This window comes from Terrimicrobium sacchariphilum, from assembly GCF_001613545.1.
GTDB classification, from domain to species: domain Bacteria; phylum Verrucomicrobiota; class Verrucomicrobiia; order Chthoniobacterales; family Terrimicrobiaceae; genus Terrimicrobium; species Terrimicrobium sacchariphilum.
In genome coordinates this window covers 281,406-339,076 of the sequence record NZ_BDCO01000003.1, presented here as the reverse complement: position 1 = coordinate 339,076, position 57,671 = coordinate 281,406, and the positions used below count along the sequence as shown (strand labels likewise).

General features: G+C 59.1%; 39 protein-coding genes (2 of these 39 cut by a window edge). 14 read left to right on the top strand and 25 right to left on the bottom strand.

The features are described 5' to 3' along the window. Positions 1 to 1,551, bottom strand: the 5' end (the start) of a protein-coding gene (locus TSACC_RS19205) for a glycoside hydrolase family 5 protein (protein ID WP_237764033.1). It extends 1,761 nt beyond the left edge of the window; only the first 1,551 of its 3,312 coding nucleotides appear in the window; the start codon lies at positions 1,549 to 1,551; its stop codon lies beyond the left edge, outside the window. 76 nt (positions 1,552 to 1,627) lie between these two features. Then, entirely contained in the window at positions 1,628 to 2,269 is a 642-nt protein-coding gene (locus TSACC_RS19200) for a prepilin-type N-terminal cleavage/methylation domain-containing protein (protein WP_075081079.1), read from the bottom strand. Between the two features lie 112 nt (positions 2,270 to 2,381). On the opposite strand from TSACC_RS19200, the gene TSACC_RS19195 reads away from it, so the two are divergent. Then, complete coding sequence (locus TSACC_RS19195) at positions 2,382 to 3,416, top strand: LacI family DNA-binding transcriptional regulator (protein ID WP_169809712.1); 1,035 nt, start codon at positions 2,382 to 2,384, stop codon at positions 3,414 to 3,416. Between the two features lie 136 nt (positions 3,417 to 3,552). On the opposite strand, the gene TSACC_RS21985 is transcribed toward TSACC_RS19195, so the two are convergent. The 10 genes from TSACC_RS21985 to TSACC_RS19150 form a co-directional block, all read right to left on the bottom strand. Next, on the bottom strand, positions 3,553 to 3,723 hold the full coding sequence (locus TSACC_RS21985; protein WP_153811536.1) for a hypothetical protein: 171 nt from the start codon (positions 3,721 to 3,723) through the stop codon (positions 3,553 to 3,555). Positions 3,724 to 3,799: 76 nt separating this feature from the next. Then, positions 3,800 to 3,973, bottom strand: coding sequence for a hypothetical protein (locus TSACC_RS21980; RefSeq protein ID WP_153811535.1), 174 nt, complete (start codon positions 3,971 to 3,973; stop codon positions 3,800 to 3,802). A 573-nt stretch (positions 3,974 to 4,546) separates the two neighbouring features. Beyond that, positions 4,547 to 8,029, bottom strand: coding sequence for a Verru_Chthon cassette protein A (vccA, locus tag TSACC_RS19185; protein WP_169809711.1), 3,483 nt, complete (start codon positions 8,027 to 8,029; stop codon positions 4,547 to 4,549). 38 nt (positions 8,030 to 8,067) lie between these two features. Further along, the gene (vccD, locus tag TSACC_RS19180; RefSeq protein ID WP_237764032.1) at positions 8,068 to 8,673 is read right to left on the bottom strand and encodes a Verru_Chthon cassette protein D; all 606 of its coding nucleotides are present in this window, start codon (positions 8,671 to 8,673) and stop codon (positions 8,068 to 8,070) included. After that, on the bottom strand, positions 8,670 to 9,647 hold the full coding sequence (locus TSACC_RS19175; RefSeq protein ID WP_075081074.1) for a hypothetical protein: 978 nt from the start codon (positions 9,645 to 9,647) through the stop codon (positions 8,670 to 8,672). The genes vccD and TSACC_RS19175 overlap by 4 nt, the downstream gene beginning before the upstream one ends. A 16-nt stretch (positions 9,648 to 9,663) precedes the next feature. Continuing rightward, entirely contained in the window at positions 9,664 to 10,137 is a 474-nt protein-coding gene (gene vccB / locus TSACC_RS19170) for a Verru_Chthon cassette protein B (RefSeq protein ID WP_075081073.1), read from the bottom strand. A 133-nt stretch (positions 10,138 to 10,270) separates the two neighbouring features. After that, positions 10,271 to 11,323 carry a LacI family DNA-binding transcriptional regulator gene (locus TSACC_RS19165; protein ID WP_075081072.1) on the bottom strand — a complete coding sequence of 351 codons (1,053 nt, stop codon included), beginning with the start codon at positions 11,321 to 11,323 and terminating at the stop codon, positions 10,271 to 10,273. 105 nt (positions 11,324 to 11,428) lie between these two features. Further along, on the bottom strand, positions 11,429 to 11,953 hold the full coding sequence (locus TSACC_RS19160; RefSeq protein WP_153811534.1) for a hypothetical protein: 525 nt from the start codon (positions 11,951 to 11,953) through the stop codon (positions 11,429 to 11,431). Between the two features lie 58 nt (positions 11,954 to 12,011). Then, the gene (locus TSACC_RS19155) at positions 12,012 to 13,169 is read right to left on the bottom strand and encodes a glycoside hydrolase family 5 protein (RefSeq protein ID WP_075081070.1); all 1,158 of its coding nucleotides are present in this window, start codon (positions 13,167 to 13,169) and stop codon (positions 12,012 to 12,014) included. 229 nt (positions 13,170 to 13,398) lie between these two features. Next, entirely contained in the window at positions 13,399 to 14,730 is a 1,332-nt protein-coding gene (locus TSACC_RS19150) for an SGNH/GDSL hydrolase family protein (RefSeq protein WP_075081069.1), read from the bottom strand. 150 nt (positions 14,731 to 14,880) lie between these two features. Between TSACC_RS19150 and TSACC_RS19145 the strand changes: the two genes are divergently transcribed. From TSACC_RS19145 to TSACC_RS19135, 3 genes are all read left to right on the top strand, one after another. Beyond that, positions 14,881 to 16,254: an autotransporter-associated beta strand repeat-containing protein gene (locus TSACC_RS19145; RefSeq protein WP_075081068.1), complete on the top strand. Its 1,374-nt coding sequence runs from the start codon at positions 14,881 to 14,883 to the stop codon at positions 16,252 to 16,254. 141 nt (positions 16,255 to 16,395) lie between these two features. Beyond that, positions 16,396 to 19,512, top strand: coding sequence for an alpha-mannosidase (locus tag TSACC_RS19140; protein WP_075081067.1), 3,117 nt, complete (start codon positions 16,396 to 16,398; stop codon positions 19,510 to 19,512). A 38-nt stretch (positions 19,513 to 19,550) separates the two neighbouring features. Next, positions 19,551 to 22,043 carry a beta-glucosidase H gene (locus TSACC_RS19135; protein WP_075081066.1) on the top strand — a complete coding sequence of 831 codons (2,493 nt, stop codon included), beginning with the start codon at positions 19,551 to 19,553 and terminating at the stop codon, positions 22,041 to 22,043. Between the two features lie 56 nt (positions 22,044 to 22,099). Here the strand turns inward: TSACC_RS19135 and TSACC_RS19130 are convergent, their stop codons facing one another. From TSACC_RS19130 to TSACC_RS19115, 4 genes are all read right to left on the bottom strand, one after another. Continuing rightward, on the bottom strand, positions 22,100 to 23,380 hold the full coding sequence (locus TSACC_RS19130; protein ID WP_075081065.1) for an SGNH/GDSL hydrolase family protein: 1,281 nt from the start codon (positions 23,378 to 23,380) through the stop codon (positions 22,100 to 22,102). A gap of 89 nt (positions 23,381 to 23,469) precedes the next feature. After that, positions 23,470 to 24,486 carry a glycoside hydrolase family 130 protein gene (locus TSACC_RS19125; protein ID WP_169809710.1) on the bottom strand — a complete coding sequence of 339 codons (1,017 nt, stop codon included), beginning with the start codon at positions 24,484 to 24,486 and terminating at the stop codon, positions 23,470 to 23,472. A gap of 4 nt (positions 24,487 to 24,490) precedes the next feature. Continuing rightward, positions 24,491 to 25,846, bottom strand: coding sequence for an FAD-dependent oxidoreductase (locus TSACC_RS19120; protein ID WP_075081063.1), 1,356 nt, complete (start codon positions 25,844 to 25,846; stop codon positions 24,491 to 24,493). Positions 25,847 to 25,922: 76 nt separating this feature from the next. Then, complete coding sequence (locus TSACC_RS19115) at positions 25,923 to 27,131, bottom strand: glycoside hydrolase family 130 protein (RefSeq protein WP_075081062.1); 1,209 nt, start codon at positions 27,129 to 27,131, stop codon at positions 25,923 to 25,925. A 196-nt stretch (positions 27,132 to 27,327) separates the two neighbouring features. Between TSACC_RS19115 and TSACC_RS19110 the strand changes: the two genes are divergently transcribed. After that, positions 27,328 to 27,978, top strand: a complete 651-nt coding sequence (locus TSACC_RS19110; RefSeq protein ID WP_075081061.1) for a hypothetical protein — start codon at positions 27,328 to 27,330, stop codon at positions 27,976 to 27,978. Between the two features lie 185 nt (positions 27,979 to 28,163). Beyond that, positions 28,164 to 29,552, top strand: a complete 1,389-nt coding sequence (locus tag TSACC_RS19105) for an MFS transporter (protein ID WP_075081060.1) — start codon at positions 28,164 to 28,166, stop codon at positions 29,550 to 29,552. Positions 29,553 to 29,697: 145 nt separating this feature from the next. On the opposite strand, the gene TSACC_RS19100 is transcribed toward TSACC_RS19105, so the two are convergent. The 7 genes from TSACC_RS19100 to TSACC_RS19070 all read right to left on the bottom strand — a co-directional run bounded on the left by TSACC_RS19100 (position 29,698) and on the right by TSACC_RS19070 (position 44,148). Beyond that, entirely contained in the window at positions 29,698 to 29,952 is a 255-nt protein-coding gene (locus TSACC_RS19100; RefSeq protein ID WP_075081059.1) for a hypothetical protein, read from the bottom strand. Positions 29,953 to 30,545: 593 nt separating this feature from the next. After that, entirely contained in the window at positions 30,546 to 31,628 is a 1,083-nt protein-coding gene (locus tag TSACC_RS19095; RefSeq protein WP_075081058.1) for a sialidase family protein, read from the bottom strand. A gap of 7 nt (positions 31,629 to 31,635) precedes the next feature. After that, positions 31,636 to 35,367, bottom strand: a complete 3,732-nt coding sequence (locus TSACC_RS19090) for an exo-rhamnogalacturonan lyase family protein (RefSeq protein WP_237764031.1) — start codon at positions 35,365 to 35,367, stop codon at positions 31,636 to 31,638. A 339-nt stretch (positions 35,368 to 35,706) separates the two neighbouring features. Beyond that, positions 35,707 to 38,199, bottom strand: a complete 2,493-nt coding sequence (locus TSACC_RS19085) for a beta strand repeat-containing protein (protein ID WP_084400674.1) — start codon at positions 38,197 to 38,199, stop codon at positions 35,707 to 35,709. Between the two features lie 181 nt (positions 38,200 to 38,380). Then, positions 38,381 to 40,282, bottom strand: coding sequence for a carbohydrate ABC transporter permease (locus tag TSACC_RS19080; RefSeq protein ID WP_075081055.1), 1,902 nt, complete (start codon positions 40,280 to 40,282; stop codon positions 38,381 to 38,383). A gap of 10 nt (positions 40,283 to 40,292) precedes the next feature. Next, complete coding sequence (locus TSACC_RS19075; RefSeq protein ID WP_075081054.1) at positions 40,293 to 42,998, bottom strand: extracellular solute-binding protein; 2,706 nt, start codon at positions 42,996 to 42,998, stop codon at positions 40,293 to 40,295. Next, positions 42,988 to 44,148, bottom strand: coding sequence for an AGE family epimerase/isomerase (locus tag TSACC_RS19070; RefSeq protein WP_169809709.1), 1,161 nt, complete (start codon positions 44,146 to 44,148; stop codon positions 42,988 to 42,990). The genes TSACC_RS19075 and TSACC_RS19070 overlap by 11 nt, the downstream gene beginning before the upstream one ends. A 147-nt stretch (positions 44,149 to 44,295) precedes the next feature. Between TSACC_RS19070 and TSACC_RS19065 the strand changes: the two genes are divergently transcribed. From TSACC_RS19065 to TSACC_RS19050, 4 genes are read left to right on the top strand one after another with little or no spacing between them, the layout of a single operon-like run. Beyond that, complete coding sequence (locus tag TSACC_RS19065; RefSeq protein WP_075081052.1) at positions 44,296 to 45,246, top strand: LamG domain-containing protein; 951 nt, start codon at positions 44,296 to 44,298, stop codon at positions 45,244 to 45,246. After that, complete coding sequence (locus TSACC_RS19060; RefSeq protein WP_075081051.1) at positions 45,243 to 46,061, top strand: formylglycine-generating enzyme family protein; 819 nt, start codon at positions 45,243 to 45,245, stop codon at positions 46,059 to 46,061. The genes TSACC_RS19065 and TSACC_RS19060 overlap by 4 nt, the downstream gene beginning before the upstream one ends. Positions 46,062 to 46,075: 14 nt before the next feature. Continuing rightward, on the top strand, positions 46,076 to 47,542 hold the full coding sequence (locus TSACC_RS19055) for a glycoside hydrolase family protein (protein WP_075081050.1): 1,467 nt from the start codon (positions 46,076 to 46,078) through the stop codon (positions 47,540 to 47,542). After that, positions 47,539 to 49,401, top strand: coding sequence for a heparinase II/III domain-containing protein (locus TSACC_RS19050; protein ID WP_075081049.1), 1,863 nt, complete (start codon positions 47,539 to 47,541; stop codon positions 49,399 to 49,401). The genes TSACC_RS19055 and TSACC_RS19050 overlap by 4 nt, the downstream gene beginning before the upstream one ends. A 40-nt stretch (positions 49,402 to 49,441) precedes the next feature. Here the strand turns inward: TSACC_RS19050 and TSACC_RS19045 are convergent, their stop codons facing one another. After that, entirely contained in the window at positions 49,442 to 52,768 is a 3,327-nt protein-coding gene (locus TSACC_RS19045; protein WP_075081048.1) for an exo-rhamnogalacturonan lyase family protein, read from the bottom strand. 83 nt (positions 52,769 to 52,851) lie between these two features. Between TSACC_RS19045 and TSACC_RS19040 the strand changes: the two genes are divergently transcribed. Next, positions 52,852 to 53,757 carry an NAD-dependent epimerase/dehydratase family protein gene (locus TSACC_RS19040; RefSeq protein ID WP_075081047.1) on the top strand — a complete coding sequence of 302 codons (906 nt, stop codon included), beginning with the start codon at positions 52,852 to 52,854 and terminating at the stop codon, positions 53,755 to 53,757. Here TSACC_RS19040 and TSACC_RS19035 read toward each other — a convergent pair. After that, on the bottom strand, positions 53,751 to 54,827 hold the full coding sequence (locus tag TSACC_RS19035; protein ID WP_075081046.1) for a winged helix-turn-helix domain-containing protein: 1,077 nt from the start codon (positions 54,825 to 54,827) through the stop codon (positions 53,751 to 53,753). The two genes, TSACC_RS19040 and TSACC_RS19035, sit on opposite strands and share 7 nt — an antisense overlap. A 112-nt stretch (positions 54,828 to 54,939) precedes the next feature. Between TSACC_RS19035 and TSACC_RS19030 the strand changes: the two genes are divergently transcribed. The 3 genes in view from TSACC_RS19030 to TSACC_RS19020 are tightly spaced (each overlapping or abutting the next) and all read left to right on the top strand, a layout consistent with a single transcriptional unit that may run on beyond the window. Beyond that, positions 54,940 to 56,181: a Gfo/Idh/MocA family protein gene (locus TSACC_RS19030; protein WP_075081045.1), complete on the top strand. Its 1,242-nt coding sequence runs from the start codon at positions 54,940 to 54,942 to the stop codon at positions 56,179 to 56,181. Beyond that, a complete protein-coding gene (locus TSACC_RS22180) occupies positions 56,178 to 57,332 on the top strand; it encodes a mandelate racemase/muconate lactonizing enzyme family protein (protein WP_075081044.1) in 1,155 nt (384 codons plus the stop codon). The genes TSACC_RS19030 and TSACC_RS22180 overlap by 4 nt, the downstream gene beginning before the upstream one ends. Continuing rightward, positions 57,329 to 57,671, top strand: partial view of an SGNH/GDSL hydrolase family protein gene (locus TSACC_RS19020; RefSeq protein ID WP_075081043.1) — the 5' portion only. It continues 341 nt past the right edge of the window; 343 of the gene's 684 nt are visible here — the first part of the coding sequence; its start codon is at positions 57,329 to 57,331; its stop codon lies beyond the right edge, outside the window. Before TSACC_RS22180 ends, TSACC_RS19020 begins: the two co-directional genes overlap by 4 nt.

Here is a 57,671-nt window from a genome sequence, read left to right as displayed (position 1 = left end):
TCGCACCAAACCCGCATCGTAATGGTGCAGTCGGACAACATTGTATCCGGACCGAGCAAGGCGATCCGCCACACGATCCGCCAGATCGTGGCTGGGGAAGTTTGCCTCAAAGCAAAGATTCGCACCCCAAAAGCGGACCAACTCCCCGGGTTTCTTCTCGAACTCAAATCTGCCAGCAGGAGAGACCTTGAGGAATCCCCATTGCCCGGCTGGGCCTTCGTTCAGGAACGAGAAGTCAAAGACGCTTCCCTTGTCGATATCAAGTCGATGGGCAAAAGGCACCCACTCCCCCCCGGCCTTGACAACAGTGGGCTGATTACTCGGGAGCTGGATCCGATCATTGGAAACAGACAATCCGGCGACCATCCAAAGAGCGCGCCCCGAGCCTTTCAGCCTTATCTCCCGCAGCGGCTTACCGGGCAGATCGAAGCGCGAAATATATAATCCGACATTGCTGCTCTGGTTGAGCCCGGTCCAGCCCACGGCGCCATTGGATAGCGGCACAGGCCCCCACCAGTCCCCCACGTCGCGGTTGGCCAGGATGGGGAACTCCTCGACCGTTCCATCCGCAAATACCGCCTCGAGCGAGCCGACCTGCCCGTTGCCATCCGGCAACCAGGCACTCGCGTGCAGGAGATACAGGGCCGCAGGAGACCTCCCCTCGACCGGGATCGCGACCTCCCGCAGAAAGCCGTCATTGCCCGACTCTCGCCCGGTGAGCACGAGACAGGTGCGCTCATCTTGCGAGGCCTGGGGCAGCAGATCAAAATTGATTCCGTGGAGCTTGAGGGGACCGGAAGGCAGCACGCTCATGTCATTCAGAGGGCCCTGATCGGTCCACCCCCCTTTGCCGTCCGCAGCGACCGGATCCTTCCATCCGCGATTTACCTTTTCCTTGATCGACACGGGCCAGCTCTCGTAGGGGATCTCGCGTAAGGTCAACTCGATCGAGTACCTGGAGTCGTCTCCCTCATGAACCAGCGGGATGCGTATCTGGAACGCCTCCCCTCCCCAACGACGGTCATCTTGGATGTAAGCGTACCTGCCTCCATTCACCGAAATTTCTCCGGAAGCACCCGGCAGCGCCAGATCGCGCGCAACCCCAGTAAAGAGGACCGTGTTCTCAAAGTCGTTAGGAAGCACCTGAGGGGAGCCATTAACCTTTATCTCCCGGCCTGCAGAGGCCTCTATCGGCAGCGAGGTGGTCACACACAACACCTGCGTCGGGATGTCTCCCAGCTTCTCCACGTCGTAGCGGACATGGATCGCGCCATCGCGGCCTTCGCTTATGGTTTCCTCCACCAGCAGGCTGCTGCTGTCGGAGAGCTTCATTGCGCCTCGGGTCTTCCACTCCCCGTTTTCCACACGCGGATAGCCCTGCTCCGTCTTGAAATCCGTCTGGTCGACCCTCCTCCACGTCGAATCAAAATGCGCCAGGGAAAACGCCAGATCGCCCAGAACAAAGCTACCTCCCGCTGCCGGGGAAAGACTCTGCAAAGCCCCGAGGTCTCCAGCCCGCAAAGAGCAATGCGCCAGCACAAGTCCGATCACTCCCCAAGCCAGCCGGTGATGAATACGCCTCCGAGGCACTGCTTTTCCTCTCACTGTACAAAGCCTCCCATAAACCTTAATTCCCCCACCGCCAGCGGGTGTCAGTCGCCGGTATGGTTTGAGACAACGCTTCGACATGGCCATCGACGAAAAGGAAATTGGCGGTATGTCCCGGGTGACGTCGCGAGACATCAGCCGTCGCAAAGGGTGAGAAGTAGTCGCTGTTTACATCGGCCTCAACCACCAGAAATGTCTTGCGCGGCTCCGGCACCGCGCTTTTCCGGTAGAACCACGGTGACCAGTCGATGGCGACATTGTAGGCGTAGGAGGCGTTACGAGTTTTGCGATTAAAAGATGGATCTGGGCAGACGAACACCCCAGCCGCCTTGGCCAAGGGAGAGGGTCCCATGGCATTTTCTGGAAAATCCAGGTAGGGCCCCAGTTTCCACATCCACGTCTTTGTCGGCTCCGTACCCTTGCCGTAGATCTCCGGATAGTATCCGCGATTTTCCTGTAGGTAGAGTTCCATCCCGAGTCCGACTTGCCGCAGATTAGACATGCACGCGACAGCATGCCCTCGAGCCCGCACCGAGGATATTGCGGGAATCACCATCGCCGCAAGCACCCCAAGGATGACGATGACCGCAAGCACTTCGATCAAAGTAAAGCCCTGATCAAGGCGGCGGGGCGCAGAGGAACGGCAAATTTCGGGCATCATGGAATTTCTCTGGGGGAGAGCTAGTGAGAGCGGTTTTCTTGGGTGAGACGACGATTCCAGTTTTTGGTCTTGGAGTGCAACGGGTCTTTACGCTAACAGTTAGCACATGCGCGTGAGCCTGAGACAGATCGCCCGACAGGCGGGTGTGAGTGTGTATACCGTGTCGAAGGCCTTGCGAGGTCCGACAGGGGTGAACCAGGAAACCCGCAAACGCATCCTCACGATCGCTAAGAAACTCGGATATGTGCGCGATCCCAGCCTATCCAACGCCCTGGCCTATGCCCGACGACCGGACAAGCCCATCTACCGCGAGACCCTGGCCTTTCTCGCCGATCTACCCCAGGATCGATATGCCTCCATGCCGTGGCTAAAGGAGATCTGCGACGGCGCCTCACAGCGCGCGCGGGAACTTGGGTATACGCTCGACTGCTTCTCGTACCCCTCCACGGAAAGGGACCAGCAAGCCCTCTCCCGGCAGATCCTGGCGCGAGGCATCCGCGGTTTGATCATCTCGCCCGGCATTACCACCATACCGTTTCACCTAAAGTTTGACTGGTCAAAGTTTGCAGCCGTTGAGATTGGCCAGACCCTCGTTGATTCCAAGCTGACTAATATCACACGCGACTCCGTCGAGGACTTCCACGCCATGTTCGTGGAACTCCTAATTCGCGGCTACAAGCGCATCGGACTCGCTGTGTCCAACCGCGAGGAGATGAGACACGGCTGGGTAATTCTTTCCGCCTATCTCACGTTCCAGTATCGGCATCCGAAAATCACACACCTCCCTCCCCTATCGAATTTCTCGTCTAGCAACTTGGAAAAGTGGCTCAAAAGAAGCCGACCCGACGTAGTCGTAACCAATGGACAATGGCTTCAAACCGGGCCATATAAGCTGGACAACTCCATTGATGTCTGCCGCATCGATGCCTTTGGGGGTACTGACTCGGGACTACGACCGGACTACTCCAACATGGGCTGGACGGCAGTGAATGCGCTCGCACTCAATCTCCAGCACCGCGAAATCCATATAACAACTCGCTCCCAGTCCATAACCATACCAAATGCATGGAGGGAAGGCTCATGCCTTAGGTTCCGTCCCCTCGATTCCCCAGCAATGCCTCTCTCGCTTCACGAGCAGAGCAACTAGGCGACGAGCCTCCAGGCCCTCTTTAAGAGGAGGAATTTCACCCAAAACCAGCCAACATAATAGCATTATTCAATTTTGCAACGTCAACACCTATGCTGTGATACCAGCCAAATAGCTCCGGCTGGAACTTATTGGCTTATCTAAAGATGAATTCCTCTGCATTGGCTGCTCCATGGAGATAGGTGCGGACGACCTTGAGCCACCGGCAGATGGTTGACTCGAAAACTCCGAGGCGGCGCACAACGTCGCGTTGCGGAATTCCGTCGAGATAGACGAGACGCCCCAGCGCGGCGTGTCCGCGTGGCAATACCCTCTGACGAGCGGCCCGACGCAGGATCCGGTGGGCAAGAGAAAAGATCTCATCGCCGCTCAGATCACTGACCTCACTGCCAGAAGCTCTCGGAATGATTCACCAGCAGCTTCACAACATTCACGCCGCCCTGGGCGAAGATGAATACGATGCCGAGACCCTGCTCCAGGAGCTGGGTCGGCTCACCGCCATCGCGGTCGCGGCCAGCGCGGATTTCATCCTTCGCGAAATCAACAACGACTGACATGACCTGCCAGAAGTGGACATCCGAACAGGTGGAGAAGCTTTTACATTTCCACCAGCAAGGTCATGAAATCAGGGACATCGCAAGGTTGGTGGCCCGCACGGAAATGGCGTGCCGGCTCAAGCTTCACGCCCTGGGCCGATCCAGCCAGCGCCAGCTTCCCTCGGACGACAACGTCTTGGATCTCAGAGAAAACCCACCCGCTCCGGACTCCGAGTCCGAGCCTACGCCTCGCGACTCCTTTCTGCCGGCGCAGGCAGCCCGCGGCGAGAGTTCGCGCTCCCAGCGGTGGTGATTATCGTGGTGGAACTCCTAACCCCACAGAGGCTCCATGAAGCACAGCACGCAGTTTCCGCGACTGCGTTGGTTGTGTGGAAGTGCCCACCAAGTCGTAAGCGAGCTAATTGCGAGTACAAACACCGACTCCGGCTACCGCGAATGGTATGCTGAAAGCTTCATTTTAGTTCGCTTCCGGAAATAGGCGATGCAACTGCACCGGGTTTCGGTCAAACCGGAGGCTAATGCGAATTCCGTTCCAGATATGGACGAGAAACTTTTCGAAGCCATCTTCTGCTATCAGGGGGCGAAGCTTGTTTGCTCGACGATCCTCCAGCGGTAGTAGCCTTCCAGTGAGGGATTCGAGGTATCGGTCGCGGCGTCCGGCAGATTGGTATCGGCGGGGTTGAGATAGCGCTCGATCGTGGTCGATCCGCGATACTCGCCGGTGACGACGCCGAGAGATTCATTCCAGACGGCGGGGTTGGTGGAGCGATTGTTCAGCGATTGAGTTGTGTAGTAGACGCGGAAGGTATTCGACTTGGTGGTGACTCGCGGGTAGATCGTGGCGTAGGGACGCTCGCGGAGGTTGTCACCCACGTAGGTGAAGTTGTCTCCGTACCACGCCGTTCTCGCCGCAGAGTCGGATGTCCACGATGAACCGGACGGGACAAGGAAGATGTCGCAGATTTCCGTGGCGGAGCGGAAGATGTCGCCTTGTGAAAAACGCTCTTTGAACTGACGCAGGGTTCCGTCCGTGTCATTGAGGTTCAGTGATGATCGCGCAGAGCCTGAAATTACGCGGGTGTAGGCACCGGAAACCTTGCCGATCTGAGCGACCTTCTCGGGACTGAGGACGGCGCGGAGAGCGGTGTTGCGAGTGATATAGGTAAAGGGCAGGATCTGGTAATTCATATTGACCTTTCCTGCGGTGGAGAAGGGTTCGCTGATAGCGTAGGGTTCGGCGACGGGCATCCAGAAGAGATCGAGCAGATAGTGATCCCTGGGGTCATCCGATCCGGGATGCCCTGTTGGCCCGGGGCGGAAAAGCAGGGTCTGCCAGGGTTTCATTGACAGGACCCCCGTCGGGAGCGAGCCGAACATCGCAGGCGATGGCACCTGGCGATTGGCGGAAAAGAACGAGGCTCCAATGGCGGTTTCGCCGTAGTCCGTTTTGAAATACGGGTCTTCTGTACCGGCATTATAGATTGTTCCCTCATCCGGTTTGTTGATGAAGGGGCCATCGAGCCGTCTTCCAAATCCATTATCCCAGTCGCCCGGAATATTCGATGATCCACCCACGAATGCCCCCTGCACGGTGGCAGGGACAAAGGGCTTCCGGTTCTGGAGAAGAGCGGGATCGTATAGTGTGCCACGGATGGAGCCGCTAAACTCCAGCACCGGGGTGTCAAAGCCGAAACCCTGGGCCTGGGTTCCTGCGGATGGGTGACGGACAAACACTGACGATGGGACGTTGGTTCTGGCCAGGAGACGGTAGTCACCGCTTGCTTTGGAGGGTACAACACCGAAGACGACATCAGCGGGATCAATAAGCGTGGTCGGGAAGTTGTTTGATAAGGCAGAGCCCTTCCCAAACCGATCGTTGAGGTCACTGAGGTTAACGCCAAACTGCCGAAAAACTGGCAATGATGGAATCGGCAGCGTCGAGTAGCTCGGAAAGTCGATGTCGTAGGTTGAAACGAGATTCGATTTCTCGTCGTAGAGCTGGATGGTCAGCTTGCCGCCGGAGAAATCCATGGAACCCGGTCCTGTTGGGATCTCAAGGATCTTGCTGTAGAAGGGAAACTCCGCATAGGCTCCCGATTTCGGCGGCGAATTGGGGCCGAACTTGCGGAGAAGAACCCGCCAGTCGAGAGGCCCCCCGTAGGCGCGCGAGTGAAGGGGAGGCGTCGTAAAAAATAGCGGGATCGATGCACTTCCCGGCATGGCCATCGATTGGTTGTTAAGTTTAAAGGAATTGAGCCCCGAAACGGTAATGTTCGCATTGGGGTAGTGACTGCTCCATCCGAAATTGGGATCGAAGAAGTTCATGACCAGGAAGGCCTGAACGGCCCGCGTGGAGTTTGCCGGGGTGAAACCGGGGAGGGATCCAGTATAGCCCACCGTCCCTGCCTGGCTAGAAAGGACCGGGGTGGCGCTTGTCGAGCCGTTGGATCCCTCCCCCACGGCGACGAATACAAGCGCCACCTCGGTAATGCGATAAAATCGTCCAAAACCTTGCGTACCCCAGCTGGTTGAAATGCTCGGCGTCACCTCGCCAAGTCCGTAGGTTTCGTTTGAGGCGGCGCTAGGCGAGCGGGTAGCGTATTGATAGGTTTCGCTTAATGTCGAATCCCTCAGGTTCATGCAACGGATGTAGTCGAAAATCTCGGTGAGAATCTGCCGGGTTTCAGCCTGCCCGTATTTGTCGACGAAGCTTTTGCCGACGCCGGGTACATTGCGCTGGGTGGAGCGATCGAGATAGTTCAGAAGCTCCTGATTACGATTGAGGGAAATATCAACAGTGGTGCTGCGGGGATTGAGACGGGTGAAATAATACGGCTTGCCATTGATGGTGGAGGCAAAGGCGATGAGACGATCGACGGGAGTTCGATAGCTGTCGCTGGAGTTTTCCGAGACGGGCCAGGTGGCAATGCGGGGCTGGCCGAAGAGATTCAGCTCTGGCGCGCGGCTGGTGGCGGTGAGGAAAAACTTCCCCACCTCGGTCTGGGAAAGCGTCAATCCCGAACTGGTACGCGCGGGGCTGAAAAGCATCTCTCCCGTACCGGAATAAAAGCGACCAGATTTCGCGGTGACGGGATTGGAGGAGGCCGTCGTTGTAGCTGTGCCTTGCTTGGAGCCGTAGTCGTCATTGTAGCGAGGAAGCAATTTGAAGAGATTCGATGTCTGCCCCATGGCCGAGGGGTAGGTCCCGAGATCGACACCCAGAGCCGTAAAGACTGCCTTGAGCGAAGTGGTGGCCGGGTGACCGGGATAGCGATTGAATTCCCGGGCCATGGGCTGGCTGTTTGCCAGTTTGTGTTCGTCCGGGGCGTCAACATGGGGAGTGTCCCAGAAGGTCCCATCACCGGCAGTATTGACGTTGATCTTGCAGCTTTCGTCATCGGTCCAGAAGGCAGTGCGTCCCACGATGGGATTGTCCGCGCTTGGCTTCACGTTGGAGTTGGCAAAGGTGGCTATTTGTCCCGAGCCGCCATTGTCGGGCGCGATGATTTCGCCATTGCGGAGAACATAAAGCCATCGCACTGGCATGGGAACAGGCTGACTGCTGGAAGAGCCCGGCGGATTTGTCAGGGCAAAACCATCGAGGTTGAGGAGGCCGGAGCCTGTCGGAGATCTCGGATCGAGAATGGGATAGCTTAGGGAGGACGTGCCGGTGCGCACTGCCGGGGCATTGAGGTCCACCCAAATCGCGGGAGCAGAAGCCCAGTTGGCAGAGGGAACATCGGTCGCCAGGGCGTTGTAGTTGGAGGCAGTCAACGATGATGCCGAGTAGAGCCGATAGATGGTGTCGAGCGAGCCGTCGGACTTGAAGGTGCGGATGGCGCCGGGCTGAGACGCCCACACGGAACCCGCAGGAAGCTGGGTGGCGAGATTGATCTGTCCCTGGACGATATTGACTGTGTTGTCGGCGATCTGCCGGGTGGTCGCGGTGGCGCCATAGCTTGCGGCTGCGCTGCGATTGGACCCGGCGCGATTGAGAAAGCCGATGGCAAGGGCGGCGATGAGAGCCACCATGGCGAGCACAATCACCAACGCCACGCCGCGTTGCCTGGATCTTGCTAATGTCGGGAGGATCATTATGGCCGGTAGGTGCTGGGAGTTCCTGTCATGGGGTTGATCTGGATGATCGCGTAGTTGCGGGGCAGCGATGTCTCCTTGGCATTTCGCGTCGGCAATACGGTCATGTAAGCCGTCTGCATATCCACGTAGGGAGAGAGCAGGCCCGAGGGAAAGATCTGAAAGGCGGCGTAGGAACTGCCAGAAAGGGGCGAGCCGGAGGGGATCGAGTTGGTAAAGCCGCATTTGGCGAAAAGACGGGACGCCGCAGTGGCGTCTTCAGAAATGCAGATCGCCGTCGGAAGCATTTCCGCGCGTGTCAGCGGGCGAGCCTGCGCGGCATTGGCGCCACTCGGCGGGTCCATCTGCCAGAGTTGAATGGCACTGACCCCGGTGGCGGATTGCGCGGGAACCTTGATGAGACGGACCTCAACGGGCCGATTCCTGGAGGAGGCGAGCTGGCGGGCGAGTTGGATCTGGCTTTCCACGAGTTGGGCTCCGCGGGTCACGTTTGTATTCTCGATCAGCGAGGAGACGGCTGGAACGGTGAGCGCCATGAGGATGCTAATGATGGCGATGACGACCAGGAGCTCGACGATCGAAAAGGCGCGGGGGCGAAAAATCACGGGCTCCATTTCGACTCCTTCATGACGACCGAGAGCGTGAAAATCTGAAAGGCAATGTTTTTGGCGGTTAACTTTTGCGCAACTTCGTCGAGATCGTGCTGAAACTGGGAAGCTTGGGTAAACTTCCCCGCCAGCGCGCTCTCGATTTCTGTTGGTGCAGACGATGATCGCGTGTCGATGCGCGCGGCAGAGGCTTCGCTGATGGCGATGAGAGTTATCTGAACCGTGGGCGGCAGCTGGTTGGCGGTGGAGGGCTGCGGCTTGGCTGCGGCGTTTTCGCGGGAGTTGTACTGGTAGTCTGAGGAAAGAGTCGTTCCAGTGGGATCATCCCCGGCGGAAAGGCGGGGCCAGACAATCATCGCAATGATGTTCTCAGTCACCGGAAGTTCCGTCGTCAAGGCCGACTGTATCCACGCTGGGTTGGAGACTGTCTTATCATCAAAGACCCGGAGACTCTCGGCAGGCTGGAGGCTCTGCATGAGCCGATAGCGCCATCTCGGGGCAGACGCCGACGTCGCCCGAAAGGCGTCGTCATTGCCATAGACCACACGGTATCCGCAGGCGTTCAGGAGGCCAGATGCAGATTGATAGGATGGTGATAAGGAAAACCCATCGGGCGCCTGAAAGAACACCTCCTGACCGCTGCTGGGATCCTTTGTGTTTTGACGCACAACAAAATGCAGATCGGACTGCCGCAAATAGCGAGTGGGCGATGTAGGGCTGTCGTAGTCCCAATAGGGATTGAGGATGGCCTGCGCGAGATGACGGGTGACAAGGTCGAAGGCCGAACGAGCCGCGGTAAACGCATCCGCCTGGGCGGTCGACTGCCGAATCGTCGATGTGGTCTGGCTCAATACGCTCGCGATCAGCGTAAGGAGCAGAACGAGCACCGTCGTCGCCACCAGCATCTCCAGAATGGTGAAAGCCCTTCTGAAGCGGCTGCGAGAAGACAGCGCAAATGGTGCAGTAGCCATACGGCAGGGTGGAGAACTACTGGTTCGATTGCCGCGCGGCGAACAGCGAAAAAACGAAGGTTTTTCGGGCGGCGGCTGCCGCTGTCGCGGGATAGGAAAGCGTCACCTTGATATTTTGGGCCGAGGTGGCGTTAAAGGTATTTCCTCCCACGGAGCCATTGGTCAGATCAAATTTGGCCTGATAGTATCCGCTACCGGCGTCCGTCTTCACTCCATCCTTGGTAAAGTAATATGTCGCCGAGTTCAGGTTTTGAACGTTGAAGGAGGCTTGGGGGTTAAATGATATCTGCTGAAGCTCTCCTCGGATATACTGGGAGATATTGGCGACGGCGGTCTGCGTGCTGGATTCGCGGAGGCTGTTGAGTCCCACCGGAAGGAGGCCGAGCGTTGCAATGAGGGCAAACGAGGTGATACCGATGGCGAGCACGATTTCCACCAGGCTAAAGCCGCAGGCGCGCGAGCGAATTGCGTTGGGGAGGAGTGTTCTCATGAGGGTCTCATACGTAATAAATACGCCCGATCCTGGTTAACAACCGGCGGTTTATGCATGTCGTTGCGTAAAAGAGGGTCACGGGCTGCTGGATTACCACGCAATGTTCGACGGGAGAACTCGCAGAAGGCGTTCAGAGTCCCTGCTGGCAAAGAGTACTCCCGGGGACCCATTCGCCGTCGATGAGGATGGTTTTGGGATAGCGGGGCTTTCCGCGCTCGTTTAGCATCAGCTGATCGACAACGAGCTGGACAGCTGCGGCTCCGACCATTTCGTGCTGCTGGTATATCCCGCTCCAGCCGGCAGGCTCTTTTTCGCGCTCCCAGGCCAGACTGGCCAGGCCGACATCCTGAGGCACACTCACTCCGGCGTCCTGAAGCCAGCTCAGGATGTCGTCTGAGATGCAGATGATCGCATCCGGTTTCGCCTTCTTGTACCAGCTGAGGAAATTTTCACGGTTCCAATCCTTCAGCGCGCTGGGGGTGAACCGCGCGATCTGATTAACCTTCGGCTGAGTGTCCCGGTAGAGGCAAAACGCCGCGCTAAAGGCTCCCTGCGTGTATCGATCGGCCCGGGCAGGAATGGCCAGGCCGATTCGTTTGTAACGGAGGTGGTTGAGGTTGCGGAGGATCTTTTGGGTATTCAGATAGTGGTTCGACCCAGCCTCGGAAAAGCGCGGCTGAACCATGCGAAAATCGTGGGTGGCGACGGCAAAACGATCCCAGTCCAGATGGAAGCGAACATAGGGATTCTCAAACATGGCAAAAACGATCCCCTGAACGCCCCGGGCCAGCAGGATCTCCGTGCACCGCCTGCTGCTCAGGTAGACGCCGTTCTCCTTGATCGGCACGGGATCGACCTGAAAGCCGAGTTCGTCGGCCCGCTTGCAGGCGCCGTTGTAGGAGATTTCCCTCTGCGGAACGATCGCGAAATATTCGTTGAGGGGAATCGGGGTGATGTAGGCCAGGATCGCTTTTGTGTGTTTGCGATTGGGACGTCGAACATTGAGCATGTTCGCGTTAACGAATGGGTTTGGGCGATAGCCGAGATCCCGCGCCACGCGCATGATTCTCTCGCGGGTCTCCGAGGGAATGGTGGGATCATTGCGCAAAGCTCGGCTGACAGTCGATCCGGAAACTCTTGCGGCCTCAGCAATGTCTTTCTGGGTAGGGGTATTCGAGGGCATGCGGCGGTCTCAAGCCTGGGAGGCAGGAAAAAATACCGCACCGTGGAACGCCTCGCAAGAGTTCCACAGCCGAAATGGAAAGTTATTTCCTTTTGGAAAGGATGGTCAGGGCGCCGGGACGATATCGATTTTGCGTATCTCGTAATGCCCTTCAGGAAACTCCAGACCGAGCCCATTGATACGATCAGCGTCCCAAGCCGAAATGTCCGGCGCAGGAAGGGTGATCGCAGTCCAGGCATTAGCCTCGACATCCACGGAGGCCATTGTCTGCTCCGAGAATATCGCTGGCTCAGCCACGCCTCTCCAGGAGGCCTTTACCGTGACGTTTTGGGCGTTGTCCAGCATTCGAAACTCGACCCGGATGGCATAGTTCCCCCAAGACTCGACAGCTCCACGAGGTATCTGGGTATGGTTGGCGAACCACCACATGATTCCAGACTTCCAGGCGGTGACCGTGAGATTAATCGGTGCTTCACCCTGCCGCGGCTCGACGCTTGCCTTCCCAAACGTGCCGCAGCCTCCCTTGTATTTTGAGGTCACGGTCGGTGGAAACAACTCAACAATAGGCTCCTCGCAGCGCGCGATCATTGGCAGCAGCAGGACAAGGAACAATACGCGATATTTTTTCATTTCGATAAGGATTCGGGGAGCTGGCATCGATAAAGAGCAGTCGGCGCCGTTATTTTGACTATTTAGCTGCGGCTGCCCCGGCAGGCTCCGGAAATGGACTGGCCAGGATGCGGGCCGCCGGGATCCAGATGTCGCTGTAGGCGCAGGAATCATACTGGCGCGGAGGGCCCATGCCGACTTTGTCCACTTCATTGTAGGAGTTGCGGGGATTGTCCTCGAGCTTGCCAAGCGCCCATATCATCCAGCCGACGTTCTCCTTGGCAAAGACAGTCACCATGCCCGTCTCAAATTCCCGGCATACGGTCTCGCTCTTGTTCCAATGCGTGGCGCCGAATTCCGTGCAAAGCACGGGGACATTATGTTTATCCCGGAACGCGGTGATGTTCTTTTCAACCTTCCACGGGTGATCATCCTCGGGATAATCGTGGAAGGCAAAAACGACGTTGTTGTAAGGCGCATCGACGGTAGAGGCAGTTTCTCCCCAGGTTTTTTCCATCGAACGGGAGTGGGACCAGTTGTTATTTCCAAGGAGAACGATGTGCTTTTTGTCCACCTCACGAATCGCTTTCAGGCAGCGGGTCAAGGCGTCTCGCGCGGCCTGCGGGGTGATATCGTGCGGCTCATTCATCAGTTCGTACCCGAGCACATAAGGGTTGTCGCGGTAGTGCGTGGCGACCGCCACCCATCCGTCGATCCACTTTTGGATGGTGGCTTCATCCCAGATCTTTGCGTTCTGCTTCTCGCGAGCGGTGGCTTCATCGATCGGCGCGCTCAGGTACTCGTGATCATCCAGGATCACATACATCTTGTGCCTGCGTGCCGCCTCAACGACAGGATCGATGAAATCTCGGATGTGGGCCTCGACATCGATAGGCCGGTCCTTCTTGCCATTGAAGTTGAGAAGGTAAAAGGAAAGCCTCACCGTATTGAGGTGCCGGTCCTTGCAAAACTTCATCACCGCGTCGTCCTGGGCTTTGATGATGACATCTCGGCAATAGCCGATCCCAACCGGGATGAATGGTTTTTCTCCCCCTTCGCTGAGCGGAGAGGTAACGATCTGATCGCCCTTTACTTTCAGCCATATGGCGTCTTCAGCGGGAGAAGGTGTAGCGACTGGTGCAGCAACCGGCTTCGTTTGTGCCGTGGCAGGTGCGGCGGCAAGGCAAAGCAGGGCAAGGAAACGAGGGAGGAGGCGCTTGAGATGGGATCGGATCATGGCGGAACTGGTGTACGGCTTGAGTGTCGAAGCAGTCGGATTATTCAGGTGGGATAACTGGGGAAGTCCTGAGAGCTCATCTCGCCATGCAGGCGGACGAGTGGAACTCAGGGAGCTTGTTCTTGGCTGCGGTGTGAACGTGGCTCATGGATTTGACGGCAGCAACACGCACCTTACGCATGTCGTTGCATGATCTCGCCAATCCTCCGCTCGGGAGCGAACTCATATTTTATCGGGCCGCGGTCTTTTCCGGGGCGGGACTGGAGACAGGCACTAGCTCGTAGCGATGAGGAACGGGAACCGCCATCTGGCGCTGGATGGAGCGCGCCGACTCCGCGGCGTCATCGAGCGAGCCCATAAGCCGCTCGAGGTTGCCCTTGATCGGCTCTTCACTATTGGCATAGGGAACCTGGAAGGTGTTGCGGCGGGTTTGAACCAGCGCAGTGCGCTTCAAGGTCAGATCGTGAACCTTTTCCGCCTGGGCGATCATCGGAGTGGGGAGCTTGGCGAGGTTGATACCCTCGGAAAGCTGGGCACTGGTGAACTCGCCCATTGTCTGGCCATCGATGAGGAGGCGGTAAGCGGGACCATCGGCACCGGTGACGCGAAGCGTCTGCTGATCGAGCAAACCGTCGAAGTCGATGCAGCGGAGCACGAGCGCCGTTTCCGGGTTCTCACGGTCCACCGGCATGGGAAGGGCATCATCGAGCTGGGTCCATGAAATCTTGCCATCCGCGATGGCGAGATCCGTCGCTTTGGTGTTGGCTGCGGCGGTAAACTTGCGGTTCGCCACGTCGATGCCGACATCGGTGACGAGAGACGGAGCGTTCCAGGCGCGAAGCAGTTCGAAAGCCATCGCAAGCTGCCCTGCCTTGAGGGGGTGGATGTGGTCGGGAATGATTTTCTCGGAAACGGGAGCATCGAGTGATTTTGCCTTTTCCAGCAGCGCGACCATGGGGGCGTTCAGGTCGATGACGGTCTGGTTGTTATCCTCGGCGATCTTTTGCACCGCATCACCGAAGCGAATGAGGACGGGATTGTAGCCGCCCGCAACCTTGCCATCGAGACCGCGGGTGACTTCGTCGTAGGGAGTGGGACGAAGCAGCGTGATACGAATGTCAGGGAAACGCTCCCTCGCCTTTTCCACGATGGAAGCCATTCCCGTGCGATAGGCGTCGAAAAGCTGCTGGTCAAAGGGGCGATACCGTCCGTCGTTCATCCCGAGCATCACGGTCATGACGGTGGGCTTGTAAACGAAGACGTCGCGCTCCAGGCGGGTATCGATGCTGCCGCTCGTCTTGCCTCCGGCGACGGTATCCCCTCCCCATCCCGAGTGGACGAAAGTGATGTCCATCGTCGGGAAACGAGTAAGAACGTAGGTCTCAACGAAACTCGTATACAGCCGCTGATCCGTGATGCTGTCGCCGTAGAAGACGACGCGATCTCCGTTCTTCAGGAAAAAGCCCTTCTCCGGGTCTGCATGAAGGTTTGAGACGGTGAGGACAGCAGGCAGGGCAAGCGCGATGAGCACGCAGCGCAGGGAGAAGAGTGAGGAGGCCATTTTTCAAAAGGGTAATTTCTCGTTTCCTCCGCGCAATGGGAAGGTCCCGCATCTCGTTGCGGAGATGTGCAATATTGCGTGCATTTACGCAACGTCATGCGTGACAAAATGGTAGTTCGCGTCACGAATGGGGTTAATAGCGGTGGGAGTATGACGAAGCTCCCATCCTCTCTACGCATTCTCCCCCTCACGGCGGCAGTCGTCCTGCCTGCGCTCTTCTCTTCCGCTCAAGCGGCCAACCTCACCTGGGATCCGACCGGAGTGCCCACCAGCCCGGCAGGAGGCAGCGGCACCTGGAATACGACGAGCTCCTTCTGGAGCAACGGTTCGACGGACTCCGTTTGGACCAACGCTAACAATGACAGCGCAATCTTTGGCGGAACAGCAGGTACTGTTACCTTGGGAACGCCAATTACGGTGAACAACCTCACCTTCAATACCAAGGGCTATACTATCACTGGCGGCACGATCACCATCAATGGAACCATCACGGCAGCAGGCGGTGGCAGCAGCAACATATTCTCAACAATCACGGGTTCCAATGGCTTGACCAAAGCCGGGAACGACATTCTCAACCTGAACGGTGCAAATACCTACACGGGCAATACGACCATCGCCTCCGGCTCCCTGTTTACGAAAGCTGCCAATGCGTTGCCTACGAACACGACCGTGATCTTCGGTAGCGACACTGCCTCACTGGTCCTGAAATCGGTTGGGCAAACGGTGGCAGGCATTTCGTCAACTTCGTCCCTGTCCTCTATCACAGTAGACGGCAGCGGTAACTTCGATCCCACTCTGACCATCGACCCCAGCAATGGACCCGGCGGCGGCACTGACTCAACATTTTCGGGTACCATTTCCAATGGTACGTCTGGCAATCACCCGGTTCTCTCGCTAACCAAGGCCGGAGCGCATTCCCTCACGCTCTCCGGAACCAATACCTACACTGGCGTGACGACCGTCTCCGGCGGCACTCTGGCGGTTAACGGCACCCACACCGGCGCTGGAGCCTATGTGATCTCGGGCGGTACGCTGGCCGGTACCGGCAGAATCACCTCCACCACAGGCTTCACCTTCAGCTCCTCCGGTACGCTCAATGCAGGCGCGGCCGGTACGGGCAACATCGGCACGCTGCTCCTCAATGGACCTGTAAGCGCATCGTCCGCATCCACCTTTGTCTTCGATGTCGGCGGAGCGAGCAATACCTACGACATCGTGAAGCTCGCCAGCCTCAACGCCAACAACATCACCCTGAGCCTAACCGACAAGGGCGCCTACACCTGGGTCAACGGGGATGTCCTCCATCTGTTTGAGAATATCTCGGGCGGGAATATCGCCATCTCCGGCACCTTTGCGGACATCCTCCTGCCGACACTCAGCGGCGGCCTGACCTGGGATACCTCGTCGCTTTACACCTCGGGAACCCTCGCAGTGACCGTACCCGAACCGTCCACCATCGGCACCATGATCCTCGGCATGGCGTTGACCGGCGCGATGATCGCCTATCGCCGCCGCCGCGCGTAAGCCCTTCCTGACGTCCTTTGAAACGGGGATGCCGGGGACCAAATAACCGGCATCCCTGCAAGCGGCGGCACCGCCCCGCCAGGCACGACGCTCTGCCCGGGATGAGTCAATTTCTCCCTTCGTCATCTCTCTTTCCAAACTGTGATCTCCTCGCCGCAAACCCTCGCGAAGCTGGCCCGCATCGAAGCCACCTATCGCAATCTGATTCATCGCCCCTCCCGTGAGCTCGAAGGCTCGTTTTTCGAAACCTCCGACCATCTCACTCCTCCGCCTGCGGCTGGCGGGGAACAGACCTGGAACCCGTATCAGGCAGGACAGACCTGGGGATGCGAAGGTGGCAGCGCGTGGTTCCGCACGGAATGGACTGCCGACCGCGACTATGACGGGCCGGTCTATCTCGTGGCTGAAACCGGGGGCTGCGAAAGCCTGCTCTTTGTCAACGGCAAGGCCTGCGGGATCTTTAACCACGCAGACTACAAGTGGCAGCGCGGCGACCACCGGGCTCTGATGATCGCGCAGTCGCCTCGTGCAGGAAAGGTTTTCGAAATCCTGCTGGAAGCCTATGCCGGTCATCCCATCGTGGGCGCACACCCTGGGGATTCCGTGCACACGCAGGATGCCTACCGTCCGCCTTTCATCAGGTGCTTCAAGGGCCTGCATGTCGCCACGCGGGATGAGGAGGTGAAGGACTTTGTCGTCGATTTGCACACGATCCGCACGCTGGCCGAGGCACTCTCCGACCGAAGCTTTCGCAAAGGTCGCCTGCTGGCCGCGCTGGATGAAGTTTACGCCGTCCTGTGGGAAGAACCGGGCGAGGTTTTGGAGGACGATTGGCGGGCAGGAGTACGCCGCGCCCGGGAAATCCTCGCGCCCGAGCTGGCTTGCCGCAACGGGGACGTCGCTCCCCGCGCCGGTTTGATCGGCCACTCGCATATGGATACCGCCTGGCTTTGGACGGTCGCGGAGGCGAAGCGCAAGTGCGCCCGCACCTACTCCAATGTCCTGCGGCTGATGGAGCAGTATCCGGAGTACCGTTTCGTCCAGAGCTCGGCACTGCATGCAGACTTCATGCGCGAGGGGTACCCCGATGTCTTTGAGGGGATCAAGCAGCGCGTCGCGGAAGGTCGCTGGGAACCCAACGGCGGCGTGTGGATCGAGCCCGATGTGAATCTCGCCGGGGGCGAGGCCTTGATCCGCCAGTTCCTCGTCGGACGCCGCTTCACCCGCAAGCATTTCAACTACACCTCCGATACGTTCTGGCTGCCGGACACCTTTGGGTATTCCGCCGCGTTGCCGCAGATTCTCGCCGGTTGCGGTATCCAGTACTTTCTCACGACCAAGCTGACCTGGAACGATACCAACAGCTTTCCCTACGACACCTTCTGGTGGGAGGGTATCGACGGCACACGCGTTTTCACGCACTTCAACGACATTCATTGCGCACCCGACCCCGGGACGTTGATTAACAAACTCGCGGGCACCGGACCGAAGGACTTTCGCAAGACCGAGAACTGCGTACGGCACCCCGATGTGAACCAAGCGCGGCTCATTTCCTTCGGACGCGGCGATGGCGGAGGCGGCCCGGATTTTGAAATGCTCGAGCTAGCGCGGCGGGTGAAGGATCTCGAAGGTTGCCCCCGGGCCGAGTACACTACGGTGAGCGAATTCATGACGCATCTGCGGGATGACAGCCCGCGCGCCCCGCTGTATGTGGGCGAGCTTTACTTTGAAGGCCATCGCGGAACGCTCACCCAGCAAGCGGCCATCAAGCGCCTCGTCCGCGCCGCGGAGTTTGCCCTGCGCAATCTCGATTACTGCGCAGCGCGAGCCAGCCTCGCCGGCCAGGAACCCGATGCTGCGCGTCTCGATGAGCTCTGGCGCGTGCTCCTGCTGAACCAATTCCACGATATTCTGCCAGGAACTTCCATTCCGGCCGTCCACGATCAGGCGATCCGCGAACTCACCTCGTTGGTTGCGGACTGTCGCGCCTACGCAGGCGAACTCCTCAGTACGCTTTCCGACGAAAACTCCGGGACGATCAGCATTCATAATACGCTGGGCTGGACTCGCCGTACGGGATGGATCTCGGCAGACCTCCCCTGCCCGCTTGGTGTCGCCTCACAAATGGTCGAAACACCATGGGGCGAGCGCCGCCGTGTTCTCGGCCGGATCGATCTCCCACCGCTCGGAGCACGCGTCCTTGAGGTCGGATTACCGGAAGAGGATCAGTCACCACCATTCCGCTTTGCCGATGATACGCTGGAGACTCCGCATGCCGTCCTGAAATTTGATCACGCCGGACGCATCGTCTCGTGGCTGGATCGCTCCAGCGGGCGCGAACTGCGCACGGAGGGCAAGAACCCGCTCAATACCCTGGTCTTTGGCGAGGACATCCCGGCTCAATGGGACAACTGGGACATCGATTCCGATCTCGAGCACAAGCTCGCGCCGCTGGATTCGCCCGCCGAGTTATCTCTCGTGGCCTGCGGACCGTTGCAAGCCCGCCTGCGGCGCTCGATCACGCTCGGTCGACGTTCCCGGATCACCCAGGACATCGTCGTCCACGCGCACACCGCGCAAGTAGACTTTGAGACGGTGGTCGATTGGGCCGAGCCCCACCGTTATCTCGGGGTCGAGTTTGAACTGGCTGTTCACTCGCCGAACGCCCGGCACGAGATTCAGTTTGGCCATCTCCAGCGCGGCACTCACCGCAATTTCGCCGAGGATCGCGCGCGCTTCGAGGTCAGTCAGCACAAATGGTCCGATCTTTCGGAATCCGCCTTCGGCGTCGCTTTGCTCAATGATGGAAAATACGGCCTTTCCGTTCTCGGCAGCCGCATTCGCCTGTCGCTCCTGAAGGGTGGCGGACATCCTGATCCGCGCGGTGATGCCGGAGTGCATACCTTTACGTATTCGCTACTGCCTCATGTTAGCGGCTTCTCCGTGGAAGCAGTGGTACGTCCGGCCTACGAGTTGAACACGCCGCTGCTGGCGCATGAGGGCGCGACCCGGATTGCGGAATCGCTGATCGCCGAGCCGCACCCCGATCACATCATCGAAACAGTCAAGGTGGCCGAGTCTGGCGAAGGGATCGTCGTACGTCTCTATGATGCGGCGGGCAGCGCATCGCCCCTGGCGGTCACGCCCAAGTCCGCGCTCGCATTCGCCGGGGATGTGAACCTGCTGGAGGACCCCGTCGCGACAATAGCCTGGCATCGTCCGTTCGGCATCCGTACTGTTTTGCTCAAAGCCAACTGAGCCCGGGCGCGTACCGGAGATCAATATTACCTCGTCCCATGAATGACCGTACCCAGACTGCGGAAGCCTTTGTCGAAAACACCCTGCGTGCCTTGACGCTCGAGGAGAAGGTGTCTCTCTGCCACTCCGGGTCGAAGTTTGGAGTGAATCCCGTCGAGCGCCTGGGCATCCCCGTCTTTGAAATGTCCGACGGCCCGCATGGCGTACGACATGAGATCAGCAAGACTTCCTGGGAGCCGGCGGGATGTGACGACGATCACTCCACCTATCTGCCCACTGGCACCGCCCAGGCCGCGACCTGGAATCGTGAGCTAATGGCGCAGGCAGGGGCGGTCCTCGGCTCGGAGGCGCGTCATCGCGGCAAGGATGTGATCCTTGGGCCGGGACTCAACATCATCCGTACTCCGCTCTGCGGACGCAACTTTGAGTATTACAGCGAGGATCCCTATCTCGTGAGGGAGTTGGTCGTCCCGGCCATTCGCGCCATCCAGGAACAGGACGTCGCCGCCTGCGCGAAACACTACGCCGCCAACAACCAGGAGCTCAACCGCACGGGCACTGACGTGGAGATGGATGAGCGTACGTTGCGCGAGCTGTACCTTCCGGGCTTTGAGGCCGCAGTGCGAGACGGCGGAGTGCTCACGGTCATGGGTGCTTACAACAAGTTCCGCGGGCAACACTGCTGTCACCATGCCTATCTCGTCAATGAGGTGCTCAAAACGGAGTGGGGCTTTCAGGGCGCCTTTATCAGCGACTGGGCAGGAGTGACCTCCACCGAGGAGGCGGCGCGCTGCGGCACCGACATCGAGATGGGCACGAATGTCGCATCCTTTGACGACTTCTTCCTGGCCCGAGCCTATCTGGATGGGCTGCGCTCCGGTCGATACTCGATGGCTGAGCTTGATGACAAGGTCCGCCGCACCCTCCGGGTGATGTACCTCGCCGGGGTGTTTGATGCCCACCGCAAGGCGGGCTCCCGCAATACCCCTGAGCATCAGCGCGCAGCACTAGACTGCGCCCGCGAGGCAGTCGTTTTGCTGAAAAACGAGGGCGACCTACTGCCGCTCGATTCCAAAAAGATCCGCCGCCTCGCCGTGATCGGCGAGAATGCCGCGATCCGCCATGCCGCCGGAGGAAACAGTTCCGGGGTAAAAACCCTTTACGAAATCACGCCGCTCGAAGGAATCCGCCGACTGCTCGGGGATTCGGTTGAGGTGGTTTATGCCCGAGGCTATCCGGACAATCGCGACGGACTGGAGCCGATTTCCACTCCACTGCTGTTCACCGCTGACGAGGGTTCCGGTGTTCGCGGATGGAAAGTGCTGTACCAACATGGTCGCTCCTTTGCCGGATCAGGCGTCGCGGGTTATGCGGAGAATGCCGCCTATCACGATCTCAGCGATACGCTGCCTTCCGGCTTTCACCCGCAGAATTTTTGCATCACCTGGCAGACGGAGCTGACTGCTCCGGAGACCGGGGCATATGCGTTTGGTTTTGTCACAGATGGCATCGCCGAGCTACTGGTGAATGGAAAATCCGTCTGCCGTACCGAGAGCGACGCGACACGCCATCTTCAAAAGTATGACCTCCAGCTCACCAAGGGCGAGGTCGTCGCCATCACCCTGCGTCATAGCAAAAGCGACAACGCCACCTATGTGAAATTTGGCTGGACCCATCCCGGACAGTCGCACACCGGCTCCGTCCGTGATGAGGCTCTCGCTCTTGCGCGCTCGGCGGATGCGGTGATATTCGTCGGCGGACTCACCCACATGGATGACATTGAGGGGCGTGACCGCAAGGATCTCACGCTCCCGGACGGGCAGGACGAACTGATCGCAGAACTCCTCACGATCAATCCCGACACGGTCCTGACCTTCATCGGCGGGTCTGCGGTGGAGATGCCATGGATCGAGCAGGCGAAAGCCGTCCTCTGGCTTTGGTACGACGGGATGGAGGGCGGAACGGCTGCGGCAGAGGTGCTCTTCGGCATTACCAATCCCTCGGGCAAACTCCCCTTTACCTTTCCCCGGCGGCTAGCGGATGTGCCCGCCCACAACAATCTCGGCACCTATCAAGCGGACATCAGCCATTACCGTGAAGGCCTGACGGTCGGATACCGCTATCATGTCACTCACAATGTGAAGCCTCTTTTCTGTTTTGGCCATGGCCTGAGCTATACGCGCTTCTCCTATGCCGACCTTTCGATTGTCCCCGGTCCGGAGTCGATCGTGGTCGAGGTGACCGTAACCAATAACGGCCCGGTCTCGGGCAAGGATGTGGTCCAGCTTTACCTGGAAGATATCGTGTGCTCCGTGCCTCGGCCCAGGATCGAGCTCAAAGGCTTTGCCAAGGTGTCTCTGGAGCCGGGCGAATCAACGCGAGTCGCTTTTGCCATCACCCGCAGGGATCTGTCCTTCTACGATGAGGCGAGCCGGTCCTGGGTGGTCGAAGACGGTGAGTTCATTGCGCACGTCGGAAATTCCTCCGAAAATCTGCCTCTGCGGCAAAGCTTCGTCTGGGCGTCCCGATAACAACCGCCAGTCGGCGGGCAAACACTCCGTCGCCTGCCTCCGTCTCGCGAGCCGCCTTATAGCGACTCGACGACGATCTTGTACTTTACCAGCACAGCGAGCTGGGACGATTGTTTGCGACGAGCGGCGGCGCGGTCGACGATCTTGGCGGCGAGCTTCTGAAAGGTCTCCTTTTCATCGGGAAAGCTCTGGACCCACAACGGCGTGGAATGCAGGAGATCTTTCGAGAGCACGCCCTCCAGGGTCTGCTTCTCGCGAATCCTGGCTTCAGCCTCGGCAAACGGCTTGCTGAAGGGATTCTCCGGGAACTCGGCAGCGAGGTTGATCCCGGAGGCGGCCTGCTCGGCGGAAAAGGTTTTGGTGCTCTGTCCCCACGTGACCTTCACGCTTTTGCCGGTGGGATTTTTTACCACGAGATTGAATCGGTTGAGATCATTGTTAAAGGGAATGAACTCCGCCATGCCGAGATTCGACTCCTGCTGGGCGGGATCGCCGGAAAAACAAAACGGATAGCGCGACGACTCGACCTCCACAAAGCCCTTCCCGGCGGCGAGTACCTTGTGGCCTGCCGTGGCCTCGGCTTTGCCGTCCTTCATGTCGAGCGTGATGGTGCCGATGTCTCCGTCGCAGCCCAGCGCCTTGAGAAACGCATAGGCCATGATGAGGTGGCCGTTGCGGTTCGGGTGGATTCCGTCATTGCCCGCGACATTGTATTTATCGCCGTACTTCGCCTTGGCTTTCGCCATGGCCTCGATCATGACCGAGTGGACGTCGGCAAATCCCACGCCCTGCTTCTCCGCCACGTCGCGGGCGACATTGCCGAGTTCCTTGAGCGTGTTGTTGTACACGACCGGGTCGAGTTTCTTGAAAGAATTCGTATCGACTGCGCCCGGCGTGCCGACCACGATGTTCCGCACGCCTGCTTTCTTCAATCCCTCCACGATGCTCGTCATGGCATTGCGGTAGGTATCGAGGGTGCCGGGGTTCACCGGCGTGTACCGGCCATCATTCATCCCGTAACACAGAGTCACGATATTGGGATGGAAGACGATAACGTCGTTTTCCATGCGGTCCAGGTAGCTCGGAGCGCTTTCTCCTCCCCAGCCGAACTGCTGTGCCTGAAGGTCCGGAGCGGGCTGGCAAAGGATCAGGTACTCCTCCATATAGACGGAGTAGATCCTCTGGGCAGTGATGGAGTCTCCGCAAATGGCGACAAAGTCCCCCGGCTGAAGCATCCCCGCGCGAGCGGGAGATGGAAGGGAAAGAACCCCAGAGAGCACGGCAGCCGCGATCAGGAAAGAGGCTGACTTTCGGGTGAGAGACAGAGGAAATCGCATAAGGAAGAAAGGTATCGTGTTGCAGTGGCAGGACCTTTCCATGCCTGGAAAGGCCCCCGAGGGACGGGTTCCAGCTTATCGTAAGGGCGTTAGCTTTTCAGAAAGTCCTCCACGCAGGCCTCGGCGACACCGATCTTGGTATCCGCGCCGGCGTAGTAGACACGCAGGATGTTTCCCTCGCGCAGCAGGGCGCCGCAGGTGAAGATGGCTCCGTCCACGTCGCCGTGTTTTTCCCAGTCCAGCTCGGGCTGGAGGATCCAATGATCCTGCCGCTTCAGGACTATGCGGGGATCATTGATGTCATGAAGTGCCAGGCCAAGACGATAGGTGTGCGCGGAGTCCACCGCATGGTAGACGTTCAGCCATCCCTGCGAGGTGCGAATCGGCGGAGCTCCCGGCCCGACCTTCACGTCGTCCCATGAGTTTTCCCGCGTCTTGATCACCACTGTCGTGTCGGTCCAGTGCTTCAGGTCATCGGAAAAGGAAAGGGTTACGCCTGGCAGGTCGGCTTCCTTCGTCAGCGGCCCGCGGCTCCAGGTGCGCCAGTCAAACTGTTGCTTCGGCAGATGACGGAAGGCAGCAGCCTCGGGCCGGTGGAGCAGGGCATATCTGCCACCGATTCTCTCCGGGAACAGGGTGGCGTTTTTATTGTACCCAAACTCGGCGAACGGGACGAGCTCCCCGCGATGCTCCCAGTGAATGAGATCTGTCGACACCGAGTATCCCGGGCTCGGCAGGCCGATGTCCTGGTCGTACAGGCAGTAGGTCAGGTAATAGGTGCCGTCGATTTTCACGATGCGACAGTCCTGAGCCTCGGAGGTTCCGCCGAGGAAGCCGAAAGGAATAATCGGTTCCGGGCGACGGTCGAAGTGAATGCCATCCGCGCTCGTAGCGAGGCCGACGCTCGTATAATAGCGTCCGCCCTCGGGATTTTCCTGCGTCCACCCCGTCTCGTGATCGATGGCTCGATAGAGGAGAGAGGTCGTGCCATTCTCCTCCCACACGGCACTGTTGAGCACCGCTCCGCGCTCCCACTGGACATCGGGGCGGGGTTCGAGAATCGGTGTGGTGGAGAGACGTGTAAGGGTCACTGGAGTACGAGACATAAACTTAGTTGGGGATGATGACCGAGCCGCCATCGGTCAGGGTGTTGCGAAGACGATCGGTATCGATGGCGCGTGCGGCCACGCCATCCTTGAGCGCGAGAACTGCGGCCACGCCAGCGGCTTCGCCGACTTGATTCATATTCACCATCACGCGGATCGCGCCATGGGCGGTTTCGTCAGCATCGATCATGCGGCCAGCCACGAGGAGATTGTCCGGGCCGTCCTTTGGCACCATGCTGCGGTACGGGATCTGGTAAAACGTCGGATTTTCCGCCGTCTCCGGTCGCCAGCGCCCTTGCTGATTTGGAAATCCGGGGCGTTCGTACACCTCGCGTCCATCGAGAAACTTGAAGGTATTGCCCGGTTTGTCCTGATGATGAATGTCGACGCGGTAGGAGCCATTGGCGATGGCATCGGGGAATCTCCGTCCGTAGAGTAGTTCCTCACCCTTGAGCTGATGCAGGCAGCGCACGTGTCGGGACTCGCGCACTCCGATTCGCGATGGCAGCGCCTGCAAGGCGAGTTGATTCTCAGGACAAACCTTTTTGAAAATATCGAAGAGCGCCCGCACCTGGCGACGGCCTTCGATTTCCGCCGCTGTCAGATCGTCGGCGATGGCCGGGTTGGCCTTGGGCACACGTGTTGCCGCCATCATAAAGATATCGGACCCCGGAACAGTCGCCCCCCATGCAAACCCCTCGGGAATTCCAAAGGCCTCGGCGTTTTCATAGATCGCCCGCTGAAAGTTCGTCGTCAGAGTCGACCAGCCGGACACCTTGGCGCAGGTGGTGGCGGGTTGCCAGTGGTTGGCAAAGTAGGTCTCCAACCCTAGACGATGGGCGAGATCTGCATCCCCGGAGGCATCAATGAAGAAACGGGCGCGGATGGCTCCGCGACCCGACTTGTTTTCCACGACGACGGCTTGGAGTTTGCCATCTTCCACCCAGGGTGCGACGAACTGAGTGTGAAAATAGATTTTTAACCCGTGCTCCTGCGCGATCTCATCGAGATCGGTTTTCAACTCCTCGGAGTTGAAGATGAAGGCGGCGCCATGGTTTTTCTCGATAGTGCGCACCGCCTCGCGGCGTTGAAGGCGCTCGACTACCTCGACGGTCAATCCGCCGATGATTGTGTCGCGATACTCGGCGTCGAGCAGGCTGTGCCAGATGTTCACCATCGAGCTGGTCGCAACACCGCCGAAGCAGTTCTGCATCTCCACGATCGCGACGCTCAAGCCGAGGCGTGCGGCGCGGATGGCGGCAAAAAGCCCGGTGCAGGACCCGCCGATCACACAAAGGTCGCACTCGTGGATCACCGGGGTCTGGATCTGTTCTTTAAGGACGGAAGACGATGAAGACATAATAAAAACTAGAGGCGGATCGGAAAAGGAACCATCAGGCTATGGGAACTTCGTTCCAATAATCATCAAGGAAAGGCTATTTCTTCCCGGAGAGGATCTGCTGGTTGCGCCGGATGAGGGCGAGACGCTGATCAAGGCAACGGCGCGTGGTCAGGCCGTCCTCCGGGGTGTTCAGGCACCAGTCGACGAGTTTGTCCACCGTGGTGCGCGCCACGTAGCAGCGCGTGTCGGAGCCGCCGTAGTAGATGAGCACCGTGCCGTCGGGCAACTCGACCCAGCCGTTGGTGAAGGTGACATTGGAAACATCGCCGATGCGCTCGCCCTCGTACGGGGCAAGGAAATGCCCGCCGGGTTGCGCGATGATCTTCTTTGGATCGTCCAGCGCGGTTATGAAGGCATAGAGCACATAGCGCAATCCCGAGGCGCAACCTCGCACGCCGTGGGCGAGGTGGAGCCAGCCGTGCTTCGTCTTCAGCGGGGGCGGTCCCTGGCCGTTCTTGACCTCCTTAATCGTATGATAGGCGCGCTCGTCGATGATCTCCTCCTTGCCGGTCTTGCCTGAGGTAATGTCGCGGCAGAGCGTCCAGCCGATGCCGCCGCCCGAACCCACATCGATGAATCCATCCATCGGGCGCGTGTAAAAGGCATACTGACCTTTCACAAACTCCGGGTGCAGCACGACATTGCGCTGCTGGCTCGACGGGGTCTTCAGGTTGGGAAGCCGCTCCCATTTCTTAAAATCCTTTGTCCGAACCATACCCGCCTGGGCATCGGCGGAGGACAAATCGGTCGGCGCGACCTTCCTGGCCCGAGACTCGGAGCAAAAGGTGCCGTAAATCCAGCCATCCTCGTGGAAGGTGATGCGCATGTCATAGACATTCGTCTCCGGCTTGATCTCCGGCAGATCGAGCGGTTCCGGCCAGAAGCGGAAATTGTCAATACCATTGGGCGACTCGGCGATGGCGAAGAAGCTCTTGCGATCATTGCCCTCCACGCGCACGACGAGACAGACCTTACCCTTCCAGAGAAACGCGCCGGGGTTCAGGGCGGCGTTGATCCCGAGCCGCTCCATGAAAAAGGGATTTGCCTCGCGGTCGAAGTCATAGCGCCACTCGATCGGCGCGTGGGCAGCGGTGAGCACAGGGTTTTGAAAACGCTCGTACACCCCGTTGTCCCAAGTGAGATCAACCGGATTGCGTCGGCGAAGCAGCTTTTCGTGAGCGGCGCGGACTTCGCTGACACGTGAGGCGAAAGTTGATTTAGCAGTACGTTTAGCAGGGGCCATGAAAATTAGCGCCGGGAATCTCCTCCGGCAGAGAACCGAGCTGTGCCAAAAGCCATGCATCGAGGCAACATTCAGCCCACGCATGTCGTTGCGTAAACTTTCTCTGCAACGACATGCGTGGAGAGATGATTGATCCTGAGGGAAGCGGAGATAAACTAGAGGCTACGTTTTCTCGACTCCCACCGCCCCTTTTCCCATGAAAGCTCTGGTTCTCATCCTGTGTACGCTCATTTCGCTTGGAAGCCTTTGTGCCAAAACTCCTCTTCTCGCCGTGGATTTCAATGCTCAGGGGAAGGGCGCGGCAAGTCCCACCATGCCAGGCTTTCAGCCTTTCGATGTCAGCATGACCGAAGCCAACGGACCCGTGGCCGCGTCCTTTTCTCCAGCCGATAACCTTTATCCCTCGCAGCTCGGCGTATCTGTCACGACGGGAAAATCCGAGAGCGACAGCGGACCGGTAGCGGGGCGGCTCTGTACCGTGGACCCCTCGATGGCAAACCTGCCCCTGGGCGCTTTGTACTATGATGCGATCTGCAGCCTCGATGGCAACCCGCTGATCGTTTCCATCACCGGCTTGAAGGCGGGAAAGAAATACACGATCGAGTTCTTCTCCTTCACGAGCACGCGGTCCGGGAATCAAACCCTTACCGATATCACCTCGGGAGAGGGCGGTGAGTTTTGCGCGATCGAGTGGGTCAAAGACTTCCAGTTTTCCGACTCCACTCCTGAAGAGGAATTCTCGGCGTCGCTCACGGCCACCGCCGATGCCAGCGGGAAAGTGATCATCTCGATATCAAATAAGCTGGGTTCGCCGCTCCTGAGCGGGTTTCGCATCTCGGAGAACTGATCCACAGCGCCTCGGCGGCACGGCCCCGGCAAGATTCCACGCATGCAACGAGATGCGTTGAAAGAGAGTTGGGTGGTCGAGAGGTGATCGTAGGTTAATGATCATCCAGGGGACTTCCCGCCCGCAGATTCGCAGGCGTCCTGATGGATGATCGCCAGAATACCATCTCCCTGCACTGAACTCTCATGCAAACAGCCACGGCAAACGTTCCGTCCACTCCGGTAACCGAATACAAGACGGGAAGTCTTACCTACTCCAAAAAGGGACTACTCATACTCTCGCTCTGGCTTCTCTGGGGCGACTTTGCCTTTCAGTTCTTTGAGTCGATCTTTGCACGGTTCATGCCCATCTTCCTGAAGGAGTTGAATGCCTCCAATACCCTGATCGGCATCATGACCGGCAGCTTTGCGGGATTGGTTAATGTCCTCTTCCTGCCCATGATCAGCCAGTGGTGCGATAATCTCCGTACTCCGATCGGGCGACGTATTCCGCTCCTTTATGTCTTTGCCCCGCTCACGGTTGTGACTCTCATCGGTGTGGGATTCGCTCCCGAGATGGGTCAGTGGCTCCACTCATGGGCCGGAGGATTGCTGCCATCGACCATGACCGCTGGCACCGTGACACTGGGTCTCCTTTGTGTGCTCGTGGTCAGCTTCCACTTCTTTAACATGGTCCTGGTCAACGGCTACAACTGGCTGGTGCGCGATGTCGTCCCGCTCAGCGTGATGTCACGCTTTCTCGCCTGGTTCAGCATCGTGGGAGCCATCAGCGGAACCTTGTTTCTCTGGTTTGTCTTTCCGCATTTGCTTGAGCACAGGCAGGTCATCTTTCTCGGAGTCGGCGTATTCTACATCGTGGCCTTTTTCCTCATGTGCATGAAAGTGAAGGAAGGCGAATATCCCCCGCCCGTGCAAAAGTCGGAGCAGCCTGGAATCGCCAGAACTTTCGTCACCTACTTCCGGGAGTGCCTGCAGATCCGGCTCTATCGGCACTTCTTTCTGACTTGCCTGCTGATGATCGCGGCGACCACCGGCGCGAATAACTTCATCACGCTTTTCGCAAGAGAGTCGCTCGGTTTGAACATGGGGCAGCTGGGGCATGTATTTGCGTGGACCTCAGCCATCTCTGTGTTGTTTTTCTATCCCACCGGATGGCTTTGTGATCGGTTCTCGCCCATGCACATCGCGCTCATCTCCATCATCCTCATCATAGTGAGCCAGCTGATGGCATTTCTGTTTGTGGGTAGCTGGCTGGGGTTCTTTATCTACTCCCTGGCGTATGCCCTGCCAGCAGTGGCATGGGGGCTCTGCCAGCGTGCGAGCTCGATGAAGCTCTTCCCGGCGGAAAAGTTTGGCCAGTTCTCCGGAGGCCTGAATGTCTTCGGCTGCGGTGCGCTGATCGCAAGCAATTTCCTGACCGGCCTTCTCATGGATGCCCTGCGGAGCGATTACCGCTTTGCCTTTCTCTGGGCGGTCGTGATGGCTCTCGCTTCCATTCCTTCCATGCTTATCGTCCTGCGCGAGTGGCATCTTCATGGCGGACGCGGCCACTATGTCCCTCCCCTGCCAAGCTGAGTTCCGACATATCGCTGCTTTCGCGAGGGTTTACGCGCTCCGAGTTAGCATTTGCAAATAACAAAATGTCTCTCCCGGCGCTTCTCGATGGAGAAGGAGTGGGGCATGGCTTTAGCAACACCCCACGCGTGGGGTGTTAATCCAATCAATTGTCAAATTGGGCAAAAAATTGGTAGACCGTTGCGGCGACAATCTTCTTGGCGAGCAGCGGATGCAATTGCTCAATTTCTTTTAGCAATTTGATCCGCTTCGCCTCCAGTTTTGAATTCCTGCTAGATTGCACCTGCTCATTGATGGCTTTGAGGTAGACCATGCCATAGTGAGAATTTTTATCCCTCATGGCTTCGACCTTCTTTTCGGGAAGATAATCGGCTATTGTAGCGGTCAACTCTTCAGCCATCCTGCGGAGCCGGGCCAGCCAATATCACCAATCGTGATATGAAGCACCTTCTGGGTGGTATACGTCCTCCACAAAACAAACCTTCCTAGCTTTACGTTCTCCCTCCAGCCGGGCGAAAAATCGGAGCACGTAGCTTTTTCCTGGTTCAACAGCGATGTTATCCGAGGAAAACTACGCTGCCCAAGGCTTAATGCCTCCCTGTTCGAAAGCGAGCACCAGGACATTTTTGCCCTCGTATTCTGCCGGCAGGACCTTGGCCTGACCAGTAACCCCTTTCGAAATTTCGAGTTTCCATCCATCGGTTTCCTGACAGAAGTCGGCATTTTTCGTGCCATACCTTTTTTCCGGATTCCATCCTTCTCCGCCTCTGAAGCGTTTTTCGGAAATGGATACGTATTGGGGGGCATAGCAATCGTCGCAAGTGTCAACGTCGGGCCTATTTCAGGGACCCAACCAACGCGTTGGTCATCGGTTCTAGGTGCCAGTTTTCCAAGATGCAGATCCCGTAATCCGGGAACGCAGGCAATACAGGACGCCGCGTCTTCAGCTCGATAGCCTGCTTCTCGGACCGAGCGCCGTACCTGGATCAGCTCCTAGTCGCTGGATGAAATGCGAAAAGCCGATTCGCGGAAGGCATATCCCCGTATCTGCCCCTTCGGCGCATCGTCCACGATGTACGTCACCACATGGATCTCGCCGTCGGGAAACTGCACCCACCCGGTATAGCCCGTATCCGGCCTGTCCGCCCGGTCATAATCGAGAGGAAGCACGCGGGTCGACGCCTCGGCGCGGCTCCGGGCCTTGCAGCTCTCCACGTCGGTCAGGCTCGCAAAGACATTCTGCGCCCAGTTCTCACGCCGCCCCCGCCCGCCCGGCTCGTAACGATAGGTGACCAGCACTTCGCCGCTCTGCAGCATCCCTGCGACCGGCCGATGACAGGCAGGGATCGGCATCTCAACGAGTCCCTCCCAGGTCACACCTCCATCGCGGCTAAAGACCTTGTAGGCGTCGCGGCCCATGCGGGAATTCTCCCGGAAAAAGCAAACGAGTTCTCCATCCGGCAGCTCCAGGAAGCTTCCCTCGCATAGTTTCAGATCGGACCTTCCAGCGATGAAGCAGGGTCCCGTCCACGAAAGTCCCTCGTTGTCCGAAAACCAGGCGTAGGACCGCCATATTTCCTCTCCCTTTTCATCGGCCCGGCAGGTCTGGGCGCTCACGAGCCAGCGCCCGGGCTGCGATCCATACCGCAAGACGGTGACTTTGTCGGGAACGATTCCCTCGATCGGCGTAGGCACTGCGTCCGACCAAGTCAGCCCGCCATCGTCGCTGAAGAACATCCAGTTGGTCTGCCGCCCTCCGGGTTTATTACCTTCGCCCGCTCCGCTAACTTTATCGACTATGACAACGAGACGCCCATCGTCGAGCGCTGTCACGCGGGGGCAGTTCCAGTGGGGATCGTCCGGACCATGCTTGGTCAGGCCCGGTGTTACGGGGCGCTTGGTAGTCCACGTGCGCCCGCGATCTTCGGAGTGCGTGACCATGATGCGGGTGTAGCTGCGGTCTCCATGGTCGGGACACTCGCTGAACACACAGATCATACGATCTCCCTGCAAGGCCATGTCCGGCCAGGCATGGTAGATTGCGTCGTCCCGGCATACGGGATATTTTGCTATCATTTGATTTTTATTCTTCCGCCCCGGCGGATTCCCCTCCAGGAGCAGCCGGAAGTGATGTATTATCGAGTTTCGTTGATTGCTCGCCGATCCGCCCCAGTACGGGCGCAAAGTCATCCCAGCGATGAGCAAAAAACACGGTCTGGTCTGCGGGAAGCCAACTCAGCCCGGGCGCGGAAACTTCTGCGCGCACACCTTGCAAGCCACCCTGGAGTGTGACGGAATCCGAAGTACGCGATGAGCCGAACAGCAGGATCGTCTCGAAGGTCTTGCCATCGTCGAGATTCTGCACCGCGAAACTCAGCGGTCGCGACGCACCCTGCGGTTTGCCAGCGGCAAAGTTCAGCGTAAGCTGCCCGGCTTTTGGCGCGAAGAGGAAGCCGTTCACTGCCTGCGAACCCTGCCCGAGTACCGCCACCTCATTGGGCAGATCCGTCAGCGGCGCCCGATAGATCGGATAATACCCGTAGAACTCGATGCGATACACGCCGGGCAGTCCGCCCGGAATCTCGAACACGGGAGCCTCATTGCTCAGGTAACGCAGTTGCCGAGGGCTGCCGTCTGCGTTGCGATCATGGAGCGGGATTTGCCGTACCTCCTTGCCCGCCGGATCGACGATCCGGGCGATAGACGGGAGCATGTCGACGCCCATCCGGCTCTCGAAGCGAAGTTTGAACGGACGGCCGTCCGGATTCAGCGCTAGGATCAGGGCAGACTCTGATCCGTCCCGCACCTGGTTCTTTCCCGACCGCGCCGGAAAGACCGGGTCCAGATTCACTCCCTGCGCCCGCGCCTTGTTCAACTCCGCCGGACTCAGTTCCGCCAAGGCCGCCTGCACTCCCGGAATCTCATCGAGCATTCGCGAATCCACCGCGCTGGAGTAGGCGCCATAACCATCCAGCGGATCACCAGGACTGCGGAAGACTTTTTGATCGGCGTTCTCCAGCACACTCAGCAGTCGCGGCGCGCGTTCCATCTCCTTTTTCTGACTGAGCAGCAACGCTGCCGATGCCATGCCATAAGGGCCGTAGTTTTCCGTGGGCAGCGCCTCCTCCAGTCTTTCGATCACCTTCGGATCACGCGCAAAGACAAAATAGCGGATCGGCCATGTGCGATTGAAGAAGGCGAATCCCAGTTGGGAAGGATAATTCCAAAACGGCGTGCCGAGCGCGGAATCCCCCATCGGCCGAAGATACCCCACCAGGCGCGGGTCCCAGATGGTTTGATAGATATCCACGAGTTCGCTGATGGACTGAGTCAGTTCCCGGCCTACTCCATAATGGGAGCGATATTGGTATTGGCTGACCAGCCGGTTGTACCAGAGGTCAAAAACATCCCGGGCCTCGAGGTCCACCTCGGTCAGGTAACGCTCGAGGAAAACCTTCGGGTTGGTCCAGTGCTGGAGGATGCCGACATCCGAATCCGTGGGAAATTCGCCGCGCAGCCGCACTCCCCAAGGCAGCCAGCCCTTGGCGTGATAGAGCCCTCCGGGGGTCTTCCCCGCATAGGTGCCAGCCTCTTCCGGAGGGACATAGTGGACGATGCCGACATCCATGAGGTTGCCGGTTTGCGCCCGGGCCATCTTGAGAAATCGCGGGTCTCCACTGCGGAAATAGAACTTCCACGGGAAGCTGGCGTGCCCGTAATGCGAGTTTTGCCAGATACGATGGAGCCACGGTGCCTTCAGCCCGGTATCCCAGTTGTTGTTCGTATTCCCGTAAATCCACATGCCATAGATCCGCCCGACCGCAGCCAGGTTGCTCATGCCGGTGGCATAGGCCTCAAGTAATGCGTCGGATCTTTCCCAGCGCGGATCGCCAGCCGCCGTCAGGAAAGGAATCACGCCGCTCCCTACATTCCACGCAGGATCAGTGATCGCCGATGGCGCCGTCTGGTTGACCATCGACTGCGAGGCAACGGCGGCATCCGGCGTCTTGCCCGGGAAATACTCCACGCCGAAGCGGATGCTCATGCTTACCCCGCTGCCATCGCTGCGATAGCCGATAAATGAGGTATTCTCGCGATCCCACCGCAGCGCATCATGCCACGTCCGCAGCTGGTTGAAGTAGACCTCGGGCAGTTGCAGATCGAGCAGCGGCCCCTGGTGTGCGAAGAGATTGCGGTGGATGTTCTCCCGCTTGATCTCCTCCTCCGGCGCCACGATGCGCCGCCCGTGTTTCGGCCAGGAATGAAAGGTCATCTCCCCCGAGGAATAGGAAATCTCCTTGGGAAACTTCTCCCACACATCGCGCAGAAAACCCGCCGCTGTCACTGTGCTGTCGCGCACCGCCAGCCAGCCGTCGGAGCGCTTCCCCGCAGGGTCTCCATCGATGTGATTCAGCCACACCGCATCCGGCGCAGCCTGGGCAAAGAACACCGAGCCAGTCGATGCCACTGAACCCGACTGGATCTGGCCATCGATGCCGGTGTACCACTGAACCGCATTCTGCCCGGCAGCTGCGACCGGCACCGAGAAGCCCACATCAGCGAGCTTCCTCGCATGCGTGTCATAGGTGATGATGGTGCGCTGAAATCCATCGATCCGCGACAGCCCCGCATAGGCATAAAGTCGCACCTGAAACTGGCAGAGCCTGTCCTGTGGGTTGGCCGGGTTGACATACCATCCGCGGATCGATACTGCCGCGCGCACCGGGCCGTTTTCATCGATCCGCACTTCGGGAGCGAGATCCGCGGACGCCTCATAACGCGTTCCCTTTTCGTCAACGAGATAGGCGCCCGCGGAATTCACTGTCGTGGACAACCTTGCCCACGTTTCACCTTGCTTTACTTCAATCTGTTCCGGCCCCCGGAAGGCCCGCTTGGAAATCTGAAACCGGACCGCGCCTGTTTCGATAACCACGCTCTCTGCGGACTCCGCCACCTTCAGCGGGGAGGCAACTTCCGCCGCCGCCTTTTTCAGCACGTACTTCTGGGCCTTGCCATCGCGGTATCTGGCAACGAAGGAAATTCCCATCCAGCGCACGGAGTCATCCGGCCCCGGCCCCCAGTATGCCATCGGCTGAGACTGGGTCAGGATCGGCTGATCGCCCTCCCAGACCTCCAGCTTTTCTCCCGGAGAGAGAGCGCCAAACGGCAGCGGCACGCCGAAGGAGATCGGCGCGATCGTCTCGCCCGTCGCCTCGATCGGAGGCACCATCAAGGGGACCCCGGCGGCAGGAAAACCCGCCTCGGGCCGCAGCGCCTTACCCACGGAAAATGTCCCCGAGACCAGCGCAGTCTCACCGCCGCCCGAGGAGAGGACGATACGCGCGGCGAGGGTGTAGCTTCCCTCCGGCAAAGCGCCCGCGTTCAGCTTGCCTGCGACCAGATAGGCGGGTTTTCCCTCCTCGGTCAGATAGGACTCCGTGGCCAGAGCCTGCCCCTTTCCGTCAAGCAGGCTCACCTCCAGCCGCGTGCCCGCAGAAGCCTTGCTCAAGACCGTGGAAACTACCAGGAGCTGACCAGCGGGGTCATTCGGCGCATAGACCACCCGATCGCACCACACGGCGTTGGCAGCCACCTTGGCGGGCAGGGTGGCGAGCGGACTGTCTATCCGACGCAGGGTTTCGAGCGGCGTCCCAGGCATGACCGCCCTCGCGGCCGGTGTTGCAGATGCAGTTGGTCTTGAAGAAGCCGCCACCTCTCCGCGACTCTCTGTTTTTTTCCCGCCGTCTCCAGAGGGCAGATAGCCAAGCCGCCAGGCCACGACAGCCGCGGCGATGCCGAAAAGGATGAACAACAATACCGTCCGGATATAACCGGAGTCCACAGGCTGAGGAGAAGAGTGTCTGGCCATATCAGTCGCGCAGGACACGCGGCCCACCCAAAGCGCGAATTACACCCCGAGAGATTCGACAACACAGTGCCTGCACGTATTTCATTCGATGCTAATCCCGGCCTGTCAACCAGCAGCAACTGCTTGTCAACCAAGCAAACAAGCCGATTTGCTCCCACGCCTCGCCCGGAGGGGCACTTTCATAAAAAAGAAAGAGGCGGCATCCGTTATCCCCAAGAAAACGGAGCCGCCTCAAGGACGCGCAGCAGATCACCCGGAAGGGAGCTGCCGAAAATCAGCCCCCGATCAGGGAGCTCTGCGGCGTCGGCCATTGACGAGCATCAGGAGACCGGCCACCGTGACGAGCAGCCACGTCTCAGGCTCCGGGACCACCGCCAGCAAGGCGACGTCGTTTCCACCCGTGAAGGTGCCGCCACTGAAGTCTGCCTTGTAGGTGATCTCCCAAGCTTGCGAATTCCAAAAGAACTGGCTGCCTTCGTTCAGGAGCGTTGTCACTCCATTCAACTTGGAAAACACCCCAACAACCGCATCCGCCCCATCATTGTCCACGAGGAAGAAGATATCTCCGACCTGTGGATTGGTCAGCCCGGCGTAGATTGTCAGCTGCAAGTTTGAGCCGGTATCCAGCGTCACAGCCCCGGTGACCGCCACGCGATCCGCCACCGGCGTGCCGGCATTGCGACCGAGCTCGACGCTCAGGGCGCCTGTGCTCGCGATGGTCAGGCTGCCTGTCGAGATGGTGCCGATGCTGTTGCCGGGAGCGAGCGTACCCTGAACCACCACCGCTCCACTCATCGTTCCGCCACCACCCAGCCTGGCCCCGGACTGGACGTAGACCGCACCCGTTCCCGTTCCCGAGCCGGTGGTATTATTGACCAGCAAGGAACCGACGCTGACGTAGGTGCCGCCCGAGTAGATATTCGCCCCGGTTACCGAAAGAGCTCCCAGGCCGGTTTTCGTCAGGCTTCCCCCTGAGCCGCTGAGTACACCGGAAAGTTCGCCATCCACATTCGTCGACGACACTCCATTATGAACCCTGACCTCACGATTTCCGGAACCAAGATCGATGGCATTCTGGAAGGTCAGCTTGGAATCGGAGAAGTTGGAACCCAGGATCAGCGCGCTTCCATTTCCCACAAACCCCGCCGTGCTGCCCCAGCCCAGAGAGGAGCCGCTGGAGAGATTGACCGTGCGATCACCTCCAAAAGCACTAAATCCGCCGTCGCCCGTCCACTGGATCGTGCCAAGCGTACCGGCCGAGCTCACATCGCGGGTCAGGCTGGTGGCAGCGCCGATTTCCAGGATACCACCGCTTCCCAGATAGACGGCTCCCTTTCCATTGCCCGTTCCCGTAGCGTTGGAAAAGTTGATGGCTCCCGTATTGGAAAGCCGGACCGTCCCGAAATATTGATTCGTCCCCGTAACGTTCGAGGCGCTTTTCACATCGATCAATCCATCTCCAAAAAAGCTCACGTTTCCAGCGCCCGTTCCCACCTTCACAGCGGAGTCGATCGTCAATGCACCCGTGCCAAACTTTGCGATGATCGCATTCGAAGGATTGGCATCTGCCAGGTAAGCAGCAGTTCCCGATCCCGTAACCAGCTGGGTTCCGCTATCAAAGAGGAATCCCGCCGTCGACTGGATGCGAGTGTTGGTCAGCGTAATGGTGACGTCACCCGCAACACGCAGGCTATTCACACGGGTGGTGGTCGTAATGGAGCTGTCTGCAGTAACGACAAAGTTTCCACTGGAAGCTCCGTTAGTCAGCTCCGTCGTGGCTCCCAGGGCCGAGATCTCTTTTAACGTACCCGACCCGGCCTTGGCAAAGTCCACCCCGGAGGCGGATTTGAAAAAAGTCGCAGTGTTCAGGTAGCCCGCCGTCTGGTTCGCCGTAGTGGTGTAGAACTTGCCGCCGCTCGAGGAATCAAAAAGGACGGCGGTTCCCGCACCACGCGAGAAGGCGCCTACAGTTACACGCAAGTCAGTCGCGCCGTTCAGCTGGGATTTCCATGTACTCAACCCCGTGTTGGCGGTGGCTCCCGCCGAAGCAAACGTCTGCACCGTCTCATTGCCCGCGCCCGTCTTTGCGACAAACTGCATGGTCCCGCCAGAGCCCATGAGCGAGGCGGTGCTGGCAAAGGCGTAGTTCGTATTCACGCCGCTTGCGGCATTCGAATAATCCACCACAAGGTTGCCATTGGCAACGGTGACCTGCCCGGCAGATGAACCTCCACCGCGCAACGTCCATGTGCCGCTGCCACTCTTGGTGATCCCGGTGACCGTCCCCGCAATCGCTCCGTTGATTTCTCCATTACCCACGCCGCCAAGCGAAACCGCAGAAGTTCCACTCACCGCCCCCAGGGAGAGAACCGATCCACCACGCAAGCTTTCGTTGGAAAATGTCGCAGCAGTATCCAAAGCCAGCGCCGAACCAATCGTCTGGGAGTTTGCCACATTGGCACCGAGCAGGATCGAACCACCCGATCCCAGCACAAAGGAACCCGACTGCAGCGAAAACGCTCCGGCATCCGATCCAAGGAAGGAAATATTCTGAATGCTCCTGCTGGAATCCACCGTCACCGAGGTATTCGAGGAACCACTGAAAGTTGCCGTGTCGCCCGCTCCCGGGACAGAGCCGCCTGACCAGTTTCCCGAGTCGGTCCAGTTTCCGTTTACTGCCCCGGTCCAGGTACTGCTGGCCGCCTGGATGGAGATGTTCCCTAACAATAGTGAAACTGCACAACAGACTACCAAATGACGTGGAGCGGATTTCTTCATGATGTGAATCAGTGGTTACGGTTCACCGCCTTGTTATGCGTAGCTTTCCGCTGTTGCCAGAGGCATGAACTTGTCAGTTTTGCGAACAAGCAACCGGTTACAGGGCGGAGAAACGCCTTCAGAAAAACGATGAAACGCCCACTTGCCGCCCCTGACTTGAAGAGTTGGGAAAGAAGGGAACCTACTTTTCCACTGGGACGACAATGCCCCGCATGATGATGTTCTGACAGAAGACGAACACCAGCAGGGTGGGAATAGCCGCGACAATGAGGGCTGCGTAGACGATGCCCTGGCCGCTCGTCTGTTGCAACTGGAAGAGCCACACCATGAGCGTCCACATCTTCGGGTCCTGACAGATGAGGAGGGCAAACATAAACGCCGCATAGGCATGGGTGAAGGCCCCCAGGGCGATCACGGCCAGGATCGGCTTGGACAAGGCCATCGTGATGTTGAAAAAGATCGTCGGCTCGCTCGCCCCGTCGATGGCGGCACTTTCGTAGAGCTCGCGCGGGAGGGAGTCGAAAAACCCCTTGAGAAGAAAGATGTGATAACCATTGGCCAGCCCCGGCAGGATCAGCGCCCAGAAGGTATTGAGCATGCCTAGCTCCCGCAGGAGCAGGAACATGGGGATCTGCGTCACCATGGCGGGAAACGCCATCGTCATCATGAGGAAGAGAAGCACCTTGTAGGTGGAGCGAGGCTTGAAACGGCTGAGCGCGTAAGCAGCGATCGGGTCTACAGTGAGCGCGGCCAGGATGGAGAGCGCGCAAAAGATCAGCGTGTTAAAGAATCCCCGCCCATTAACAACGAGGTAGTTCCACACATCGATGTAGTTGCGGGTGGTGAAATACCATTTGAGCCAGCCCTGCATCTTCTGGAAATCGACAAACTGCGCCGCCTGTTGCGGCATCGCTACCACGCCCCAGGTGGAATGAGCGGTGCCCAGCATTTCATTCATCCGGGCCAAGCTGCCATATCGCTGGCCAAGATATTCCCGAAAGGCAAAATCCGGCCCGGTAAGCCGTATTCCTTCGATCGGGAGCTGATATCTAGAACCGGTAGCATCATCCGTCCAGCCCTCGAGAAACCCATCCCAGTCCGTCTTCTCAATGCTCTGCCTGGGCCTCGTCGTGGGAAAAACCACTTCCTCAAAACTGGTCACCGCCGTCCCCCGGCGTTCATTGAAAGCGGCTATATCGCCGCGATACTTCGCCTTCAGGTACGACCGGAATTCCAGAGCCCTGCCGGAATCGACCTGCAAAAACACAGGGTTCAGAACGTTTCGTACAAAGGCTTCGTAGTCTTTGTGCAATGCAGGAGGCATCTCGGCTCGCGTGGCCTCGAGCGGGACATCGCTCCAGGATCCGAAGGATGTCCCCAGAGCACCATTTAGGGCGGCAATCGACGCCCCGTACTCCCCTCGGAGATAGCTACGAAAGAAATTCGACAGATCAACATACGCCCTCCACATGACAGGCTGCGCCAGGGAAAACTCCTCCACCCGCTGGGCGAACGGAGTTGCCGCGCTGGTGACGAACCGATTGAGAAAGTTCGCCGGCACGACATAAAACGCCGATACGTTGGGAAACGAAGTCTGGTACTTGAGATTGACAGCCTCGATGCTTCCGTTTTCCCGCAGGAGCTCGGTGCGCAGTTTCGAGAGGTTGAAGGGGACCGCATTTTTGCTGACCGGACACTGCAAATAGGCGAGGACGAACCAGGCCACGTTCTCGCTCTTCTCCCGGTCCGCGACAAAAGACTGCCAGTCCGCGATCAGAGGCGAGGATTCTCCCGGAAGACTCACCTTCAGGAAGGTCGCATCCCACAGCCCGTAGGCGTTTTGCATCGCCTCACTCCGCTCATTGAAAAAACCCTCCAGGTACTTCCGGTACAAGGCGGTTTCATTGACCAGATACCGAGGCATCACCGTGACCTCGGCGGCATCGAGCGAGGTCTTGGTGCTACCGCCCAGCATCAGCAAGAACGGGTAAACCATCGTCACTACGCCCGCGGACAGCACGATGTAGATGGACCAGATGAGGAGGCGCGACTTCCATTGTCGACGCCCGATGAGAGAGATCATTGGCATGGCTTTATCTTCCTCCCGTCGTGCGAAACTCGACTTTCGCGAGCATGCGCAGTTGATAGACCGTGAAACCGATCAGCAGGAATCCCAGCATCCAGGCCATCGCTGTCGCAGGACCAAACTCCAGGTACACAAAAGCCTTGTAGAAAATATTCAGCGGCGCGACCTCAGTATTGGCCTCCCCTCCGGTCATGGCCAGCACATGATCCGCCGATCCCAGCCACGATCCGATGAACGCTCCGACAAAACTGATCATGATCAGCGGACGCATCATGGGAATGACGATGGTGATGAGCTTGTCAAAGAAGCCCGCTCCATCGATCTCGGCGGCATCATAGAAGTCGTCCGGGATGCCCTTCAAGGCAGCCAGATAGATCAGGCACCCAGGTCCCGCGCCAGCCCATATGCCCGGGAGCACGATCGACAGCATGGCATAGCGGGGATCTTTCAGCCACTGGATTGGCTCGGGCAGCGTGCGGAAGAGTCCGGCCAGCCCATGCTCCTCCAGCACCACCCAGGGAATGCTCACCACGCTCACCAGAAAGACAATACCCACCAGTGTCGAGATGACGGCAGGAACCATCTGGCCGTGAAAGCGGAAGCGGTTCGCCAGCACCAGGGTAAGCGTTAATACAGCGAGCCCCACGCCAACAAAAACGATAGCGGGCAGCTTCAGGATGATGGCATTGAGCGGAGCACGCGGCGTCGGATCGTAGAACTGTTTCCAAAGCAGGAGCGTCACGAGGCCGGCCAGGACCGCAGGCAAGTAAAACATCAGGCGATAGAACACCTTCCCCCTCGGCACCTCCTGGAGAAGGATTGCCAGGATGATCGGCGGTAAAAAACCGAAGACCAGAGAGATGAAGGAAAATCGCATCGAGTTCCACAGAGACTGCCACCACAGCCCATCCCACAGCATGTCTCCAAAGTGCTTCAAACCGACCCAAGTAGATCCCTCCAGAATACGATAATCCTGAAACCCCATCACGGAACCCGCCAGCAGCGGATAGTATTTCCAGACCAGAATCGACAGCAGCGCAGGCGCCAGCATGAGGCTGATCGCAAGGCCCCGCCGAAAGCCAATCCGACCGGGCACCGTGGCCGCCTGGGAACCAAATGTCTGGAACACCCGGAAGAAAACGAATCCAAACGCCGCAGCCACGAAGATCAGGAAGATCGCCGCGACGATCGAGCGCGTCCGTCGCTCCTCTGGCGTCACCTTGCCAATCATCGCCGCATTGGCGCGCTGCTCGCCGCGCTGCAGCAATTCCGCCAGATATTTGATGCGTTCGTTCGGAGCCTTCGGAAGTCCATTGCGCATTGCCGCCTCTGCTGCTTCGCGTACCGGGATTCCCAACATGCGGTAAGCCAGGTTGCTGTTCTTTCCGTAGGGCTCCGGGCGGCCGGTCTCCGACGCGATGCGAAACACCTCCGCCCAGCCCTTGGGCGCAAGGCGGGCAACCTCGGCATACCCGAACTTGTTCAAGTCGCGCGGGCTGACAAAGCGTCCCAGCCCGGCTTCCACCAGGACTCGCGTCCGCACCGCCCCGGCCGCATCGCTGTCCTGATACGCGATATACTCCCAGGCGGCATCTCGCACCGCGGGGGATTTGATCTGCGAGTAGATGCCCAGCATGCGGCTGTTCAGTTCTCCGGCGCGCAATCCAGTCGGTCCCTTCGGCACTGGCACGATGCCCACGAGCTCCGGATTCAGCCCGGAGATGAACTGCTCATCCATGTAGACGAGGTTCATCCCGACCTCGCCGCGCTGCCACTTGTAATCTCCCAGCCGCTGGTCATTGAAGGCATATCCACGCATCCATTGCCCCTCCTTGGTCTGCCAGAGTTCCTGGGTCAGCTGCAGAAAGTAATCCAGAGCCTTCGCCCCTTCCGGGCTTCCAAAGACACACCGCCATTCGTCGGCGGGCTCGTCGTACTCCATCACTTCTCCACCAGCAGACCACAGAAAGGTGGAAAAATTCCACCCCGGGTCGCCGCGCATCAGCAAACCGCTGCGATTGCGGGAGGGATCAGTCAACACCCTGGCTGCATGCAGCATGTCATCCCACGTCCAGTCCACCGTCGGGTAGGCCAGCCCCGCTTCGTCAAAGAGGTCCTTGCGGTAAGCGAGCACCCGGCCCATGAAGCCTCCGGTGGGCAGAGCCCAGATATGTTTCTGACCGTCCGGCCCCTTCCGATCAATGACGGGCCAGATCTTGGGATGCACCCGAGCGCGCTTCTGGGCATCGCTGAATGAGGTGAAGTACGGGTCCTCCAGCTTGTCGAGGGGATATAGGAATCCGTTTCGGATGTAGGTGTCGGATTTGCGAAAATTCACATAAAGCACATCCGGCGGTGAGCCGCCCGCGATGGCCATGAGATCGCTTTCCACTCCCTCCACCTTGAGTCCGGAAAAGGGTACCAGCCTTATCGCAACATTCTCCCAATCATAAGACCCGTATTTCTGGGGATCAGCCAGATAGCGGGCGAGATACTTCTCGCGAAAAATGCGGGGAAAATCGGCCGTAAACTGCCGCACCACCGCAACCTGGGCACGAGCAATGGCGGAGTTATCACTCGGGATGGGCAGGTTCGGCACGACCACATTAATGACGGGCCTCCCATCGATCACCTCGACCTCTCCCCCTGCCTGTGCAACGGCCACCCATCCTGCCAGGAGCAAGATGAAACCAAAAATTCGGCTAACGGACATAAGGATGCGTATGGGAAAGAAGCTGAATGCTGAGAGTAAGTGCGCGGGGTAAATGAAACGGGTCCTTCACCGGCAGGGCAATAAGTTCCTTGATCGGTTTTCCCTCCCGGTCAAGCCGCTGGGTCCACTCGCCTCTGCCGTCGCCATGATGAGCCAGCGACCAGTCCAGCACCCGTCCAGACCACTCGTCGACCCATGGCTCCGGGCGGAGACTTCCGCACAGCGCCAGCGCATAGATCGCCTCGCAATGCACCCACCAGAGTTTCTTGTCTGCATTGGCATACCACGGCGGCTGGTGGCCGCGCGCGTCCAGCCCAAGAAAGATTCCCCCAAACTCCGCATCCCACCCAGCCTCAAGCATCCAGCGAATCGCCTCGATGGCCTGCTGAACAAGGTCCGGACGATTCCGACGAGTGGCCGCGTGAATGACAAACCACATCGACTCGATCGTATGGCCTGGAACGACTGCCCGTCCCTCCGGCGTGTCCACAAACTCATCCGCCGGTCCCAGGTGCTCCAGCAGGGTTTTCCATTCCGGACGCCGATGGTGTACCATGATGCGCTCCAACGCCCAGTCGACAAAATCAATCAGGTCTCTCTCGGCTCCCCCTTCCAACAGTTCATTGGCGGTCTCCAGCGCGATCATCGGCGGACCATGCACCCATGCCGTACCAGACGGAAGGGCATAGGGCGCGATCGTCTTGAAATAAGGCTGCGTGATCTCTGCGGCGCTTTGCCGGAATAAACGCAGAGCCGTATCCCGGTAATGCTGCGTGCCTGTGGCGAGATACAGCTCGTTCAACCCATATGCCAGAAACAAATCGGCATAGACGCTGGTATGCCCCTCGAGCACCTCCCCACTGCGCGACATGCGGAAACATACCCGCCCGTCGGCCTGGATCGCATGAGCCAGGCAAAACTCCGCGGTCTGCACCGCGATCTCCAAAAGCTGAGGGTCCGGCGAAAGCCGACGGTGAATCGCCGCAAACGTCCAAATTCCACGCCCCTGTGACCACGCAAATTTCTCCGAGCTAATGAGCTTCCCCGCCTCGTCCATGCAGGTCAGCAGACCGCCACGAACCCGGTCGATGCCGTGTTCCAGCCAGAACGGGATGACTCCCTCAAAAAGAAATTGGCGGTAGAAACTCAACAAAGCTCCGCCACGCTAATTAATTCCCCTGGAGGCACAACTCGCAAAGGACTTGTCATCTTTCCTTACAACAGTCAGCTTGTCAGCCAAACCGACAAGCCATCATCCTTTCCTTTTCGAGAGATATGGTCATATAAATCCTCCCCCATGGTTCGTTATCTCCGCCTTCCCATGGTCGCTCTCCTGGTGAGCTCCTCCCTGATGGCCAATCCACCCGGGAATCTCGAGCTTCATCTGGCCTTCGACGAACCGTCCGGCACTCCACAGATCCAGGATACAAGTGGAAAGAACCGCAACGGCCGCACCAATGAAAGCACGGACGGTAATGGCGTACCAACGACTCAAACCGTCCAGGTGAGCCCGGGTGGGCGCTATAGATTACTCACTCAGGGCTACCTATCCAATCGCCCGATGGAGGTCACGCTCATCCCCCGGGGCGAGACAGGGATTCCCTTGAGTGCAGGAGCGGACTTTGAAGTCGTCGGTGGTGCCATCCGGCTGCTTCGCCAGGACATCCCGGCCAACTCGAAGCTAAGCTATACCTACTATTATGAAAATGCTCCCCTGCCTCACCAGCCGGGCATCGAGGGTAATGCCCTGGAGTTTGACGGGATCAATGACTGGATCGACATCCAGTGGAACGAGCCGCTCGACCTTTCCGCTGGCCTGACCATCTCAGCTTGGATCAACCCCGAGAAACGCAGGTCTCCGATCGAACTGCTCTTCAAGATCGAGGACGGCGCCGGACTGTCGTTCTACGAGAATACGCTCGCCTTTCTCTTTGCCGGATCATTCCGGGGTTCCGATCCCAAGTCTGATCGCGTAAGCTTTAAGAACTTCACCCGCCCGGTCGGCGAATGGACTCACATCGCGGTCGTCACCAATGGCAGCGACATCCGGCTGTACGTCAACGGAGTGGAAGTCGATTCCGCCCTCGGCGTGCTGCAGGGCGCCAGCCCGACCCCGCCGCAGTCAACCTCCATCCGCATCGGCGGCGGGATGTCCTACAACTACAAGGGGCTGCTGGACGACCTGCGCATCTACAGCACGGCACTCGATCCCGCCGAGATCGCCGCGCTCGCCAAGCCTGCCAAATGAAACACCTCGTCCTCGGCTTCATGCTGTTGTCATCGCTCGGAGGAGCATCCGCCCGTGCAGGAGAGCAGACCACAGCCTACGCGCAAGATGCAGGCCTTCCGGAAAAGTGGACCGCCCCGGGCGGCATGGAGTTTGTGCTGATCCCTCCTGGCACGTTTACCATGGGCCGGGCAGAGGCATCAGACGCGCCCCCTCACACCGTCAGGATTTCCAAGCCCTTTTATCTGGCCACCACGGAAATGACCCAAAGCCAGTGGAAGCGCGCCACGGGCAAGATCCACTCGACCTACTTCCCCGGCGACGATCATCCGATCAACTGTGTCAGCCACGTACAGATCACTCAAATGTTGAAAACCTTGCAAAAAGACATCCCGGGAGCACGCCTTCCCACTGAGGCCGAGTGGGAATATGCCGCTCGGGCCGGCAGCTCGTCTGAGCAGGCCGCAAACCTCGAGGCAAAAGCCTGGACCGCCAGCAATAGCAACAACACAGTGCAGGCCGTCGGAAAGAAAACACCAAATGCCTTCGGCCTATATGACATGCAGGGTAATGTCTGGGAGTGGTGTGCCGATTTCTACGATCCCGATTATTACCAACGCGCGCCGGAACAGGATCCCAGCGGTCCGCAGAAATCACTCTATCGTTATGTCGTGATCCGGGGCGGTTCCGCCCTCTTCGGAAACGAAGCTAGTGACGTTGGTAACCGCGCCTTTTCCCAGGCCGGCCGCCCTCGACCGGACCTGGGCCTGCGAATCGCCATTAGCGTGACCGACGCTTTCCGTCAGGCACTCGCAAACCCGCCAGCCACCCGCTAGGCATTTCCTAAAGAATGCACCCGCTCGACTGCCAGCACATCCTCTACACTCCTCCCGGGTCTCTTTGCGGAACCCTCGGAGATTCCCAGGTTTTCTCCTGGCAGGGCACGCTGCATCTGTTTCATCTGGTCCTGCCCAACCATAGCCTGATCGCCCATGCGACATCGCATGATGGCTTTCGCTGGCAGGCCGACCAGCCCGCTCTCTTTACGGGCCAAAACGGCATGTTCGACGATGACATGCTCTGGACCATGCAAGTCATCCGGCACCCGGAGGATGATCTCTTTCTGATGTACTACACAGGCTGCTCCCGCAAGGAACACGGGCAGGTCCAGCGCATCGGCCTGGCTACCAGCCGGGACCTGATTCACTGGGAGCGCTACTCCGAGACTCCCATACTCGAGGCCGCTGCGCCTTATTACAACTCCTGCCTCGACCGCGTAGGCTTCGTTTCATTCCGCGACCCCTACGTCTTTCATGACGAAGAGGGAAAATGGCATATGGTTTTCACGGCTCGCACCGCAGAGGGAGATCGCTTCCTCTCCGGCTGCATCGGCCACGCAACGTCTGCCGATGGATTTGAGTGGAACCTGGAGCCGCCGCTCTTCGCCCCGGGGGAGTGGGAGGACATGGAGGTACCATGCATCATCCGGGGTCCCGAGGGCTGGGCGTTGTTCTTCAATGATTTCACCCGGGCCACCACGCATTGCCGCATTGCCCGGGATCTCAACGGCCCATGGCGCCGCCCCCGCCGCAGCCAGCTGCTCCCGGCCAGCCATTTCGTCTGGAGATTTACCGAGTGGCAGGGACGCACTCTCATGTGGAACTCTCTGCGTACCACCGCCAACTGGCCGATCCGCTATGTCCCCGCCGGCGCTTCCTTCACCCTCCAAAGTCCCGCCAGGGAGCTGAAATGGACTGCTGCCGGAGAGCCTGCGCTACACTCCTGGGAGGCCTGGGAATCCCGCGCGACTGAAGACTGGCAGCAGTGGTCCGAAGCCAGCGCGGAGACATTGAGCGGCAATGGCCGGACCGCAGTTTTTCACCCGGGCTGCTTCGATCACTTCATCCTCGAAGGCGAACTTGATGGCTCCGCCTGCGCCCGGCTCGGCATCCTCTTCCGAGCCGACGAAGCAGGAGAGCAGTATCTGGCCATCGAACTCGATCCGCCCAACCGACGTGCCGAACTGCACCAGTACCAGATCGCCCGCCCAAGCGTTCCCCGCCTCAAGTTTAGAGGCCCCACCCTGCAGCAAAATTCAGGCTACCCACCCATCCTAGATCGGCCGACCTCGTTCAGGCTGGTTGTCTGCGGCGAGTATATTGAGTTCAGCCTCGATCATCAGATCCTCCTCTCCCACGCCAGCTACGCCCTGAAAAATGGAAGCATCGGGCTGTTCCAGATCGAAGGAACCGCCGCATTCCGCCATCTCCGGGTGCGCCGACTTGCTCCGCCGTGGCAGGAACCCATCAATTCATGACGCCCTTTCCATCGGTCAACCTGCTTGACCTTTCCGCCGAGGCGATTCACGCCCGGATCACCCAGCCGACACTCCAGCATTTCACCGGGCTCTACCTCACGCGGGCGCGCGCCTTGCTTGATCCTGACTCCCCGCAATTCCTCGATCACCGAAAGCTGGAAAAGCCCTTCTGGCGGTCACGCGAAGGCATCTTCGTCGTTCCGCAAGCGATGCAGATTCTCGCGCTCGCCGGGGCGATCACACAGGAAAGCGCTTTTAGCGAAGCCGCCCGCGACGTGCTGCTTGCCATCATCGACCATGGCCTGGCCGACAGCGCTTCGCTCGCCTGGGGTGTCACCACCTCCGGCTGGCGGCATGGCGAAGGGCACGATAAATTCCTCCTTGCGCTGGGCGTCTGGTGCGTCCTGGAGTTTGCTGGCAGCTCATTCGCGCCGCAGGATCGCAGCAAGGTCAAAAAGTTCCTCGAAGACTCCCTGCAAATTAGCCTCGCCCTCACGCAGCAGGATAATGCCAACGTCACCAACAACCGCGGAATACGCGGGCTGGCTGCCTCCGCTCTGTGGGCACTCATGCTCGATTCCTTCGCTCCGGCCGCAGACCGCGACACCATCCTGAAGCGCGCCTGGATCAGCCTGGAAAAACACCTGTACTTTGTCTTCGATGCCCAGGGCGCGCCGTACGAAGGGCCGGCCTACGCGGGCAACACCCTCGGCAGCCTCACGCTCGTGGCGGAGATCCTCCGCCGCGCCGGGCAGCCCGACATCCTGCAGCACCGCTCCCTGGAACGCCACCCGCGCTACCTCGCCTACGAACTGACGCCGGGACAAGCCACGATCAACAACCTCAACGACTCGCACGCCCAATGCGGGAGTATCAGCGGCTGCCTGCATCGCATGTCTCTCCCCGGTGGGGAGATCATCGCCTGGCTGGCCCGCCAGCTCGATCTCGCCCCGCAGCGCACCGACGGTGAGTTGGTGAATACCCCCGTTATCCGGGATTATCTCAACTTTCTGCTCTGGTGGGATGAGTCAATTCCCACTCGATCGCCCGACGACTTGAAGTGGCCGACCTCTGCAGTGTTCCCCATCCGGGGCGTGGCGTCGCACCGCACGGGCTGGCACTCCTCCGACATCCTCGTATCCCATTTCTGCGGCCGGCAGGAGGTGCTCTGCCACCGGCAAGGCGATCAAAATCACGTCGCTCTTTATGCTGGCGGCGAGCGCGTGCTGGTGGATGCCGGTTACGGCGATGAGCACAAGGACATGAGCCAGAAAATGAATCGCTGGTTCGGTCTGACCGAGGCACACAACTGCGTCCTAATTGACGGCCTCAATCAACGCGGCGTGCTTGAGGCGCCAGGCTGGGGTGAAGGGGAAATGCTGGAATTTGGCAACACCGAGACCCGCTCCTATTCGCTCGGCGATGCATCGTCCGCGACGGGTAAGGATCATCGAGTACGCCAGTCCCGACGCAAGGTGACTCTCCATCGTCTGGAACTTGCGCCCGTCGTGACCATACTGGATGTGAACGAGCGTGATGGCGGTTCATTCGTCACCGAGATCCTGTGGCATACCCACCCTGACAATCGCTGGTCAATTCACGCCACAGGCGGGATCATTCATACGAAGACCCTCGATTGGCACGTCTTCGTCTTTAACCTTCGGAACGAAGCCTTCCAGACCTTCGGAGAGGACGGATTTGGCCGCCCGCGCCTCCGTGTCCGTTCGGAAAGCGCGCTAAGCGAATTTGCGACCATTCTGATCCCGCTTCCCAAAGACCAGCCCTCGCCCATCGTGCGCCGCACCGGGCGAAACCTGGAGCTCCAGCTCCCCTCCGGGCGGATCACCCTGGAGCTTTAGTTTCTCCATCCGGAGCGCTGGCAGGAGTCCGGCGCTCCGATCAGTCCGACGCAGCGTCATCGGCTTCCTGTTCGGTGTCGCCTCCCGCGGCGGGTTCCAGCGTCACAGTTTGAGCGCCGCCGTTCCATCCGATCCGTACCGCGCCCCTCACGACCAGCGTCCACGGGGCCGGGAATCTCGCAGGGTCCAGGTCAATGACCGCGCTGTTGCTCCTCGCGCCAGCCAGCACCGAGGCGCTGCCCGCCAGTTGGTTGCGGGCGTCAAACACCTCCACATTGCCGACGGTCCCTCTCTTCTCCCAGGTCCTGGCATCGTAGGTCGCCTCCACCTTCAAGCTCAGCGGACCTGAGCCATCGACCTTGAGCAGCGATGTGGAGGGCCCCAGATTGGTCATTTTGTCCAGTTTGGGCAGTACGGTGGCCTTGGCGATCGACGGCGGCTTTAGCTCGGTCTCAGGATATTTCAGCCCCGCATCGATCAACGCCTGCAAGTAGTAGGGAACGATCTGCGTCTGGCTGTGCGTGGGCTTGAAAACACGTTCGCCGAACCCATCCAGTGGATCACCAGGATTGCGGTATATCTTCCCAAACGTCGGCGCAGCCTTGGGCAGGAACATCTTCAGATATTCGGCATCTCCAGTCCAGCGCCACGCCAGAGCGGCCAGCTCAAAGTGCGTGTAGTTCAGCGTGTTTCCGACCTTGAGGACATCCAACACCGGCTGCTGAATACGTACGTCGCCCGTGAGATTCCAGTACCGCATGACCCAGCGGTCGTGAAAAAACGGATGCGCAGGGAAGGCGGGCACCTCGGAGAAGGGACGGCTCAGCATCGCGTCGGCCAGTTCGTGGATGTAGGCGATGGCCTGGGGTTCCCAGGTGTTTTCATAAAAGCTGAGGACCTCGCCCAGCGTCGTGCATGCCTCGCGGCTCCGCTCGGTCGGCAGCGTCACCAGCCCGAGGGATTTAAACCAATTTCTCGCGAGATTCAGTCCGCTCCTGTCTCCAAAGAGCAGGTAGCGGAAGAGATTGGCGTCGGGATTGATGAAGTGTGCGGCCACCTCCACATAGTCGTCGCCCACCACCTCGCCCTCTCGGGCAGAACCCCAGGGCGTGAATCCCTTCACGTGGTAATTTGCACCCGGCAATTTGCCGAGCAGCGTGCGGCTTTCGTCAGAGTAATTGACTGTTCCTACGTCCATGAAGTGCTGCGAGGCATTGTTGGCCCAGTCCTTGTTCCGAAAATCGCCCGATCGGAAATACATGAAATTGTAATCCCAGGGATTCTGGTAGTGGCTGTTGAGCCACCAGCGATGCGCCTGCGGTCGCAGTGTGGTGGGACTCCAGTTGTTGTGCACGTCGGGCCATATCCACATCCCGTAGTCACCCAGATAGTCGACCGATGAGGTAAATCCATGAAAGGCTTGCGCCCAGAAGTCGTCCCAGGAATCAGTGACTCCCTTTTGCTTTCCGGCAAACCTGCCCTCGACTTCACTCAGACCGTTCCAGACTGGGTCGGAGATGCCATGGAGATTGGCGGCAAACATCTGATTTGCCGCTGCTGCGTCGACCTCGGGAATCGTCTGGGCAAACTGCAACCGGAAATCCGTCGTGATCGCCATGCCCATTCCATTGCCGGACAGCGCATTGATGTCCTGATTTTCAATGATCGGCGGATACACCTTGCGCATCGCGTCGAAGTATTTCTGCGGGAACTTCAGATCGAGATATTTGCCCTGATGGGCATAGCGAATCTGATGCAGATGATCCGCACTGAGTTCCTCCTCTTCGGTGAAACTCACTCGGCCGTGCTCGGGCCATTGGTAAATTACGAGAGCATTGGGACTCCAGGCGATCTCCTTGGGGAACAACTGCCAGAGATTTCGCACGCTGACCTGAGTCGTACCGAGGGAGCCGGAAACGGTCACCCATCCATCCGCCCGATTCGCCGGAATCGCAGGCCCGGATATACCCTCCACAGCAACCTGATCCGGTCGCGGCTGAATGATCCATTTGGTCGTGACCGGAGCGCTGTTTGCAGGCGGTTTCTTTTTCGGGTCAAGCGAGGGCAACGCGGGGATTTCGCCCGACTTCGTCGATGCATCCAGTCCCGCCGCCCATTTTTGGGCATCAACCACCGGCACGAGGAAGCCAAGCCGAGCCAGCTTTTTCTCGTCCGTATTGAAGGTTAGAACGGTTCGCTGGTGAACATCGATCCATGGCTGCCCTGCCCAGGCGGTGAAACGGATTTCGTACCGGCACAGGCGTTCGTTTCGAGGATTGGTCAGCCATCCGGTCGCCAACACGGTCACGCGAACCGATCCCTGCTCCTCGATACGCACCTCCGCTGCCTCATCGAGGGCTGATTGAAAAACCATCTCCCGCTCATCGATCAGAAAGGGGCCTCCCTCGCCCTGGACGAGCGGCTTGTCCTGCCCCGCGAGCTTCACTGATCGAATGCCCGTGAATGGCGCCTTGCCGATTTCAAAGGTGATCTCACCGGTGCTTACCACGATTTCCTTGTCCGTCTCGGCAATCTTCAGCGTGGATGGAGGCAGCGGCGTATTCTTGCGGATCACCCGATACTCTGCTGGTCGGCCATCCTGATAGCGGGCTAGAAAACTGAGTCCGAGCCACTTTACCTGCTGTCCAGGGTACCAGGTCGCCCGCTGGGTGAATTGCGCATCGACAGGCTTGCCGTTCTCCAGCAGCGTGAACTCCTCCGGACTCTGGGCCTGGTGACGGGGAATGGGGATGCCTGTAATGATCGGGCTGATCTGCCGTCCTTTTTCCGGCGCAGCTTGCAGCACCAGCGGGATGCCGCCTTCCGGAATTGGCCGGGTGTTCCGTCGTTCGGCGATCTTGGAAAACTGCGCAGGCCGGAGCGTCCAGACATTGCCTCCCACCTCAAACTCCCCGGTCATCTCGTAAGCGCCGACAGGTAGCTTCTCGATCGGAAGGAGCGCGGAAAACTTGTGATCGACCGTCACCTCCTGCCGTTCCACGGTCTTGCCGTCGGTCTTCAGTTCGAAGCGCACTTTTCCAGCCGCAGGATTCCCGGAAAGCGGCGTCAGGCAATAGATGAGCACCTGGCCGACCGGGTCATCGGCGAAATACACCTGCCGGTCTGTCAGTATCTCCCTTCGGAACGGAATCTGCGCCCGCTGGGTGTCATAGGGGGTGAACTTGAGCGGAAGCTGGCTGAGCTTGCCAGATCGATCCGAGACCGACGCTTCCTCGGTCGGTGTGAGCGGTGCCGGGCGGACCTGCTGGAGAAACTCTGCCTGCGCACCGAGCACTCCCGCCAACGCGCCAATCACCACCAGGGGAATCCGTCTCATCGTTCCTGCTTGCTTGATGATGGCGTTCATTGCGAAACAATCCTCGTTGTCAGTCGTTGTGACATCTTGATTCTCCTGCTGAAAAGCACCATCTCTCACTATCCTGTCCCCACATGAAGATCCTTGTCACCGGAATCAACGGCCGCTTTGGCATCGCCATCGCCCGACTCGCCGCCGAACGAGGCCACGAAATCATTGGAGTCAGCCGGAGGGGCTGGCCCGATTCCCAGCCTTTGCCCCCCGGTGTCACCTCGCTAAAGCTCGATACCGCCGATATCTCCGCCATGACGGAACTCATGCAGGGATGCGAGGGATTCATTCACACCTCCGGCCTTCACGGTTCTCATCTGAAAACCCACAGCCTCGGCGACTTTCTCGACATCAACGTGACCCAGGTTGGGAGGCTTCTCACCGCCGCCCATTCCGCCGGACTGAAACGTATCTGCCTTTCCTCAACGCTTCAGGTTCATTGCGGCTACACGCAACGCGCCTCCGGCACGATGATCCTGGAAGAATCCCTGCCTCCCCGGGGTGATACCGCCTATAGCATTAGCAAACGGACCATGGAGGTCCTCGGCGAGGAAATGGCCCGCGCGTACGGACTCTCGATCATCTCTCTGCGATTGGGAGCCTTTGGCTATCTCGACGACGACGCACTCGGCCCCAAGCTTCTCAACCTCGCCATCTCCACGACCGATGCCGCCCGCGCGGCCTATCTCGCCGTGGAGAATTCGGGCTTCCAGGGCGAGGCTGTCATCATCGCGCCAGCATCCCCGTTCCGCCAGCCGGACCTCGCCGAGGGACTGCTGAATCCCGAGGCGGTGGTGGAACGCTACTACCCGGGCGCAGGGGCAATCCTCCAGCGGGAGGGACTCCCGGTGACCGCGGCACAGTTTTCCTCCGTCTGCTCCATCCGCCGAGCCAGGCTACTTCTCGGCTGGGAGCCGCAACTCACATTTGAATCGTGGCTCCGCATTAAGGGCTGGACCGGGGCATTGCCGGAAGCCGGCTGTCACTGACCGCCGAGGCGGGGAAAGGTTTCTCCTTCGTAAAAATCCGCGATCACGGAAAACAAACCCGGCCGCGTGTAGCCGCTGTCCAAAATCTCTGAGAGCATCCTCAGGAATTTCTTGAAGAGCCGCTGCCGCTTGATCGTGTAGCAGGCCATCGTCGGGATCACGTAGTCGATGTAGTTTTCCCGCCCGATAGAGATCAGTCCATAGTGCATGCCCGGCTTGAGATCCTGCGCCCGCAGGACAGAGAGAGCCATGAGAGCGTGCTTGGGCCGCACCACGAGGATCAGGGGCGGATGATCGTCGCCTTTCTTGCTCCGCATGATCTTCTCCACGGCACGCCGTACGCCGATCATCGTCGTGTCATGCGAATAGAGGGCCGCATCCCTTTGTGGATGCTTCGCCTGGGCTTCCGCAAAAAATCGCGCCGTCTCGGATGTCTGCCGATTGGCGGGGATCAGCAAATACGGACCCGAGTAGCCCCGCTGCATGGCCAGGGAAAAGGCATGCATCATCACAGACTGCATATCCATGGCTAGGATGGGGATTTCCTTGGAACGAATGCTCGGAGCCAGGGCCAGACAGGGCAGCCGGTTGGCTTCGAACCAGTGGAGGACATCCGCGGGCGGGCCGATCAACACCCAGCACAGCTGCCTCTCCCTCGAGGTCAGGTCTCGCAACGCCGCCGGAGTGGTGAGGTTGGAGTTTGACACGATCCGGACCTCGTGTTTGGACCCCACCGCCAGCTGGATCTGGCTCATCAGGGACAGGGAAAAGGGGGACAGCTCATCGAGCGGCGCAAAGCCCAACACGGTCACCCCCCCCGCCTTGCGAGGAGCCTCGACGCTCACTTTCTGCGGAATGATCCGATGATTCTGCCCGCGGGAGGACTCGATCAACCCGGCCTTTCGCAAAATCTCCAGGGCATCGCGAATCGTCGGTCTGCTCACCTGGAAACGCCGGGACAGGTCCAGCTCCGACGGAAGCACGTCTCGCATCAATCCGGTTTTGATTTCCTCCTGCAAGATATCGCCCACTTGAGCCACCAAAGAATACCGGCGAGGGATCGGGTCCATGAGTGAAGATAAGAATAAGAATTCATCGATTCCGCCATGTCCAGCGACAAGTTTGGAGAACTGACAAGCGAAGAGGACTTCTGAATAAGCGTCCGCCACGGAAGATGAAGGCATGAATCCAGTCAGGCTAGGTCTTGTCGGGGTTGGTGGATTCGGCGCCAATCACATCCGAAGTTTGCAGCGACTTCGCCAGGACCAGACAGTCGAGCTCCTCGCCGTCGCCGATCCGGCGCACAGCCGCCATGAGGAGATGCTGGCGCCTCTGCGTGAACAAGGCGTGTCCTGCTACGAGGACTACCGGGATATGCTCGATGTGGAGTCCGAACTGGAGGCCATCATCATCTGCACGCCGATCCCGCTGCATAAGGAAATGGCTATCGATGGACTCAATCGCGGCTTGTTTGTCTATCTGGAAAAACCTCCCGTAATCCTGTCCTCTGACCTTCAGGATCTCATCTCTCTCGACATTCATCGCCGCACCGCTGTCGGCTTCATCGGCATCTCACACCCCGTCATCCGCGCTTCCAAGGAGGGGCTCATGCAGGGCGCGCTCGGCGATCTCCTGAGCATCCACGTGGCGGCCAGTTGGCCCCGGCCATCATGGTATTACCAGCGAAGCAACTGGGCGGGAAAGCTCTCCATGGGTCCCGAGCCGGTCTTCGATGGACCAGCAACAAATGCTCTGAGCCACTACGTGCATCTCTCCAGCTTCCTCGCAAACACCGATGCCATCGATCACGCCGGTCTCCTCTGGCTGGAGGCGGAGCTTTATCGCGCCCGGCCCATCGAGTCCTACGACACCTGCTGCCTGCGCGGCAAGTTTCAAAACGACGTGGACTTCCGCATCGCCCTCACCCATGCGTGCCGTCATCGCTCCAACGTGGAAATCCGCCTGATCGGCACGAAAGGCGATGCCTCGATCTCCATCGATCGCACCACCGTACATTCCACCCTAGCCGCCCCGTGCTCGGAAAACCCCGTGGTGCTGGATGTGAATCTTCGAAACTTCGCCCAGGCCATGCGGTCCGGCGTCCGTTTCCTTACCACGCTGGAGGATTGCGTGCCTTTCCTCGACATCGTCGGGGCGATGTGGCCGTCATCCGGCGGTATCCATACGATCCCCGCTCCCCACGTTACGACCTGGACCGAGGAGCCCAACACCATCTTTCACATCGCCGACATCGAGTCCGCTCTCACACGTGTCCTGGAGGGCAAGACATTTGCCGAGCAAGGGCTACCGTGGAGCATACGCCCTCACAGGATCACCCCTGGCCAGTATTCGTCCGCAGATCTCCTGATGGCTCTGCGAGCGCACACCGCTCCCCCGAGCCTGATGGCCAGCGTCGCAGCATGATGATCACACGCATCCTGGCAACCGAGGTCTGCGTCCCCTTCCGCTCCGGCTGGACCGACAGCCCGCAATACGGCACTAGCTCCTGGAAAACGCTCAGCAAGTGGATTCTCGAGATCCAAACCGCCGATGGTCTCTCCGGCCTGGGAGAGACTCCCCGCGGTATCGGACGCGCTGCCGTCGAGCGCATCGCCCGCCATCTGACCGGGCGCGACGTTCGATCAATCAACCTATCCCAGATCATGCTCCCACCGGGCGGAGATGGCTACGCGCTCTCTCCCGCCGACAGTCAGGATCGTGGGCCGGACTGGGAGTATCACATCCACGACCGCACTCCCTTCTTTGGCTTTGAAATCGCCCTATGGGACCTCATCGCAAGGCGCGCCGGATTGCCCCTCTTCCAGATCCTTGGCGGAGGATGGCGCGACCGCGTGCCCATGGGGTTCTGGATCGGGCGTATGACCCCTTCGGATGCAGCAAGACAGGTCGCTATCGCCGTGGAAATGGGATTTCGGAGCCTGAAAATGAAAGCCTTTCCACAGGATGACATAGCTGGAATCGTCCGAGCCGTTCGCTCCGCCGCAGGATTTACGATGCCGATTGTCATCGATCCCAACCGAAAGTTCCACCGTTTCCGCGAAGCGCTGGATATCGACTACTCCCTCCGGAACGAGACCGACATTTCCTACGAGGACCCGTTTACCTACCATCCCGTGGAGTGGCGGGAATTTCGCCGCGCCACCGGCCGGCCCCTCATCCTCCACGCCCTAGCCTCCGGCATGCGAGCCGATCCCCACCGCGTGGCGCAGGACGGCGCCTGCGATTACGTCAACATCAGCCCGTTTTCCGCCCGCGAGATCCTCACTGATGCCGCCATCGCAGCCAGATATGGTCTCCTTCACTGGCAGGGCACTGGTCTCGATCTCGGCATCATCGATGCCTTCCTGCTCCATACCTCTGCCGCCGCCCAGACCGCCTGTCTGCCGGGCGATGCCATCGGGCATCTCCTCCGCGAGGATGACTTGATTGAGGAACAGCTCATACCGGTTGAAAGCGCCATCCCCGTCCCAACCGCACCGGGCCTCGGCGTCACTCTCGATCGTCGCAGCATGGAAGCGTATCGGCTCGATCAAATGGAGTTCACCCTGCCATGACATCCGAAACCCGCCTGGCCGAGAGGCTCAGATCCCCCGAACCAATCACCTGGCTCTTCGCCGGGGACAGCATTACCCATGGCTCTGTCCACCTGCTTGAGTTTCGCAATTATGTTCAGTTGTTCGAAGAGCGTATCCGCACGGAACTTCGCCGCCACTTTGACGTCGTCGTCAATACAGGCGTGGGAGGCTGGCGCCTCGCCGACATCCTCGCACATCGGGAGCACGTGATCTTTCGCTTTCACCCCACCATCGTGAGCCTCGCGATCGGAATGAATGATGCCGCGCACGTCCCGCTCGCCGAGATCGCCGAATGGGAGGCCGCATTCAGCGACCTCC

Excerpts from the sequence above, each read along its gene's own strand:
- TSACC_RS19200 (WP_075081079.1), bottom strand. The coding sequence starts at position 2,269 with ATGATGCCCGAAATTTGCCGTTCCTCTGCGCCCCGCCGCCTTGATCAG.
- TSACC_RS21980 (WP_153811535.1), bottom strand. The coding sequence starts at position 3,973 with ATGTCAGTCGTTGTTGATTTCGCGAAGGATGAAATCCGCGCTGGCCGC.
- TSACC_RS19175 (WP_075081074.1), bottom strand. The coding sequence starts at position 9,647 with ATGGCTACTGCACCATTTGCGCTGTCTTCTCGCAGCCGCTTCAGAAGG.
- vccB (WP_075081073.1), bottom strand. The coding sequence starts at position 10,137 with ATGAGAACACTCCTCCCCAACGCAATTCGCTCGCGCGCCTGCGGCTTT.
- TSACC_RS19165 (WP_075081072.1), bottom strand. The coding sequence starts at position 11,323 with ATGCCCTCGAATACCCCTACCCAGAAAGACATTGCTGAGGCCGCAAGA.
- TSACC_RS19160 (WP_153811534.1), bottom strand. The coding sequence starts at position 11,953 with ATGAAAAAATATCGCGTATTGTTCCTTGTCCTGCTGCTGCCAATGATC.
- TSACC_RS19155 (WP_075081070.1), bottom strand. The coding sequence starts at position 13,169 with ATGATCCGATCCCATCTCAAGCGCCTCCTCCCTCGTTTCCTTGCCCTG.
- TSACC_RS19150 (WP_075081069.1), bottom strand. The coding sequence starts at position 14,730 with ATGGCCTCCTCACTCTTCTCCCTGCGCTGCGTGCTCATCGCGCTTGCC.
- TSACC_RS19145 (WP_075081068.1), top strand. The coding sequence starts at position 14,881 with ATGACGAAGCTCCCATCCTCTCTACGCATTCTCCCCCTCACGGCGGCA.
- TSACC_RS19135 (WP_075081066.1), top strand. The coding sequence starts at position 19,551 with ATGAATGACCGTACCCAGACTGCGGAAGCCTTTGTCGAAAACACCCTG.
- TSACC_RS19130 (WP_075081065.1), bottom strand. The coding sequence starts at position 23,380 with ATGCGATTTCCTCTGTCTCTCACCCGAAAGTCAGCCTCTTTCCTGATC.
- TSACC_RS19125 (WP_169809710.1), bottom strand. The coding sequence starts at position 24,486 with ATGTCTCGTACTCCAGTGACCCTTACACGTCTCTCCACCACACCGATT.
- TSACC_RS19120 (WP_075081063.1), bottom strand. The coding sequence starts at position 25,846 with ATGTCTTCATCGTCTTCCGTCCTTAAAGAACAGATCCAGACCCCGGTG.
- TSACC_RS19115 (WP_075081062.1), bottom strand. The coding sequence starts at position 27,131 with ATGGCCCCTGCTAAACGTACTGCTAAATCAACTTTCGCCTCACGTGTC.
- TSACC_RS19110 (WP_075081061.1), top strand. The coding sequence starts at position 27,328 with ATGAAAGCTCTGGTTCTCATCCTGTGTACGCTCATTTCGCTTGGAAGC.
- TSACC_RS19105 (WP_075081060.1), top strand. The coding sequence starts at position 28,164 with ATGCAAACAGCCACGGCAAACGTTCCGTCCACTCCGGTAACCGAATAC.
- TSACC_RS19100 (WP_075081059.1), bottom strand. The coding sequence starts at position 29,952 with ATGGCTGAAGAGTTGACCGCTACAATAGCCGATTATCTTCCCGAAAAG.
- TSACC_RS19095 (WP_075081058.1), bottom strand. The coding sequence starts at position 31,628 with ATGATAGCAAAATATCCCGTATGCCGGGACGACGCAATCTACCATGCC.
- TSACC_RS19085 (WP_084400674.1), bottom strand. The coding sequence starts at position 38,199 with ATGAAGAAATCCGCTCCACGTCATTTGGTAGTCTGTTGTGCAGTTTCA.
- TSACC_RS19080 (WP_075081055.1), bottom strand. The coding sequence starts at position 40,282 with ATGATCTCTCTCATCGGGCGTCGACAATGGAAGTCGCGCCTCCTCATC.
- TSACC_RS19075 (WP_075081054.1), bottom strand. The coding sequence starts at position 42,998 with ATGTCCGTTAGCCGAATTTTTGGTTTCATCTTGCTCCTGGCAGGATGG.
- TSACC_RS19065 (WP_075081052.1), top strand. The coding sequence starts at position 44,296 with ATGGTTCGTTATCTCCGCCTTCCCATGGTCGCTCTCCTGGTGAGCTCC.
- TSACC_RS19060 (WP_075081051.1), top strand. The coding sequence starts at position 45,243 with ATGAAACACCTCGTCCTCGGCTTCATGCTGTTGTCATCGCTCGGAGGA.
- TSACC_RS19055 (WP_075081050.1), top strand. The coding sequence starts at position 46,076 with ATGCACCCGCTCGACTGCCAGCACATCCTCTACACTCCTCCCGGGTCT.
- TSACC_RS19050 (WP_075081049.1), top strand. The coding sequence starts at position 47,539 with ATGACGCCCTTTCCATCGGTCAACCTGCTTGACCTTTCCGCCGAGGCG.
- TSACC_RS19045 (WP_075081048.1), bottom strand. The coding sequence starts at position 52,768 with ATGAACGCCATCATCAAGCAAGCAGGAACGATGAGACGGATTCCCCTG.
- TSACC_RS19040 (WP_075081047.1), top strand. The coding sequence starts at position 52,852 with ATGAAGATCCTTGTCACCGGAATCAACGGCCGCTTTGGCATCGCCATC.
- TSACC_RS19035 (WP_075081046.1), bottom strand. The coding sequence starts at position 54,827 with ATGGACCCGATCCCTCGCCGGTATTCTTTGGTGGCTCAAGTGGGCGAT.
- TSACC_RS19030 (WP_075081045.1), top strand. The coding sequence starts at position 54,940 with ATGAATCCAGTCAGGCTAGGTCTTGTCGGGGTTGGTGGATTCGGCGCC.
- TSACC_RS22180 (WP_075081044.1), top strand. The coding sequence starts at position 56,178 with ATGATGATCACACGCATCCTGGCAACCGAGGTCTGCGTCCCCTTCCGC.